This window comes from Nocardioides ginkgobilobae, from assembly GCF_054781275.1.
Map to the genome: position 1 here is coordinate 169,762 of NZ_BAAGUS010000006.1, position 51,618 is coordinate 221,379.

50 protein-coding genes and 1 tRNA gene (1 of these 51 only partly in view) are annotated in these 51,618 nt (G+C 72.4%); 40 read left to right on the top strand and 11 right to left on the bottom strand.

Annotated elements, in window-relative coordinates:
* The 3 genes from hemC to hemB form a co-directional block, all read left to right on the top strand.
* Positions 1–22 carry the final stretch of a hydroxymethylbilane synthase gene (gene hemC / locus ACYVID_RS08235; protein WP_460736213.1) on the top strand. It extends 986 nt beyond the left edge of the window, so the window shows 22 of its 1,008 coding nt (coding positions 987–1,008); its start codon lies off the left edge, out of view; it ends in the stop codon at positions 20–22.
* Complete coding sequence (locus ACYVID_RS08240; protein WP_460736215.1) at positions 19–1,677, top strand: bifunctional uroporphyrinogen-III C-methyltransferase/uroporphyrinogen-III synthase; 1,659 nt, start codon at positions 19–21, stop codon at positions 1,675–1,677. Before hemC ends, ACYVID_RS08240 begins: the two co-directional genes overlap by 4 nt.
* A gap of 150 nt (positions 1,678–1,827) precedes the next feature.
* Entirely contained in the window at positions 1,828–2,832 is a 1,005-nt protein-coding gene (gene hemB / locus ACYVID_RS08245) for a porphobilinogen synthase (protein ID WP_460736217.1), read from the top strand.
* A gap of 170 nt (positions 2,833–3,002) precedes the next feature.
* Here hemB and ACYVID_RS08250 read toward each other — a convergent pair whose 3' ends face one another.
* Positions 3,003–4,190 (bottom strand): lytic transglycosylase domain-containing protein, encoded by a 1,188-nt coding sequence (locus ACYVID_RS08250; protein WP_460736219.1) that lies wholly within the window; start codon positions 4,188–4,190, stop codon positions 3,003–3,005.
* A gap of 366 nt (positions 4,191–4,556) precedes the next feature.
* On the opposite strand from ACYVID_RS08250, the gene hemL reads away from it, so the two are divergent.
* The 7 genes from hemL to ACYVID_RS08285 all read left to right on the top strand — a co-directional run bounded on the left by hemL (position 4,557) and on the right by ACYVID_RS08285 (position 11,079).
* Positions 4,557–5,840, top strand: a complete 1,284-nt coding sequence (gene hemL / locus ACYVID_RS08255; protein ID WP_460736278.1) for a glutamate-1-semialdehyde 2,1-aminomutase — start codon at positions 4,557–4,559, stop codon at positions 5,838–5,840.
* Positions 5,837–6,511 (top strand): histidine phosphatase family protein, encoded by a 675-nt coding sequence (locus ACYVID_RS08260; protein ID WP_460736221.1) that lies wholly within the window; start codon positions 5,837–5,839, stop codon positions 6,509–6,511. Before hemL ends, ACYVID_RS08260 begins: the two co-directional genes overlap by 4 nt.
* A gap of 1 nt (position 6,512) precedes the next feature.
* Entirely contained in the window at positions 6,513–7,148 is a 636-nt protein-coding gene (locus tag ACYVID_RS08265) for a TlpA family protein disulfide reductase (protein ID WP_460736223.1), read from the top strand.
* Positions 7,141–7,908, top strand: a complete 768-nt coding sequence (locus ACYVID_RS08270) for a cytochrome c biogenesis CcdA family protein (RefSeq protein WP_300643969.1) — start codon at positions 7,141–7,143, stop codon at positions 7,906–7,908. Before ACYVID_RS08265 ends, ACYVID_RS08270 begins: the two co-directional genes overlap by 8 nt.
* Positions 7,905–9,521 (top strand): cytochrome c biogenesis protein ResB, encoded by a 1,617-nt coding sequence (gene resB, locus ACYVID_RS08275; protein ID WP_460736226.1) that lies wholly within the window; start codon positions 7,905–7,907, stop codon positions 9,519–9,521. The genes ACYVID_RS08270 and resB overlap by 4 nt, the downstream gene beginning before the upstream one ends.
* Positions 9,518–10,540, top strand: coding sequence for a c-type cytochrome biogenesis protein CcsB (gene ccsB, locus ACYVID_RS08280; RefSeq protein WP_460736228.1), 1,023 nt, complete (start codon positions 9,518–9,520; stop codon positions 10,538–10,540). Before resB ends, ccsB begins: the two co-directional genes overlap by 4 nt.
* A 110-nt stretch (positions 10,541–10,650) precedes the next feature.
* Complete coding sequence (locus ACYVID_RS08285; RefSeq protein WP_460736230.1) at positions 10,651–11,079, top strand: sensor histidine kinase; 429 nt, start codon at positions 10,651–10,653, stop codon at positions 11,077–11,079.
* Positions 11,080–11,150: 71 nt separating this feature from the next.
* Here the strand turns inward: ACYVID_RS08285 and ACYVID_RS08290 are convergent, their stop codons facing one another.
* The gene (locus tag ACYVID_RS08290; RefSeq protein ID WP_460736232.1) at positions 11,151–11,387 is read right to left on the bottom strand and encodes a PLD nuclease N-terminal domain-containing protein; all 237 of its coding nucleotides are present in this window, start codon (positions 11,385–11,387) and stop codon (positions 11,151–11,153) included.
* A 124-nt stretch (positions 11,388–11,511) separates the two neighbouring features.
* Between ACYVID_RS08290 and ACYVID_RS08295 the strand changes: the two genes are divergently transcribed.
* Positions 11,512–11,772, top strand: coding sequence for a DUF4229 domain-containing protein (locus ACYVID_RS08295; RefSeq protein WP_460736234.1), 261 nt, complete (start codon positions 11,512–11,514; stop codon positions 11,770–11,772).
* 96 nt (positions 11,773–11,868) lie between these two features.
* Here ACYVID_RS08295 and ACYVID_RS08300 read toward each other — a convergent pair whose 3' ends face one another.
* Positions 11,869–12,741 (bottom strand): 1,4-dihydroxy-2-naphthoate polyprenyltransferase, encoded by an 873-nt coding sequence (locus ACYVID_RS08300; RefSeq protein ID WP_460736236.1) that lies wholly within the window; start codon positions 12,739–12,741, stop codon positions 11,869–11,871.
* A gap of 102 nt (positions 12,742–12,843) precedes the next feature.
* On the opposite strand from ACYVID_RS08300, the gene ACYVID_RS08305 reads away from it, so the two are divergent.
* From ACYVID_RS08305 to menD, 3 genes are read left to right on the top strand one after another with little or no spacing between them, the layout of a single operon-like run.
* A complete protein-coding gene (locus tag ACYVID_RS08305) occupies positions 12,844–13,941 on the top strand; it encodes an AMP-binding protein (RefSeq protein ID WP_460736238.1) in 1,098 nt (365 codons plus the stop codon).
* On the top strand, positions 13,938–14,888 hold the full coding sequence (locus tag ACYVID_RS08310) for an o-succinylbenzoate synthase (protein ID WP_460736240.1): 951 nt from the start codon (positions 13,938–13,940) through the stop codon (positions 14,886–14,888). The genes ACYVID_RS08305 and ACYVID_RS08310 overlap by 4 nt, the downstream gene beginning before the upstream one ends.
* Positions 14,885–16,492: a 2-succinyl-5-enolpyruvyl-6-hydroxy-3-cyclohexene-1-carboxylate synthase gene (menD, locus tag ACYVID_RS08315; RefSeq protein WP_460736242.1), complete on the top strand. Its 1,608-nt coding sequence runs from the start codon at positions 14,885–14,887 to the stop codon at positions 16,490–16,492. The genes ACYVID_RS08310 and menD overlap by 4 nt, the downstream gene beginning before the upstream one ends.
* A gap of 30 nt (positions 16,493–16,522) precedes the next feature.
* On the opposite strand, the gene ACYVID_RS08320 is transcribed toward menD, so the two are convergent.
* Together ACYVID_RS08320 and ACYVID_RS08325 are read right to left on the bottom strand one after the other, a co-directional pair.
* Complete coding sequence (locus ACYVID_RS08320) at positions 16,523–17,368, bottom strand: NAD(P)H-binding protein (RefSeq protein ID WP_460736244.1); 846 nt, start codon at positions 17,366–17,368, stop codon at positions 16,523–16,525.
* A 34-nt stretch (positions 17,369–17,402) separates the two neighbouring features.
* Entirely contained in the window at positions 17,403–17,603 is a 201-nt protein-coding gene (locus tag ACYVID_RS08325) for a hypothetical protein (protein WP_460736246.1), read from the bottom strand.
* A 56-nt stretch (positions 17,604–17,659) separates the two neighbouring features.
* Between ACYVID_RS08325 and ACYVID_RS08330 the strand changes: the two genes are divergently transcribed.
* Positions 17,660–18,298 (top strand): MBL fold metallo-hydrolase, encoded by a 639-nt coding sequence (locus ACYVID_RS08330; RefSeq protein ID WP_460736248.1) that lies wholly within the window; start codon positions 17,660–17,662, stop codon positions 18,296–18,298.
* A 110-nt stretch (positions 18,299–18,408) separates the two neighbouring features.
* Here ACYVID_RS08330 and ACYVID_RS08335 read toward each other — a convergent pair whose 3' ends face one another.
* Positions 18,409–19,680 (bottom strand): isochorismate synthase, encoded by a 1,272-nt coding sequence (locus ACYVID_RS08335; RefSeq protein ID WP_460736250.1) that lies wholly within the window; start codon positions 19,678–19,680, stop codon positions 18,409–18,411.
* A gap of 85 nt (positions 19,681–19,765) precedes the next feature.
* On the opposite strand from ACYVID_RS08335, the gene ACYVID_RS08340 reads away from it, so the two are divergent.
* The 18 genes from ACYVID_RS08340 to ACYVID_RS08425 all read left to right on the top strand — a co-directional run bounded on the left by ACYVID_RS08340 (position 19,766) and on the right by ACYVID_RS08425 (position 39,142).
* Positions 19,766–20,080: a hypothetical protein gene (locus ACYVID_RS08340; RefSeq protein ID WP_300643956.1), complete on the top strand. Its 315-nt coding sequence runs from the start codon at positions 19,766–19,768 to the stop codon at positions 20,078–20,080.
* 3 nt (positions 20,081–20,083) lie between these two features.
* Complete coding sequence (locus tag ACYVID_RS08345; protein ID WP_460736279.1) at positions 20,084–20,806, top strand: demethylmenaquinone methyltransferase; 723 nt, start codon at positions 20,084–20,086, stop codon at positions 20,804–20,806.
* Positions 20,807–21,037: 231 nt separating this feature from the next.
* Positions 21,038–21,397 (top strand): NADH-quinone oxidoreductase subunit A, encoded by a 360-nt coding sequence (locus tag ACYVID_RS08350; RefSeq protein ID WP_460736253.1) that lies wholly within the window; start codon positions 21,038–21,040, stop codon positions 21,395–21,397.
* Positions 21,398–21,542: 145 nt separating this feature from the next.
* A complete protein-coding gene (locus ACYVID_RS08355) occupies positions 21,543–22,097 on the top strand; it encodes a NuoB/complex I 20 kDa subunit family protein (RefSeq protein WP_300643953.1) in 555 nt (184 codons plus the stop codon).
* Positions 22,094–22,822: an NADH-quinone oxidoreductase subunit C gene (locus tag ACYVID_RS08360; protein ID WP_300643952.1), complete on the top strand. Its 729-nt coding sequence runs from the start codon at positions 22,094–22,096 to the stop codon at positions 22,820–22,822. Before ACYVID_RS08355 ends, ACYVID_RS08360 begins: the two co-directional genes overlap by 4 nt.
* Complete coding sequence (locus ACYVID_RS08365) at positions 22,822–24,159, top strand: NADH-quinone oxidoreductase subunit D (RefSeq protein WP_460736255.1); 1,338 nt, start codon at positions 22,822–22,824, stop codon at positions 24,157–24,159. Before ACYVID_RS08360 ends, ACYVID_RS08365 begins: the two co-directional genes overlap by 1 nt.
* A complete protein-coding gene (nuoE, locus tag ACYVID_RS08370; protein ID WP_460736257.1) occupies positions 24,159–24,944 on the top strand; it encodes an NADH-quinone oxidoreductase subunit NuoE in 786 nt (261 codons plus the stop codon). The genes ACYVID_RS08365 and nuoE overlap by 1 nt, the downstream gene beginning before the upstream one ends.
* Before the next feature lie 2 nt (positions 24,945–24,946).
* Complete coding sequence (nuoF, locus tag ACYVID_RS08375; protein ID WP_460736258.1) at positions 24,947–26,278, top strand: NADH-quinone oxidoreductase subunit NuoF; 1,332 nt, start codon at positions 24,947–24,949, stop codon at positions 26,276–26,278.
* The gene (locus tag ACYVID_RS08380) at positions 26,275–28,725 is read left to right on the top strand and encodes an NADH-quinone oxidoreductase subunit G (RefSeq protein ID WP_460736259.1); all 2,451 of its coding nucleotides are present in this window, start codon (positions 26,275–26,277) and stop codon (positions 28,723–28,725) included. Before nuoF ends, ACYVID_RS08380 begins: the two co-directional genes overlap by 4 nt.
* Before the next feature lie 44 nt (positions 28,726–28,769).
* Positions 28,770–30,056, top strand: a complete 1,287-nt coding sequence (gene nuoH, locus ACYVID_RS08385) for an NADH-quinone oxidoreductase subunit NuoH (RefSeq protein WP_460736280.1) — start codon at positions 28,770–28,772, stop codon at positions 30,054–30,056.
* A 3-nt stretch (positions 30,057–30,059) separates the two neighbouring features.
* Entirely contained in the window at positions 30,060–30,653 is a 594-nt protein-coding gene (gene nuoI / locus ACYVID_RS08390; RefSeq protein WP_460736260.1) for an NADH-quinone oxidoreductase subunit NuoI, read from the top strand.
* Complete coding sequence (locus tag ACYVID_RS08395) at positions 30,650–31,492, top strand: NADH-quinone oxidoreductase subunit J (protein WP_460736261.1); 843 nt, start codon at positions 30,650–30,652, stop codon at positions 31,490–31,492. The genes nuoI and ACYVID_RS08395 overlap by 4 nt, the downstream gene beginning before the upstream one ends.
* On the top strand, positions 31,489–31,791 hold the full coding sequence (gene nuoK / locus ACYVID_RS08400) for an NADH-quinone oxidoreductase subunit NuoK (RefSeq protein WP_300643938.1): 303 nt from the start codon (positions 31,489–31,491) through the stop codon (positions 31,789–31,791). Before ACYVID_RS08395 ends, nuoK begins: the two co-directional genes overlap by 4 nt.
* Before the next feature lie 8 nt (positions 31,792–31,799).
* Positions 31,800–33,740 (top strand): NADH-quinone oxidoreductase subunit L, encoded by a 1,941-nt coding sequence (gene nuoL, locus ACYVID_RS08405; RefSeq protein WP_460736262.1) that lies wholly within the window; start codon positions 31,800–31,802, stop codon positions 33,738–33,740.
* Positions 33,740–35,293, top strand: a complete 1,554-nt coding sequence (locus ACYVID_RS08410; protein ID WP_460736263.1) for an NADH-quinone oxidoreductase subunit M — start codon at positions 33,740–33,742, stop codon at positions 35,291–35,293. Before nuoL ends, ACYVID_RS08410 begins: the two co-directional genes overlap by 1 nt.
* Positions 35,293–36,882 carry an NADH-quinone oxidoreductase subunit NuoN gene (gene nuoN, locus ACYVID_RS08415; protein ID WP_460736264.1) on the top strand — a complete coding sequence of 530 codons (1,590 nt, stop codon included), beginning with the start codon at positions 35,293–35,295 and terminating at the stop codon, positions 36,880–36,882. The genes ACYVID_RS08410 and nuoN overlap by 1 nt, the downstream gene beginning before the upstream one ends.
* Complete coding sequence (locus ACYVID_RS08420) at positions 36,879–37,889, top strand: polyprenyl synthetase family protein (RefSeq protein ID WP_460736265.1); 1,011 nt, start codon at positions 36,879–36,881, stop codon at positions 37,887–37,889. Before nuoN ends, ACYVID_RS08420 begins: the two co-directional genes overlap by 4 nt.
* Before the next feature lie 257 nt (positions 37,890–38,146).
* On the top strand, positions 38,147–39,142 hold the full coding sequence (locus ACYVID_RS08425; RefSeq protein ID WP_460736266.1) for an NAD(P)-dependent alcohol dehydrogenase: 996 nt from the start codon (positions 38,147–38,149) through the stop codon (positions 39,140–39,142).
* Here the strand turns inward: ACYVID_RS08425 and ACYVID_RS08430 are convergent.
* Together ACYVID_RS08430 and rarD are read right to left on the bottom strand one after the other, a co-directional pair.
* Entirely contained in the window at positions 39,130–40,200 is a 1,071-nt protein-coding gene (locus ACYVID_RS08430) for an amidohydrolase family protein (RefSeq protein WP_460736267.1), read from the bottom strand. The genes ACYVID_RS08425 and ACYVID_RS08430 overlap by 13 nt on opposite strands.
* 84 nt (positions 40,201–40,284) lie before the next feature.
* The gene (rarD, locus tag ACYVID_RS08435; protein WP_460736268.1) at positions 40,285–41,193 is read right to left on the bottom strand and encodes an EamA family transporter RarD; all 909 of its coding nucleotides are present in this window, start codon (positions 41,191–41,193) and stop codon (positions 40,285–40,287) included.
* 89 nt (positions 41,194–41,282) lie between these two features.
* Here rarD and ACYVID_RS08440 point away from each other — a divergent pair, with 89 nt between their 5' ends.
* On the top strand, positions 41,283–41,696 hold the full coding sequence (locus ACYVID_RS08440; protein ID WP_460736269.1) for a hypothetical protein: 414 nt from the start codon (positions 41,283–41,285) through the stop codon (positions 41,694–41,696).
* 86 nt (positions 41,697–41,782) lie between these two features.
* On the opposite strand, the gene ACYVID_RS08445 is transcribed toward ACYVID_RS08440, so the two are convergent.
* On the bottom strand, positions 41,783–42,877 hold the full coding sequence (locus ACYVID_RS08445; protein WP_460736281.1) for a 2-oxoacid:ferredoxin oxidoreductase subunit beta: 1,095 nt from the start codon (positions 42,875–42,877) through the stop codon (positions 41,783–41,785).
* A gap of 14 nt (positions 42,878–42,891) precedes the next feature.
* On the bottom strand, positions 42,892–44,844 hold the full coding sequence (locus ACYVID_RS08450) for a 2-oxoacid:acceptor oxidoreductase subunit alpha (protein ID WP_460736270.1): 1,953 nt from the start codon (positions 44,842–44,844) through the stop codon (positions 42,892–42,894).
* A gap of 318 nt (positions 44,845–45,162) precedes the next feature.
* Here ACYVID_RS08450 and ACYVID_RS08455 point away from each other — a divergent pair, with 318 nt between their 5' ends.
* The 5 genes from ACYVID_RS08455 to ACYVID_RS08475 all read left to right on the top strand — a co-directional run bounded on the left by ACYVID_RS08455 (position 45,163) and on the right by ACYVID_RS08475 (position 50,524).
* Entirely contained in the window at positions 45,163–46,251 is a 1,089-nt protein-coding gene (locus ACYVID_RS08455) for a sulfate ABC transporter substrate-binding protein (RefSeq protein WP_460736271.1), read from the top strand.
* Between the two features lie 54 nt (positions 46,252–46,305).
* Positions 46,306–47,157, top strand: a complete 852-nt coding sequence (gene cysT, locus ACYVID_RS08460) for a sulfate ABC transporter permease subunit CysT (RefSeq protein ID WP_460736272.1) — start codon at positions 46,306–46,308, stop codon at positions 47,155–47,157.
* Entirely contained in the window at positions 47,150–47,974 is an 825-nt protein-coding gene (locus ACYVID_RS08465) for a sulfate ABC transporter permease (RefSeq protein ID WP_460736273.1), read from the top strand. Before cysT ends, ACYVID_RS08465 begins: the two co-directional genes overlap by 8 nt.
* 32 nt (positions 47,975–48,006) lie before the next feature.
* Positions 48,007–49,041: a sulfate/molybdate ABC transporter ATP-binding protein gene (locus ACYVID_RS08470; protein ID WP_460736274.1), complete on the top strand. Its 1,035-nt coding sequence runs from the start codon at positions 48,007–48,009 to the stop codon at positions 49,039–49,041.
* A 610-nt stretch (positions 49,042–49,651) separates the two neighbouring features.
* Positions 49,652–50,524 (top strand): helix-turn-helix transcriptional regulator, encoded by an 873-nt coding sequence (locus ACYVID_RS08475; RefSeq protein WP_300641607.1) that lies wholly within the window; start codon positions 49,652–49,654, stop codon positions 50,522–50,524.
* Here the strand turns inward: ACYVID_RS08475 and ACYVID_RS08480 are convergent.
* Positions 50,515–51,006 (bottom strand): YajQ family cyclic di-GMP-binding protein, encoded by a 492-nt coding sequence (locus ACYVID_RS08480; protein ID WP_300641605.1) that lies wholly within the window; start codon positions 51,004–51,006, stop codon positions 50,515–50,517. The genes ACYVID_RS08475 and ACYVID_RS08480 overlap by 10 nt on opposite strands.
* 113 nt (positions 51,007–51,119) lie before the next feature.
* Here ACYVID_RS08480 and ACYVID_RS08485 point away from each other — a divergent pair.
* A tRNA-Tyr gene (locus ACYVID_RS08485) sits at positions 51,120–51,201 on the top strand.
* The last annotated feature ends 417 nt before the right edge of the window (positions 51,202–51,618 follow it).

A 51,618-nucleotide genomic window follows, 5' to 3' on the forward strand; every position in this document is an offset into this window, starting at 1 on the left:
AGGACAGGTGCCACACGCATGACCCGAGCGAAGACCTCCACCGCCACCGGCACGGAGACCGAGACCCCCGCCAGGACCCGCGCCGGCTGGGTGTCCTTCGTGGGCGCCGGCCCCGGTGACCCCGAGCTGCTCACGGTCCGCGCGGTCGACCTGCTGCGGCAGGCCGAGGTGGTCGTGACCGAGTCCCCCGAGCACGCCGAGCTCGTGCGCGTCGTCCGCGGGCTCGCCTCCGTCGACGACGAGGCGATGCCCGAGCTCGTTGACGGCGGCTTCGGCGAGGACGGTCAGCCGCTGACCCACGCCGCGCGCGCCAAGGTCGTGGTCAAGCACGCCAAGAAGGGCCCCATCGTGCGGCTCATGACCGGCGACCCCTTCACCTACGCCTCCGGCCCCGAGGAGGCGCAGGCCTGCGCCAAGGCCGGCGTCGGGTTCGAGATCGTGCCGGGTGTCTCCTCGGTCAGCGGCGTCCCGGCGTACGCCGGCATCCCGCTCACGACCAAGGACCACCGCGAGATGGCCGTGGTCACCTGCGACGGCACGGTCGACTGGAGCCGCTACGCCGACGACCGCACGCTCGTGCTGCTCTCCGGCGTGGGCCAGGTCGGCGAGATCGCCAAGCAGCTCGTCGCCGCCGGTCGGCCCGCCACCACCCCGGTCGCGGTGACCCGGGTCGGCACGACCACCGAGCAGGCCACCGTCACCACCACGCTCGAGCACGTCGCCGCCGACTGCCGCGCCGCGCGGATGGCCCCGCCGGCCGTGATCGTGGTGGGCAAGGTCGTCGACCTGCGCGAGACCCTGTCGTGGTTCGAGACCAAGCCGCTCTTCGGCTGGCGCGTCCTGGTGCCGCGCACCAAGGAGCAGGCCGGCTCGCTGTCGGCGGGCCTGCGCGGCTACGGCGCGGTGCCCGAGGAGGTGCCGACCATCTCGGTCGAGCCGCCACGCAACCCCCAGCAGATGGACAAGGCGGTCCGCGGCCTGGTCGAGGGCCGCTACGAGTGGATCGCCTTCACCTCGGTCAACGCGGTCAAGGCGGTGCGGGAGAAGTTCGAGGAGTACGGCCTGGACGCCCGCGCCTTCTCCGGGCTCAAGATCGCCGCGGTGGGCGACAAGACCGCCGCCGCCATCGCGGCCTGGGGCCTGCGCGCCGACCTGGTGCCCTCCGGCGAGCAGTCCGCCGCCGGTCTCCTCGAGGACTGGCCGGAGTACGACGAGCAGCTCGACCCGATCAACCGGGTCTTCCTGCCCCGCGCCGACATCGCCACCGAGAACCTCGTCGCCGGCCTGGTCGACCTGGGCTGGGAGTGCGACGACGTGACGGCGTACCGCACCGTGCGCGCCGCCCCGCCGGCCGCACCCGTGCGCGACGCGATCAAGACCGGCAAGTTCGACGCCGTCGTCTTCACCTCCTCCTCGACCGTGCGCAACCTGGTCGGCATCGCCGGCAAGCCGCACGCCTCGACGGTGATCGCGGTCATCGGTCCCGCCACGGCCAAGACCGCCGAGGAGCACGGCCTGCGCGTCGACGTCATGGCTCCCAAGCCCGACGTGGACGTCCTCGTCGACGCCCTCGCCGACTTCGGTGCCTCCCGCCGCGCCGCCCTCCTCGAGGCCGGCCAGGCCGTCACCAAGCCCTCGGACCGCAAGACCTCGGCCCGGCGTCGCAAGGCTGAGTGAGGCGCGGGCCGGGGGTAGTCCGAATCATTTCTGATGCCGAGCGCGAGCTGAGCATCACATCGGATTCGGAGTACCCCGGCTCGGCCCCGCCCGCCCCCGCCCACCCCGCCGGGCCCGCGGGGGCGGGGCGGACCTGACAGGATCGGTTGCGTGACCGAGCACCCGCTGCCCGCCCCCGTCATCCCGCCCCTGGTGCGTCCGCGCCGGCTGCGGACCACACCGGCCCTGCGCCGGATGGTCGCCGAGCAGCAGGTGCAGGCCCGCCAGCTGGTGCTGCCGCTCTTCGTGCGCGAGGGTCTCGACGAGCCGCGCCCGATCTCCTCGATGCCCGGCGTCGTCCAGCACAGCCGCTCCTCGATGCTGGCCGCGGTCTCCGAGGCCGCCGAGCTGGGTCTGGGCGGGGTGATGCTCTTCGGCATCCCCGAGTCCAAGGACGCGACCGGCTCGGGCGCCGTCGACCCCGGCGGGGTGCTCAACCTCGCGATCACCGACGTCGTCGCCGAGGTCGGTGACGCCCTCACGGTGATGAGCGACCTGTGCCTGGACGAGTTCACCGACCACGGCCACTGCGGGCTGCTCACCCACGACGGCCGGGTCGACAACGACAGGACGCTGGCGGCGTACGCCGAGATGGCCCGCGCCCAGGCGCACGCCGGTGTCGACATGGTCGGGCCCAGCGGGATGATGGACGGGCAGGTGAGGGTCATCCGCGACGCGCTGGACGCCTACGAGCACACCGACGTCGGGATCCTGGCCTACTCCGCGAAGTACGCCTCGGCGTTCTTCGGGCCCTTCCGTGAAGCGGTCGACTCCTCGCTCAGCGGGGACCGCAAGACCTACCAGCAGGACCCTGCCAACGGCCGTGAGGGCGTGCGCGAGGCGCTGCTGGACGTCGAGCAGGGCGCGGACATCGTCATGGTGAAGCCGGCGCTGTCCTACCTCGACGTCGTGCGGAAGGTGCGCGACGCGGTGGACGTGCCGGTGGCGGCGTACAACATCTCGGGGGAGTACGCCATGGTCGAGGCCGCCGCCGAGCGCGGCTGGATCGACCGCGAGCCGGCCATCCTCGAGGTGCTTACCTCGATCCACCGGGCCGGCGCCGACGTCATCCTCACCTACTGGGCCTCCGAGGCCGCGCGGCTGCTAAGTCGCTGAGCCCGAGCCGTCGAGCCTGAGCCGTCGAGCCCGAGCCGTCGAGCCTGAGCCGTCGAGCCCGGCCGTCGAGCCCGGCCGACGGGTGCACCCGGTCCCTCGACCGGTCCGCAACGGCCGACGGGCGGGCCCCCGTGCGGGGACCCGCCCGTCGGCGGTGTTGCGTGGTGGCCCTACTTGCCCATGTAGTCCTCGACGCACTGGTCGAAGGGGTCGCCCTGCTTGAGGATGTTGTCGATGTAGCCGTCGAGGGTGCACTGGAGCACCGCCTGGGCGTAGGAGAGGGTCTCGTCGACGACGGTGACGCCGGTGGTGGGCAGCGTCGGGAGCGGGACCTTGGGGCCGCCGGGGATGAGGCCGCCGCCGCCACCGCCACCGCCGCCGGTCACGGGGGTGCCGGGCTGCGGCGCGGGCTCCTCCGAGGGCTCCTCGGTCGGCTGCTCCGCGGACTCGGAGACCTCCTGCGAGGGCTGGCCGCCACCCTGGTTGCTGGTGTCGTCCTTGACCGGCGCCGGGGTGAACTTCGGGTCCGGGGCGATCATCGGGGCGGCCGAGACCGAGGTGGGGACCGAGGTGAAGTCACCCGAGGCGTAGGCGTCCATGATCGACAGGACCAGCTCGACGTAGTCGAAGGAGTTGTTGTAGCGGTAGACCGCCTTCTCCTGGCCGGCGGTGGTCGACAGGTCGTCGCCGCCGGAGCAGAGGTAGACCGCGGAGGCCAGGGCGGCGTCGTCGATGTCCTGGGGGTTGCGCTGGGCGTCGCCGTCGGCGTCCACGCCCACGACCGACCAGGTCGAGGGGATGAACTGCATCGGGCCTACCGCGCGGTCCCAGCGGGAGTCGTTGTCGAGCTGGCCGCCGTCGGTGTCGGAGATGGCGCGCGTGCCCTTGGTGCCGTCGAGCGGGATGCCGAAGATGCCCGGGGTGGCCACGCCGTCGTCGTCGAGGACGCTCCCGGCGTACCGACCGTGGTTGGACTCCACCCGGCCGATGGCCGCGACGAGCTGCCAGGTCAGGTTGCAGGACTTGTCCGCGGAGTTGATGACGGTCTCGGCGCGCTGGTAGGCGGCCAGGGCTGCGGCCGGGATCGCGGCGGTGGAGGCGCTCGAGACGACCTGGGCGGCCTTGCCGCCGGTCAGCTGGCCGGCCAGCGTGGAGGAGGAGACCGAGGCGGGGGCCTCGATGGCCTCGGACGGGACGGAGGTGCCGTCGGGCAGCACCGCGGGCGCCTGGTCGGTGCCGGCCGCGACGGTGGCGACCGTCGGTGCCGAGACCAGGCTCGCGGTCCATGCCGCCGACACGAGCGCCAGCGGCACGAGCGCGGTGCCCTTCTGCCAGCGTCCGGTGCGCTGTCCTGCCATGCTTCGTCTCCCCAGGTGTGTCTGTGCGGTCGGTGCTCCCTCAAGCACGTGTGTGACGGTCCTAACGAAGGGTGTCACGCCTGAGTTACGCCTGCACTGCGTTGTCTGCCAATCGGACAACTAGCCTGCCCGCCACCTATGACGGCGAAACGGCCTGTCGGTGCGGGAGATGAGCCGTGGTCTGGACCACTCGGGGCTCCGGGTGGTCGAGGGGACGTCCGGGCCAGGCCCGCGACCGACCCGGCCGACGGGCGTGACGTGGCCCACCGCACGCCGCCCCGACTGGGGTGGCGCCCGGTGCTCGGGGATGATGAAGCAGTGAGCACCTTCGAGCGCCCGGACGCAGCCCCCGCCTCCCGAGCACTGATGCAGCGTGCCCACGCGGTGACCCCGGGCGGGGTCAACTCGCCGGTCCGCGCGTTCAACGCGGTCGGCGGTTCCCCGCGCTTCATCCGCTCCGCGTCCGGCCCTTGGCTGACCGACGTCGACGGCAACCGGTACGTCGACCTCATCTGCTCGTGGGGGCCGATGCTCCTGGGGCACGCCCACCCGGAGGTCCAGGCCGCGGTCCAGGCCGCGGTGGCCCGGGGCACGTCGTACGGCACCCCGACCGAGCCCGAGGTCGAGCTGGCCGAGGAGATCGTGGCCCGCACGTCGGTGGAGCGGGTCCGCTTCGTCTCCTCCGGCACCGAGGCCACCATGTCGGCGATCCGGCTCGCCCGCGGCTTCACCGGTCGCGACGTGGTCGTGAAGTTCGCCGGCTGCTACCACGGGCACGTCGACGCGCTGCTGGCCTCGGCCGGCTCCGGCCTGATCACCTTTGCGCTCCCCGGCACCCCGGGCGTCCCGGCCTCCTCGACCGAGCTGACGCTGGTGCTGCCCTACAACGACCGCGCGGCCGTCGAGCAGGTCTTCGCCGAGCACGGTGACCGGATCGCCTGCCTGGTCACCGAGGCCGCCCCCGGCAACATGGGCGTCGTCCCGCCCGACCCCGGCTTCAACAACTTCCTCGCCGAGACCTGCGCGGAGCACGGAGCGCTCTTCGTCTCCGACGAGGTGATGACCGGCTTCCGCGTCACACGCGAGGGGCAGTGGGGCCTGGATGGCAGGCCCGAGGGCTGGCGCCCCGACCTGGTCACCTTCGGCAAGGTGATGGGTGGTGGCTTCCCGGCCGCGGCCTTCGGCGGTCGTGCCGACGTGATGTCCCACCTCGCGCCGGAGGGGCCGGTCTACCAGGCCGGCACGCTCTCCGGGAACCCGATCGCCACGACCGCCGGCCTGGCCACGCTGCGGCTTGCGACGCAGGACGTCTACGACCACATCGGCAGCGCGGCCGACACCATTAAGGCCGCCGCCACCGAGGCGCTGAGCGCCGCCGGCGTCGCGCACACCGTGCAGTCCACCGGCACGATGTTCTCCGTCTTCCTCTGCGAGGGTCCGGTGCGCGACTTCACCGACGCCTCCCGCACCGACACCACGGCGTACGCCGCGTTCTTCCACTCCATGCTCGACGCGGGTGTCTACCTGCCGCCGTCGGCGTACGAGGCCTGGTTCCTGTCCTCCGCCCACGACGAGGAGGCCGTGCAGACGGTGCTCGACGCCCTGCCCGCTGCCGCCCGTGCGGCCGCCGCCGCTGGAGGTGCCGCGTGACCAGCGAGACGATCGTCCACCTGCTGCGCCACGGCGAGGTCCACAACCCCGACGGCATCCTCTACGGCCGGCGCGACGGGTTCCACCTCTCCGACCTCGGCCGCCGGATGGCCGAGCGGGTCGCCGACACCATCGCCGACCGGGACATCGTCCACCTGGTCACGTCCCCGCTCGACCGCACCCGCGAGACGATCGCGCCGCTGGCGGCCGTGCGCGGGCTCGAGGTGCACGCCGATCCCCGTGTCATCGAGTCGACCAACGTCTTCGAGGGCGAGACCTTCGGGGCCGGCAGGAGCGCCCTGAGGAAGCCCAGCGCCTGGCGCCATCTGTGGAACCCCTTCCGGCCCTCGTGGGGCGAGCCCTACAAGCAGGTCGTGGCCCGGATGACCGAGGCGCTGCAGGACGCCCGCGCCGCGGCCGAGGGCCACGAGGCCGTGGTCGTCTCCCACCAGCTGCCCATCTGGATCACCCGGCTCTCCCTCGAGGGCCGCCCCTTCCTCCACGACCCGCGCAAGCGCCAGTGCACGCTCTGCTCGCTGACCTCGATCCACTTCCGCGGCGACCGGATCACCTCGCTGACCTACTCCGAGCCGGCCGGCGACCTGATCCCCGTCGGCGACAAGGGCGCGCCGTTCTCCGCCGGAGGCGCCCCCGAGGAGCGCCGTCCCTGACATGCGCCGCACCCCCCGGACCCTGCTCGCCGCCGTCCTGCTGCCTGCCTCGCTGTTGCTGGCCGGCTGCTCCGACCTCGTCGGCACCGGCGAGCTCGACTACGTCCCCGGCAACGGCGGCGTCGTCGAGTTCGACGCCGAGGACCGCCAGCCGCCGGTCGAGCTCGGCGGCGAGACGACCACGGGCGAGGAGTACACCTTCACGCCCGGGACGGTCACCGTGGTGAACGTCTGGTGGAGCGGCTGCGGGCCGTGCATCAAGGAGATGCCGATGCTCACCGAGCTCTACGACGCCTACGACGGCGACGTGGACTTCCTCGGCATCAACATCCAGGACACCAGCGCCGCCAACGCCCGGGCGTTCGAGATCGACCGCGAGGTCGACTACCCCTCGATCTACGACCCCAACGGCAACGCCCTGCTCGCCTTCACCGGCCGCACGGCGCCACGTGCGACCCCGACCACCCTGGTGCTGGACGAGGACGGCGTCGTGGTCTCGCTGATCAACGGCGAGATCCCGAGCCGCACCACCCTCACCGACCTGGTCGAGGACGCCGGCGGCCCGCCCGCGCCCCCGCCCGCCACGTCCACCTCCGAGGACGCCTCCGGGGAGCCTTCCGGGAGCACCGATGGGTGAGTGGCTCGAGGCCACGACCCTGTCCGGGTCGTTGGTGCTGGCCGTCCCGGTGGCCGTGCTCGCCGGGCTGGTCTCCTTCTTCTCCCCGTGCGTGCTGCCGCTGCTGCCGGGCTACCTCTCCTACGCCACGGGCCTGTCGGGCGCCGACCTCGCCTCCGGCGAGGTGCGCCGGGGCCGGATGGTCGCGGGGTCGGTGCTCTTCGTCCTCGGTTTCACCGTCGTCTTCGTCATCCTGGGTGCGGCCGTCGGCGGCATGCGCACCTGGCTGCTGGTCAACAAGCAGGCCCTCGACGTCGGGCTCGGGATCTTCTCGATCGTGCTCGGGCTGGCCTTCATCGGCGTCTTCGCCAAGGCCCTCCCCTGGCTCCAGCGCGACCTGCGCATCCACAAGGTGCCCGCGGTCGGCCTGGCCGCCGCCCCGGTCCTCGGCTTCCTCTTCGGCCTGGGCTGGACCCCCTGCATCGGCCCGACCCTGGGCGTGATCCTCGGCCTGGGGTACGACGAGGGCACGGCCGGGCGCGCCGCGCTGCTGCTGGCCTTCTACTCCCTGGGCCTCGGCGTGCCGTTCGTGCTGGCGGGCTTCGCCTGGCGCCGCGCCCTCACGGCCGTCGCCTTCGTGCGTCGGCACCAGCAGTGGGTGACCAGGACCGGTGGCGGCATGCTCGTCCTGGTCGGCGTGCTGCTCGTGACGGGGCTGTGGGACCAGGCCGTGACCTGGATCCAGATCCAGCTCGTCAGCGACTTCGAGGTGGCCGTGTGAGCACCGACCAGCAGCAACGCCCCGCCGCGGCACCCGACCCCGGGGTCCGCCGCGCCGGCGAGCTCGACGCCCGCGAGCTGGGCCGCTACGTGTGGCGCCAGCTGACCTCGATGCGCACCGCCCTCGTGCTCCTGCTGCTGCTCGCGCTCGCCGCGGTGCCCGGCTCGATCATCCCGCAGGAGAGCGTCGACTCCTTCGGCGCGCGGCAGTGGAAGGAGCAGCACGAGACGCTCACGCCGATCTACGAGCGGCTCGGGCTCTTCGACGTCTACGGCTCGGCGTGGTTCGCGGCCGTCTACGTCCTGCTCATGGTCAGCCTGGTCGGCTGCATCCTGCCGCGCACCAAGCACTACTGGCGCGCGGCCCGCGCGGTCCCGCCCCGGGCACCCCGCCACCTCGACCGGCTGCCCGACCACACGTCGTACGTCGTCGCGGCGACGCCGGAGCAGGTGCTCGAGGCCGCCCGCGCCGAGCTGCGCCGTCGGCGCTACCGGCTGCGGCCGGCCCAGGACGGCGAGGAGCTGACGGTCGCCGCCGAGCGTGGCTACCTCCGCGAGGCCGGCAACCTGCTCTTCCACCTCTCGGTGATCGTGGTGCTGGTGGGCTTCGCCATGGGCGGGCTGCTCGGCTACAAGGGCGGCGTGATCCTGCTGGAGGGCCAGGGCTTCTCCAACAACCTCACGCAGTACGACGACTTCGTGCCCGGCTCGCTGTTCACCGCCGACGAGATGGAGCCCTTCTCCTTCGACGTCGACCGCTTCGACGTCGAGTGGCTGACCGAGGGGCCGGGGCAGGGGCAGGCCCAGGGCTTCGAGGCCGGTCTGACCTACCGCACCGCCCCCGGCGAGCAGGACCGCACCTACGACCTGCGGGTCAACCACCCGCTGCGGATCGGCGACAGCGAGGTCTTCCTCGTCGGCCACGGCTACGCGCCGGTCATCACGGTGCGCGGCGGCGACGGCGAGGTCGCCTACTCCGGCCCGACGGTCTTCCTGCCCCAGGACGCCAGCTTCTTCTCCTTCGGCGTCGTCAAGGCGCTGGCAGCCGAGCCGCAGGCGATCGGGCTGGAGGGGTTCTTCTACCCCTTCTTCGCCAGCGTCGACGGCGACCCCTTCAACGTCATGGGCGACGACCAGAACCCGGTCGTCTCGGTCAACGTCTACACCGGCGACCTCGGCCTGGAGGACGGCGAGTCCCAGTCGGTCTACATCCTCGACAAGGAGAACGCCACGCAGCTCGAGCGTGAGGACGGCCGACCGCTGCGGCTGGACCTCGCCGTCGGCGACACCGTCGAGCTGCCCGACGGCCTGGGGTCGGTGACCTTCGAGTCGGTCACGCCCTGGGTGCGCGTGCAGGTCAGCCAGACCCCTGGCAAGGGCATCGCCCTCGGCGGCGTGGTGCTGGCGCTGGTGGGCCTGTGCGGCTCGCTGTTCATCCGGCCCCGGCGCGTGTGGCTGCGCGTCGCCGCCGTGCCCGACGGCGAGGACGGCGGCGGCACGCGCGTCGACCTCGCCGCCCTGGACCGCTCGGGTGGTGGCGACACCGCCGCCGTGGTCGACGACCTGCGCCTGGCTATCGTGGAGGCGCTCCACCCCACACAGGAGGACCGATGACGCAGACCGCCTGGGAGGCGCTCTCGAACCAGGCCATCGCCGCTGCCGGCGTGGTCTACTTCCTCGCCCTGCTCGCCCACCTGGCCGAGTGGTCGCTGCTGCGCAAGGTGCCCGTGGAGGCCACGGCCCGGTCCGAGGCGCGCGAGCCGGTCGCCGTGGGTGCCGGAGCACCGGTCGACCCGCCGGTCTCCGTGACCCCCGACGAGCGCACGACGGAGCGGGTCGCGATGTCGGCCCGCCTCGGTCTGCTGCTCACCGTGCTCGCCGCCGCGGTCCACCTGGTGGCGCTGGTCGCCCGGGGCATGGCCGCCGAGCCCGCCCGCGTGCCGTGGGGCAACATGTACGAGTTCACGATCTCCGGCACCTTCGTCGTCGCTGCGCTCTACCTCGCCACGCGCAAGCGTTTCGGCCTCGCGTGGATGGCCCCGATCGTGGTCGGCGTGGTCCTGGCGCTGCTGATGGTCGCCGTCATCTGGCTCTACCAGCCCGTCGGTCCGCTGCGCGAGGCGCTGAACTCCTACTGGCTGGTCATCCACGTCGTCTCCGCGATCATCGCCACCGGCGCCTTCACCCTCGGCGGCATCGCCTCGACGCTGTTCCTGCTCAAGGACCGCGCCGAGCGTCGTGGGACGGCCACCGCCACGGGCTACCTCGCCCGGGTGCCCTCGACGGCCGTGCTGGACCGGGTGTCCTACCGGATGCACGCCTTCGCCTTCCCCGTGTGGACCTTCGCCGTGCTCATCACCGGCCCGATCTGGGCTCACGAGGCCTGGGCGTCCTACTGGTCGTGGGACCCCAAGGAGGTCTGGGCCTTCATCACCTGGGTCGTGTACGCCGCCTACCTCCACGCCCGCGCCACCGCCGGCTGGAAGGGCCGCAACGCCGCGATCCTCGCCCTCGTCGGCATGGCGACCCTGTGGTTCAACTTCATCGGCATCAACTACTTCTCCACCTCCTCGATGCACTCCTACGCCGACGCGGCGGTCATCGCGCCGGCGGAGGTCCCCGTCGTCGACTGACCGTCGACCGACCCGGGCCGGGCTCCCGGCACCGCTCCACCCGACCAGCGGCCGGCCACCTCGGTGGCCGGCCGCTGGCGTGCGTGGGGGCATGTCTGGGGACGTGGGCCGTGGAGGTGGCCGCGCTGCTGGCGCGCCTGCACCACGGCGCCCAGCGGCTGGACCGGATGGTGGCCAACCTCCTGCTGCACGCGACCTCCCGCGACCGGGCGCTGCAGCACCTCATGGACAACCTGGTCGGCAACGCAGTGAAGTTCGTGCCTGCCGGTGTCGAGCCGCGCGTCGTCGTGAGCGGGACCCAGGCCGGCGGCGTCGTGGACGTGACCGTGACCGACAACGGCATCGGCATCCCGGTGGGCATGCGCGAGCAGGTCTTCCAGCGCTTCGAGCAGGTGCCCGGCACGGGACTCGGCGGCACCGGGATGGGCCTGTCGATCTGTCGCACCATCGTGCAGCGCCACGGCGGCAGGATCACCGTCGGTGACGGTCCCGACGGGGTCGGGACCAGCTTCAGGGTCCGTCTCCCCGCGGCGGGGTGACCAAGGACCCTGAGGCCGTCCGGAGTCCCTCCGGGAGGATGGGAGGAGGGAGCGGGGGTCGGGGTCGCGGGCTAGGAGCCCGCAGGACCGTCCTCCTCCTCGCCGTGCGGCTTGCGCCGGTCGAGGTCGCGCAGGAAGTCCTCGTCGTCGTCGGGTGCGATGACCCGGGGCCTCGGCGGCTTGGGCGGCCGCTTCGGACCACCCCTGCCGAGGGACCTGCCCAGCGCGGACGCACCGCCTTGGGACGCCCGTACGACGAGGTAGACCGCCACCGCGACCAGCGCCACCACGAGCAGGATCTTGAGCACGCCTCCACTGTAGGTCGCGCCCGGTGAGGGCGACCGCGGTCGCGGGCCACCCCAGGCGCCGGCCGGGCCCGCCGGCGCGAGCGCACGCGTGGGGCTACCCCGGGGCCCGACTACCCTGGAGCCCGTGAAGGAGTTCGTCGTCTACACCGGTCTGCGCATCCTGCTCTTCGTCGCCTCCCTCGGCGTGGTCCTGGGGATCTGGGTGCCCCTCGCCGGCGAGGCCAACCTGCTGTGGGCCTTCGTCATCGCCCTGGTCGTCAGCGGCGTCGGCTCCTACTTCCTGCTCAACGGTCCCCGCGAGGCGCTCGCCCAGCGGGTCGACGCCCGGGCGCGCGCGGCCACCAGCCGCTTCGAGGAGATGCGCGCCAAGGAGGACCAGGACTGACCGACTCCTGGGCCCGCCGAGCCGGCGCGTTGTTCCGGAAGGATCCGCCCGCTCGGCCACGTGACCGCGGCCCCGGCCAGGCGAGGTCGGGTCAGGTCAGACCAGGAGGAGCGGTACGCCGGCCAGCACCGCCCAGACCAGCTGGGCCACCCCGGTCGACTGGAGCACCGGCACCAGCGCGGGCCCCGTGGCTCCACCCAGGACGGTCCGCAGCCCCGGCAGCGCCGGCAGCACGAAGCCGAGCCCCAGCAGGGCCCAGCCGCTCGTGGTGAGGGCCAGCCCGACCACGGCCGCCCCGGCGGCGGCCACGAGCCCGGCGTACAGGCCCCGGGTGGCGCGGTCGCCGAGCAGCACCGCGAGGGTGCGCTTGCCCGCCAGGGTGTCGGTCGGGATGTCGCGCAGGTTGTTGACGACCAGGATCGCGCAGGCCAGCGCCCCGATGCCGATGGCCGCCCACAGGGCGGCGACCTCCCACGTGCGGGTCTGGACGTAGGTCGTGCCGACGACCGCCACCAGGCCGAAGAAGACGAAGACCATGACCTCGCCGAGACCGAGGTAGCCGTAGGGGCGCGCGCCGCCGGTGTAGAACCAGCCAGCCGCCACGCAGACGGCGCCGACCGCGACCAGCCACCAGGCGGTGGCCGCGGCGAGCGCCAGGCCGGCGACCGCGGCGACCCCGAAGGAGAGGAACGCCGCGCGCTTCACCGCGGACGCGCTCGCCGCGCCGGAGCCGACCAGCCGCATCGGACCGACCCGGTCGTCGTCGGTGCCCCGCACTCCGTCGGAGTAGTCGTTGGCGTAGTTCACGCCCACCTGGAGGGCCAGGCTCACGACCAGGGCCAGGGCCGCCCGCCACCACACCGGCTCGGCGACGTACGCCGCCACCGCGGTGCCTGCGAGCACCGGGGAGACCGCCGCGGGGAGGGTCCGGGGCCGCGAGCCGGCCAGCCACTGTCCAGGAGTCGCCACGAGGGGCCATTCAACACGCACGTCCTAGGAGCCTGCTGGACAAGGCGGCCATCACGGCGCGCAGCAGGCCGGATCGTCCAGCAGTCTCCTAGGCTCGGGGCCATGGACCTCACGGGGAGCACGGCCGAGGCCGTGCGCGCCCTCACGGGTTGGTTGGAGCGCGACGACGACGAGCCGCTCGTCATCGCCACGTCCGGCTCGACCGGGCGGCCCAAGCGGGTCGTCCTGGGCCGGGAGGCGGTGCTGGCCTCGGTGCGGGCCAGCCGGTCGCGCGTCGGGGCGGAGGGCGCCTGGCTGCTGACCCTGCCCGCGACGTACGTCGCCGGCGCCCAGGTGGTGGCCCGTTCCTGGCTCGCCGGGCACGCGCCAGTGCTGGCCGAGGAGCACGGTTCGTTCGCCGAGGCGACCGCCGCGCTGATGCGCGCCCACCCGACCGCGGACCGCTTCACCTCGCTCGTGCCGACCCAGCTGCACCGGATGCTCGGCGGCGGCGACGGCGGCGGCGACGGCGACGGGGGCCGGCCCGCGCACAGCACCCCCGACGACGTCTGGGCGCTGCGCACCTTCCACACCGTCCTGCTCGGCGGCGGGCCGGTCGACCCCGCGCTGCGGGCGCGGGCCGAGGCGGCCGGGGTGCGGGTCGTGGCGACGTACGGCGCGGCCGAGACGGCGGGCGGCTGCGTCTACGACGGGCACCCGCTCGACGGGGTCGCCGTCGCGCTCGGGCCCTCGGGGCGGATCCGGCTGGCCGGGCCGACGCTCTTCAGCGGGTACGACGGCGACCCGGCGCTCACCGCCGAGGTCCTCGTCGACGGTTGGTTCCACACTGCCGACGCCGGGCGCCTCGACGACGATGGGCGGCTGCACGTGCTGGGCCGGGTCGACGACGTGGTCGTGACCGGCGGCGTCAACGTGCCGGGTCCCGCCGTCGCGGCGCGGCTGCGCGAGCACCCCGACCTGCTCGCCGCCGAGGTGCTGGGCGTCCCCGACGAGGAGTGGGGCCGCCGGCTGGTCGCCTTCGTCGTCGCGCGGTCGCCCGGCCGGGTCCCCTCGACCCAGGAGCTGCGCGACTGGGTGGCCGAGCAACGACCGCGCTCGTGGGCGCCGCGCCAGGTCCTCGCGGTGCCGGAGATCCCGCTGCTCGCCAACGGCAAGCCCGACCGGGTCGCGCTGGTCGCGCTGGCGGGGGAACCGTCGTGAGGATCGTCTCGATCCCGATGCGCACCCGCTTCCGGGGCATCACCGTCCGCGAGCTCGCGCTCGTCGAGGGCGCGACGGGGTGGGGGGAGTGGAGCCCCTTCCTGGAGTACCCGCCCGAGGTCGCCGAGCCCTGGCTGCGCTGCGCCGAGGAGGCGGCGGCCGGGGACTGGCCCGACCCGGTGCGCGACTCGGTCCCCGTCAACACCACGGTGCCGGCCGTCGGCGCCGAGCAGGCGCACGCGCTGGTCGCAGCGTCCGGTTGCCGCACCGCCAAGGTCAAGGTCGCCGAGCCCGGGCAGGCCGAGGGCGAGGACGAGGCCCGGCTCGAGGCGGTCCGCGACGCCCTGGGCCCCGACGGCGCGGTGCGGATCGACGTCAACGGCCTGTGGGACGTCGACACCGCGCTGCGCCGGTTGCCGGTCCTCGACCGCGCGGCCGGCGGGCTGGAGTACGTCGAGCAGCCGTGCACCGAGGTCGCCGACCTCGCCGTCGTACGACGTCGGCAGCACGTGCCCGTCGCGGCCGACGAGTCCATCCGCCGGGCCGCGGACCCCTACCTCGTGCGCGACCTCGAGGCCGCCGACGTGGCCGTGCTCAAGGTGCAGCCGCTGGGCGGGGTGCGGGCGTGCCTGCGGATCGCGGAGGACATCGGGCTGCCGGTCGTCGTGTCCTCGGCGCTGGAGTCCTCCGTCGGCATCGCCGCCGGGGTGGCGCTGGCCGCGGCGCTGCCCGAGCTGCACCACGCCTGCGGCCTGGCCACGGTGTCGCTGCTGACCGACGACGTCGTCGAGCAACCGTTGCTCCCGGTCGACGGGGCGCTGCCCGTGGGCCGACCGGTCGTCGTGCCCGCGGCCCTGGACCGGCTGGGCGCCGCACCCGACCGGGTGGCGTACTGGGAGGCACGGCTGGCCGCGGTGCGGGCGCTGCGGCAGGATCGCCGCTCGTGACCGCCGACCCCCAGGAGCTCGAGCCCAGCACCGCCACCGCCCGGGCCGTGGTCACCGCACTGCTCGACGCCGGGGTCCGCGACGTCGTCGTGGCGCCCGGGTCGCGCAACGCCCCGCTCTCCTTCGCCCTCTGGGACGCTGCGCGAGCCGGCCTGCTGCGGCTCCACACCCGCATCGACGAGCGCTCTGCCGGCTTCCTGGCCCTGGGTCTGGCCAAGAACGGCGCCCGCGCCGCGGTCACCTGCACCTCCGGGACGGCCGTGGCCAACCTCCACCCGGCGGTGCTCGAGGCCGCCCACGCGGGGGTCCCGCTGCTCGCGGTGACCGCCGACCGACCCGCCCGGCTCCGGGGCACGGGAGCCAACCAGACCACCGACCAGGCCGGGGTCTTCGGCCCGCTGGTGCCCCACCGCGACCTCGGCCCGGGGGAGGAGGTGCCGCCGCTGGACGGCCTGCTGCACCTCAACGTCCGCTTCGACGACCCGCTCGTCCCGGCACGGCCGTGGACGGACCTGCCCGGGGTCGAGGACCCGCCGCGGGTCAAGCACGCCTGGCGCGGACGCCACCTCGACCTGCTCGACCCCGGGCCGCGCACCGTGGTCGTCGCCGGGGACGACGCCGGCCCGCCCGCCCGGGTGCTCGCCGAGCGCGCCGGGTGGCCGCTGCTGGCCGAGCCCAGCGCCGGGTGCCGCACCGGCACCCACCCCGTCCGCACCTACCGCCTGCTCCTCGCCACCGACCTCGCCGACCGGGTCGAGCGGGTCGTGGTCATGGGTCACCCCACGCTCTCGCGCCCGGTGCAGGGGCTGCTCTCCCGCGAGGACGTCGAGGTGCTCTCGGCACCCACCCCCGGCGTCTGGGCCGCGCGGCCGTTCCGGGTCGACCGAGAGCTGGTCTGGGGCGAGCCGCACCCCGGGCAGCAGGCCGGTGACCCCGCCTGGCTGGAGGAGTGGCGCACCGCCGACCGCTCCGTCTCCGCCCAGCTCGACCGGCTGCTGGCCGACGAGCCGGACCTGACCCCGCACGAGGTCGCGGGGGCGGTCGCTGCCGCCGTACCTCCCGGGGGGCTGCTGGTGGTCGGTCCCTCCAACCCGGTCCGCGACCTCGACCTCATGGTCGCCGGGTGGGCCGTCGGCGACCGCCGCAAGGTGCTCGCCAACCGCGGGCTCGCCGGGATCGACGGCGTGGTCTCCACCGCGATCGGTGCCGCGCTCGCCCGCCCCTGGTCCTCCCGGGCGATCGCGCTCGTGGGCGACGTGACGTTCCTCCACGACGCCAACGGCCTGGTCCTCGGGCCCGACGAGCCGCGCCCCGACCTGACGATCGTCGTGGTCAACGACGACGGCGGCTCGATCTTCGCCGGGCTCGAGCAGGGCGACCCCGCGCACGCCGACCGCTTCGAGCGGGTCTTCGGCACCCCTCACCACGTCGACCTCGCGGCCCTCTGCGCCGCCACCCGCACGCCCCACTGGCGCGTGGAGTCGCTGCCCGAGCTCCAGCAGGCCCTGGCCTCCCCGAACGGCGGCCTCGAGGTCGTCGAGGTCCGGGTGCGCCGCGACAACCGCCGCGACCTCGACGCCCGCATCCGCGCCCTCCGCCCCTGACCCGTCGCGAGGTTGCGCGCGACCCGTCCCTCAGCCCCCGAGCACGTCCTCGAGCCGCAGCGGCGCCCGGCCGAGGACCCGCTCGACGTCGTCGGTGACCCGGGCGCACGAGCCGTCCCGGATCGCGAGGTAGGTGCTGACCCAGGCGGCGAGCTGCCACTCCTCCGCCTCGGGGTACGCCGCCCGCCGGGAGTCCCACGCCTCCTGCTCGGTCTCGTCGGCGAAGACCAGGTCCCTGCCCAGCACCCGGCCGGCGCGCTCCGCGACCTCGGCGAGGGTCAGCGCCTCCGGTCCCGTGAGCTCGTAGGTGCGACCCGCGTGCTCCGCCGGTGCGCGCAGCACGGCGGCGGCGACCGCGGCGACGTCCGACCGGGCCACGGCCGCGACCCGTCCCGTCCCGGCCGGTCCCCGCAGCACCCCGGAGGAGTCCGCGAAGTACGGCAGCACGTCGAGGTAGAAGGAGTCGCGCAGCAGCGTCACCGCCATCCCGGAGGCCGCCAGCGCCTGCTCGGTGTCGTGGTGGTCGCGGGCCAGGGTGAAGGTCGCGTCGGGTGCCGCCCCCTGGAAGCTCGTGTAGACGACGTGCTGCACCCCGGCCTCGGCGGCGGCGGCCACGAACGTGCGGTGCTGCGCCCGGCGGTCGGCCGACTCCGACCCCGAGACCATGAGCAGCGCCTCGACCCCGCGCAACGCCTCGCGGGCGCCGGCGGGGTCGGCGTAGTCGCAGCGCCGCACGTCGGTGTCCACCGCCGGGGCCCGAGCGGGGTCGCGGGCCAGCAGCCGCAGGTCCAGCCGCATGTCCGCGCCGGCGAGCAGCCGCACGACCTCGCCGCCCACGGCCCCCGTCACCCCGGTGATCCCGATCGTCCCTGCCATGCGCCCTCCTCGGCTGCCACGCCCGGCCGGGCGCTCAGCCCAGCATCGTGTGCAGCGCCAGTCCGGCGATCACCCCGGCGGCGAGCAGCCCCGTGACCAGGCGGCCGCGCGATCCGGTGACCGCGCGACCCAGCCCCGACCCGGCAGCTACCAGGAACAGCTGCGCGGCGACCGCCCCGACAGGGACAGCGATGGCCCAGCCGGTGACCAAGCCGGACAGCACCACCTCGCGCACGAGCGGCATCCTGACCCACGCGCGCGTCGTGCACCCAGCCGTTTACCGTGGGCCGCATGCGCCTGACCAAGTTCGGCCACGCCTGCGTCCGCGTCGAGCACGAGGGCACGACGGTGGTCATCGACCCCGGTGCGTTCACGGCCCCCGAGGCCGTCGACGGCGCCGACATCGTGCTCGTGACCCACGTGCACGCCGACCACTGGACCCCCGAGCAGCTGCGCCGCGCGGACGCGCCGGTGCGCACGATCGGCGAGGTCGCGGACGCGATCGCCGCGCAGGCACCCGACCTGGCCGAGCGGGTCGAGCGGGTGCGACCCGGCGACTCCTTCGCCGCCGGCCCGATCGGCGTGGAGGTGGTCAACGAGCACCACGCGGTGATCCACCCCGACTACGACCGGGTGCACAACTCCGGTTACCTGCTGGACGTCGGCGGCACGACCCTGTTCCACCCCGGCGACGCCCTCGACGGCCCGGGCCGGCCCGTCGACCTGCTGCTGGCGCCGGTCTCGGCGCCGTGGCTGAAGATCTCCGAGGCGATCGACTTCGCCCTGGCCGTCGGCGCCGCGCGCACGCTGGCGATCCACGACAAGGTCTACTCCGAGCTGGCTCTCGGCATGGCCGACGGCCACCTGCGGACCTTCCTTGAGCCCCGGGGCCAGGAGTACCTCCGGCTGCCCGACGGCTCGGACCTGTAGCCGCGCCCGGTCCCGGCCGAGCCGTCAGCTGTGAACCGCTGAGCCGTCGGCGGTGGCCGCACCGGGGCAGGAACTGACGGCTCGAGGGTTCGGAAGTGACGGTTCGGCGGTCAGGACAGCGCGTCGCGCACGGGGACGAACTTCGCCTGCGCCTCGGCCAGCTCCGCCTCGGGGTCGGAGTCGGCGACGATGCCGCAGCCGGCGAAGAGCCGGACCGTCCGGCCGGTGACCTCGGCGGAGCGCAGGGCGATGCCCCACTCGCCGTCCCCGCCGGCGTCCATCCAGCCGACCGGCCCGGCGTAGCGGCCGCGGTCCATCCGCTCGATCTCGGCGATCAGCGCGACGGCGTCCGCGGTGGGGGTGCCGCCGACCGCGGCGGAGGGGTGCAGCGCGGCGGCGAGGTCGAGCGAGGAGTGGGTGTCCTGCACGACGCCGGCGACGTCGGTGGCCAGGTGCATCACGTTCGGCAGGTGCAGCACGAAGGGCGCCTCGGGCACGTTCATCGACGAGCAGTGCGGCCCGAGCGCGTCGGCGACCGACCGGACGGCGTACTCGTGCTCCTCGAGGTCCTTCGACGATCGTGCGAGGTGCGCGGCCAGCGCGAGGTCGCGCTCGTCGTCGCCGGTGCGGCGGATCGTGCCGGCCAGCACCCGTGACGTGACCAGGCCGCGCTCGCGGCGCACCAGCATCTCCGGCGTCGCCCCGACCATGCCGTCGACGTGGAACGTCCAGCACATGGGGTACGACGCCGCCAGGCGACGCAGGGGCCAGCGCACGTCCACGTCGGACTCGGCGGTGGCGACGAGGTCGCGCGCCAGCACGACCTTCTCCAGGTCGCCGCGCCCGATCCGGGCCACCGCGTCGGCGACCACGGACATCCAGGCCTCGCCGTCCAGCGACCCGTCGGTGAAGGTGACGCCGGTCGGGGCGGCGGGCGCGTCGGCGGCGACCAGCGGGTGCTCGAGGTGCTCCAGGCCGCGGCCGACGGTGGTCAGCCAGGCCCGGTCCCCGCGGCGGCCGACCACGACGGCCGGCACGACCAGCACGGAGTCACCGGGGTCGTCGGCGAAGGCGAAGGTCCCGAAGGACACCAGCCCGGTGCCGGGCTCGCCCACCTCGTCGCGCACCACGGCGCGGCCCGTGGTCGAGGTCCACCACTGCGAGGCGTCCTCGAAGCGCCCCGGCCCGGAGGTCCGCAGCTCGGCGGCGCGGCCCCAGCCGACCAGGCCCTCGCCGCGGCGCACCCAGGTGACCGGCGCCTCGCCGGCGGGCAGCAGGGCGAGCAGGTCCTCGACCCGCGCGGGGTCGATGGCGACGGTGCGGGCGACCAGGGCAGGGGCGGGAGCCCCGAGCCCGTCCCCGATGGCACCACCGCTCGTCACGGGTCGAGCCTACTCACGCCCCGGCGGCCGCCGGACATCGAGAGAGCAGGGTCACCGCGACCCGGATCGGGGAAGGGTGCCGGTCGTGGGCATCACGGATCCTGAGGTCAACCGCGCGCTGCACGACCGGTGGCGCACGTCCCTGGCGGTGGCCGCGACGATCATGCTCCTGTCGGCCGGGGGCGCCTTCGCCGTCGGCTTCCTGTACGGCGACCACTCGGTCGTGCCCGTGCCGATGCTGCTCGGCGGCCTGGCCGTCCTCGCCGCCGTCCGCAGCGTGCCCCGGGCGGTGCTGCCGGAGGAACGGCCGGCGATGGCCCGCAGCGCAGGCTGGATCGTCCTCGGGATCCTGCTCTTCTTCGGGGCGCCGCTGCTCCTCGACGCCCTCGGGTGGGCGTGAGTCCTGCGCCAGGACCCACCGCCTAGTCTTCGACCCGTGGCCCGCGCAGACCTCGACAAGCAGCCGACCGACGTCCGTCGGATGTTCGACGCCGTGGCCAAGCGCTACGACGTCACCAACGACGTCCTCTCGCTGGGCATGGACCGCCGCTGGCGCACCGAGGTCGTCGACGCGGTCGCGCCGGTCCCGGGGGAGCGGGTCCTCGACCTCGCGGCCGGCACCGGCACCTCGAGCGTCCCGTTCCACGACAAGGGCGCCACCGTCGTCCCGTGCGACTTCTCCCTCGGGATGCTCCAGGTCGGCAAGCAGGCCCGCCCGCACCTGCCCTTCACCGCGGGTGACGGCACGAAGCTCCCCTTCGCCGACGACACCTTCGACGCGGTGACGATCTCCTTCGGCCTGCGCAACATCGTCGACCCGGTCGCCGGGCTGCGCGAGATGCTCCGGGTGACCCGCCCCGGCGGCCGGCTGGTGGTCTGCGAGTTCAGCCACCCCACGTGGGCGCCCTTCCGCACGGCGTACGTCGAGTACCTCATGCGCGCGCTGCCGCCGGTGGCCCGCGCGGTCTCGTCCAGCCCCGACGCCTACGTCTACCTCGCGGAGTCGATCCGCGCCTGGCCCGACCAGGCCGGGCTCGCCGCGCTGCTGCAGGAGGCGGGGTGGACCGGGGTCGAGTGGCGCAACCTGACCGGCGGCATCGTGGCCCTCCACCGCGCCCGCGCCTGACCCTGAATTAAGCAACGCTCCCGTGCGATAAATACGCAGGTCAGCGGCACATCCAGGCCGGTCCGCACCTCACCCACCCCCCGGTGGTCGCACGCCCACGCGAGTGGCAAGATGTGGGGCGCGCCACCTCGTGATTCCGTTCACAAGGTCACGCGCCGGGCCCGGAGCCCGGCTCGGACCGGTCACGAGACGCCCGGCAGGCGGCGGCGCCGGAGAGGAGAGTCGGAGCACATGGAGCTCTACACACCGGTCCTGTTCCTCGCCGCCCTGGCGGCGGGCTTCGCGATCTTCTCGGTCGCCGTCAGCACGCTGACCGGCCCCAAGCGCTACAACCGCGCCAAGCTCGACTCCTACGAGTGCGGCATCGAGCCGACCCCGCAGCCGGTCGGCGGCGGGCGGTTCCCCGTGAAGTACTACACCGTGGCGATGACCTTCATCGTCTTCGACGTCGAGATCATGTTCCTCGTCCCCTGGGCGGTCCACTTCGACGTCCTCGGCGGGTTCGGCCTCGTGGCCGTCGCGCTCTTCCTTCTCAACCTCACCGTCGCCTACGCCTATGAATGGCGACGCGGCGGCCTCGACTGGGACTGAGGATCGCGATGCACTGCACCTGCCTGCGTTGTCCTCGGTCGGCGACCGCTCCGCTGCGCTCCGCACGAAGGTCGCCTTCCCTCGTCCGCCTTGGCATGCACAGCACCTCGCGACCCTCAGCGTCGCCCGAGGAAGGAATGTTCTGATGGGAATTGAGGAGAAGCTCCCCAGCGGAGTCCTGCTGACCACCGTCGAGGGGGTCGCCGGCTACTTCCGCAAGGCGTCGTTCTGGCCCGCCACCTTCGGCCTGGCCTGCTGCGCCATCGAGATGATGACCACCGGCGGTCCGAAGTACGACCTGGCCCGCTTCGGCATGGAGGTCTTCCGTGCCTCCCCGCGCCAGGCCGACCTGATGATCGTCGCGGGCCGCGTGAGCCAGAAGATGGCCCCGGTCCTGCGCCAGATCTACGACCAGATGGCCGAGCCCAAGTGGGTCCTCGCGATGGGCGTGTGCGCCAGCTCCGGCGGCATGTTCAACAACTACGCCATCGTCCAGGGCGTCGACCACGTCGTGCCCGTCGACATGTACCTCCCCGGCTGCCCGCCGCGTCCGGAGATGCTCATCGACGCGATCCTCAAGCTGCACGACCAGGTCCAGGACACCAAGCTGGGCGCCAACCGCCGCGCCCAGATCGAGGAGCTGGAGAACTCCGCCCTCAAGGCCCTGCCCACCTCCGAGATGCGGGGCCTGCTGCGATGAGCGACGACAAGAGCCCCGAGCAGCGCGCGCCCGAGCAGTCCCCGGAGAACGTCCCGGCCCCCACCGGCCAGGTCGGCCAGGTCGGGGTCCGCACCGGCATGTTCGGCGTCTCCGGCACCGGTGACACCTCCGGCTACGGCGGCCTGGTCAGCGCCGTCACCTTCCCGGCCCCCGTCCAGCGCCCCTACGGCGGCTGGTTCGACGAGGTCGCCGACGCCCTGGAGGCGGGCACCCGCGCCGCGGGCGTCGAGCACGCCCTCGGCGACGTGGTCGTCCACCGCGGCGAGATCACCTTCCACGTGCGCCGCGAGGACCTCGTGGCCGTCGTCAAGGTGCTCCGCGACGACCCGGCGCTGCGCTTCGAGTTCTGCGCGGGCGTCAGCGGCGTGCACTACCCCGAGGACACCGGCCGCGAGCTCCACGTCGTCTACCACCTCGGCTCGATGACCTGGAACCGCCGGATCCGGCTCGAGGTCACCGCGCCGGACTCCGACCCCCACGTCCCCTCGGTCACCGGCGTCTACCCCGCTGCCGACTGGCACGAGCGCGAGACCTGGGACATGTACGGCGTGGTCTTCGACGGCCACACCGCACTGACGCGCATCCTCATGCCCGACGACTGGCCGGGCCACCCCCAGCGCAAGGACTACCCGCTGGGCGGCATCCCCGTGGAGTACAAGGGCGGTTCGGTCCCGCCGCCCGACCAGCGCAGGAGCTACAACTGATGAGCACCACCGACGCGTACGCCGGCACCAACGAGACCTCCGAGGGACGGGTCTTCACCGTCACCGGCCAGGACTGGGACGCGATCAGCCAGGGCCTCGCCGAGGAGGCCGAGGAGCGGGTCGTCGTCAACATGGGCCCCCAGCACCCCTCGACCCACGGGGTGCTGCGGCTCATCCTCGAGCTGGAGGGCGAGACGGTCACCGAGGCGCGCTGCGGCATCGGCTACCTCCACACCGGCATCGAGAAGAACATGGAGTTCCGCACCTGGACGCAGGGCGTGACGTTCTGCACCCGGATGGACTACCTCTCCCCGTTCTTCAACGAGGCGACGTACGTCCTGGGCGTCGAGCGGCTGCTCGACATCGAGCACGACGTGCCCGAGAAGGCCCAGGTCATGCGGGTGCTGCTCATGGAGCTCAACCGCATCTCCTCCCACCTGGTCGCGATCGCGACCGGTGGCATGGAGATCGGCGCCCTGACCGTCATGACGATGGGCTTCCGCGAGCGCGAGCTGGTCCTGGACCTCTTCGAGCTCATCACCGGCCTGCGGATGAACCACGCGTTCATCCGCCCCGGCGGCGTCGCCCAGGACCTCCCGGTCGGCGCGCTGGAGGAGATCCGCACCTTCGTCGCCCTGATGAAGAAGCGCATCCCCGAGTACGCCGCGCTCTGCAACGCCAACCCGATCTTCAAGGCCCGCCTCGAGGGCGTCGGCCACCTCGACCTCGAGGGCTGCACCGCGCTCGGCCTCACCGGCCCGGTGCTGCGCGCCACCGGCTATCCCTGGGACCTGCGCAAGACCCAGCCCTACTCCGGCTACGAGGACTACGAATTCGACGTCCAGACGTGGGACACCGCGGACGCCTACGGCCGCTTCCGCGTCCGCCTGGCCGAGATGTGGGAGTCGCTGCGCATCGTCGAGCAGGCCGCCGACCGGCTCGCGGGCCTCGAGGGCGCCCCGGTCATGGTCGCCGACAAGAAGATCGGCTGGCCGAGCCAGCTCTCGATCGGCTCCGACGGCATGGGCAACAGCCTCGACCACATCAAGCACATCATGGGCGAGTCCATGGAGGCGCTGATCCACCACTTCAAGCTGGTGACCGAGGGCTTCCGGGTCCCGGCCGGCCAGGCGTACGTCCCGGTGGAGTCCCCGCGCGGCGAGCTCGGTGCGCACGTCGTCTCCGACGGCGGCACCCGACCGTTCCGCGTGCACTTCCGCGACCCGTCCTTCCACAACCTGCAGGCGACGAGCGTGATGAGCGAGGGCGGCCAGGTCGCCGACGTCATCGTGGCCATCGCCTCGATCGACCCCGTCATGGGAGGCGTTGACCGGTAATGGCACTGGACGAGAAGACCTACGGCGAGCTCCGCGAGATCGCCGGCCGCTACCCCGAGGCGCGTTCGGGCCTGCTGCCGATGCTGCACCTCGTGCAGTCGGCCGAGGGCCGGGTCACTCCCGAGGGCATCCAGGCCTGTGCGGAGATCCTCGAGATCACCCCCGCCGAGGTCAGCGGGGTGGCGACCTTCTACACGATGTACAAGCGCCGTCCCGTCGGCGACTACCACGTCGGGGTCTGCACCAACACGTTGTGCGCGGTCATGGGCGGGGACGAGATCTTCGCCCGCCTCAAGGACCACCTCGACGTCGGCAACGACGAGACGAGCGAGGACGGCAAGATCACCCTCGAGCACATCGAGTGCAACGCGGCCTGCGACTACGCCCCGGTCGTGATGGTCAACTGGGAGTTCATGGACAACCAGACCCCCGAGTCCGCGGTCGCCCTGGTCGACGACCTGCGCGCGGGCAAGGAGGTCACCTCGACCCGCGGTCCGCGCCTGTGCACCTGGCGCGAGGCCGAGCGGGTCCTGGCGGGCTTCCCCGACGGCCGGGTCCACGAGGGCCCCGCCGCCGGTGGTCCGTCCCTGGTCGGGCTGGGCATCGCCACCGAGCGCGGATGGACCGCGCCCGAGGGCTCGGACGCCGGTCGTGGCACCGACCTCACCGGTGCTCCGGCCGACGTCGCCGCCGCCACCGACGCCTCGCAGGAGGCGGAGGACGCGGCCGTCGAGGAGGAGGCCCCCACGGCCACCACCGCAGCAGAGAAGAAGGAGGCGCAGTAGCGATGGTCGACACCCTGACGCCGGTCCTCACCGCCAACTGGAACGCCGAGCGGTCCTGGACCCTGGAGTCCTACGAGCAGCACGGCGGCTACCGCGCGCTCAAGAAGGCGCTCACGATGGCGCCCGACGACATCATCACCGCGGTCAAGGACTCCGGCCTGCGCGGTCGCGGCGGGGCGGGCTTCCCGACCGGGATGAAGTGGTCCTTCATCCCGCAGGACAACCCCAAGCCGAAGTACCTCGTCGTCAACGCCGACGAGTCCGAGCCGGGCACCTGCAAGGACACCCCGCTCATGATGGCCAGCCCCCACACCCTGGTCGAGGGCGTCATCATCAGCTCCTTCGCCATCCGGGCCAACAAGGCCTTCATCTACGTCCGCGGCGAGATCCTGCACGTCATCCGCCGGGTCCAGAACGCCGTCGAGGAGGCGTACGCCGCCGGCCACCTCGGTCAGGACATCCACGGCTCCGGCTTCGACCTCGACATCGTGGTCCACGCCGGTGCCGGCGCCTACATCTGCGGCGAGGAGACCGCGCTGCTCGAGGGCCTCGAGGGCCGCCGGGGCCAGCCGCGCCTGCGCCCGCCGTTCCCTGCCGTCGCCGGCCTCTACGCCAGCCCGACGGTCATCAACAACGTCGAGTCGATCGCCTCGGTGCCCAGCATCATCGAGCACGGCGCCGAGTGGTTCGCCTCGATGGGCACCGAGAAGTCCAAGGGCTACGGCATCTTCTCCCTGTCCGGCCACGTGACCCGCCCCGGCCAGTACGAGGCGCCGCTGGGCATCACTCTGCGCCAGCTGCTCGACCTGGCCGGTGGCATGCGCAAGGGCCCCGACGGCCAGCCGCGGCAGCTGAAGTTCTGGACCCCGGGCGGCAGCTCGACGCCGCTGCTGACCGCCGAGCACCTCGACGTCCCGCTGGACTTCGAGTCCATGGGCGAGGTCGGCACGATGCTCGGCACTCGCGCCCTGCAGCTCTTCGACGAGACCACCTGCGTGGTGCGCGCGACCCTGCGGTGGACGGAGTTCTACAAGCACGAGTCCTGCGGCAAGTGCACCCCGTGCCGCGAGGGCACCTGGTGGCTGGCCCAGACGCTGGCGGCGCTGGAGCGCGGCGAGGGCAGCGAGTCCGACCTCGACCTGCTCCTCGACCAGTGCGACAACATCCTGGGCCGCTCGTTCTGCGCCCTCGGTGACGGTGCGACCAGCCCGATCTCCAGCTCGATCCAGTTCTTCCGCGACGAGTACCTCGCGCACCTCACCCACGGCGGCTGCCCGTTCGACCCGGCCGCCTCGACCGCCTGGGCCGGTGCCCGGGCCGGAGCCAGCGCATGACGACCACCCCCGACAAGACCGAGACCGACCTCGTCACGCTGACCATCGACGGCGTCGAGGTCAGCGTCCCGGCCGGCACCCTGGTGATCCGGGCCGCGGAGCAGATCGGCGTGCAGGTCCCGCGCTTCTGCGACCACCCGCTCCTGGAGCCCGTGGGCGCCTGCCGGCAGTGCCTGGTCGACGTCCCCGACGCCGGCAACGGCCGCGGCTTCCCCAAGCCGCAGGCGTCCTGCACGCTGCCGGTCGCCCCGGGCATGGTCGTCAGCACCCAGGCGACCTCGCCGGTGGCCGACAAGGCCCAGCAGGGCGTGATGGAGTTCCTGCTGGTCAACCACCCGCTGGACTGCCCCGTCTGCGACAAGGGCGGCGAGTGCCCCCTGCAGAACCAGGCCATGTCCAACGGCCGCGGGGAGTCCCGCTTCGCGACCTCCGGCTCCGGCGGGGTCAAGCGCACCTTCCCCAAGCCGATCAACCTCTCGCCCCAGGTCCTCCTCGACCGGGAGCGCTGCATCGTGTGCCAGCGGTGCACCCGCTTCGCCGACGAGATCGCCGGCGACCCGTTCATCGCGCTGGTCGAGCGCGGCGCGCAGCAGCAGATCGGCATCGCCGAGGACGCACCGTTCCTGTCCTACTTCTCGGGCAACACCATCCAGATCTGCCCGGTCGGCGCCCTGACCTCGGAGTCCTACCGCTTCCGCTCCCGGCCCTTCGACCTCGTCTCGACGCCCAGCGTCGCCGAGCACGACGCCTGCGGCTCGGCCATCCGCGTCGACCACCGTCGCGGCAAGGTCATGCGCCGCCTCGCCGGGGACGACCCGGAGGTCAACGAGGAGTGGCTGACCGACAAGGACCGCTTCGCCTTCACCTACGCCTCCCTCGACGACCGGCTCACCCACCCGATGGTGCGGGACCGGGTCGAGGACGGCGGGGACGGCTCGCTGCGGCCCGCGTCCTGGCCCGAGGCCTTCGCCGTCGCGGCCCGCGGGCTCCACGCCGCGGGCGGGGTGGGCGTGCTCACCGGTGGTCGCCTGACCGCCGAGGACGCCTATGCCTACGCGAAGTTCGCGCGGGTCAGCCTCGGTACCCACGACATCGACTTCCGCGCACGTCCGCACTCCGCCGAGGAGGCGGAGTTCCTCGCCGCCCACGTCGCCCTCACCGGCCCGTGGGACGGCGGCGTGACGTACGCCGACCTGGAGTCGGCCCGCACGGTCGTGCTGGTCGGCCTCGAGCCCGAGGACGAGGCCGGCGCGGTCTTCCTGCGCCTGCGCAAGTCGGTCCGCCACGGTGGCACCCGCGTGCTGGCTCTGGCGCCGTACACCACCCGCGGCCTGCGCAAGATGCACGGGACGCTCGTCCCGACCGTCCCCGGCCAGGAGCCGGCGGTGATCGCCGACCTGCTCGGCCGGGCCGACCACGGCATCGACGCCGGTGCCGTGGTGCTGGTGGGCGAGCGCCTGGCCGCCGTGCCCGGTGCGTTCAGCGCGGTGGCCGACCTGGTCGCCAAGACCGGTGCCCGGCTCGCCTGGGTACCCCGCCGTGCGGGCGACCGCGGTGCGGTCGAGGCCGGCTGCCTGCCCACGCTGCTGCCCGGTGGCCGTCCGGTCGCCGACGCCGCGGCCCGGGTCGACGTCGCCACCTCGTGGGGCGTCGGCTCGCTGCCCGAGGGTCCCGGCCGTGACGCCGACGCCATCGTCGCCGCGCTGTCGGACGGCGTGCTCGGCGGCCTGGTCGTCGCGGGCGTGGAGCCCGACGACACCACCGACCCCGCAGCCACGCGTGCCGCGATCGAGGCCGCGTCCTTCGTGGTCGCCCTCGGCCTGCGCGACACCGAGGTCACCCGCGCCGCCGACGTGGTCTTCCCCGTCGCCGCCGCGGTCGAGAAGGCGGGCACGTTCCTGACCTGGGAGGGCCGCCCGCGGCCCTTCGAGGCGGTGCTGCCCTCGCCGACCTCGCTGCCGGACCTGCGCGTCCTCGCCGGGATCTCCGAAGAGCTCGCGGCCCTGGGCCAGGGCGCCCCGCTCGGCTTCCGCACGGTCGCCGACGTCCGGGCCGAGATGGCACAGCTGGGCCCGTGGGACGGCGAGCGCCCGACCATGACGCCCGTGCAGCCCGCCGCCACCCAGGGCCAGGACGGCCTCGCGCTGTCCACGTGGAAGCTCATGATCGACGGCGGCTCGATGCAGGACGGCGACAAGCACCTCGCCGCCACGGCCCGACCCGCGGTCGCGCGCGTCAGCCCGACGACGTACGCCGGCCTGGGCCTCGCCGAGGGCGCCGCCGTCACCGTGACCGGTGACCGCGGCTCGGTGACGATGCCGGTCGAGGTCGTCGACGACATGACCGACGGCACCGTGTGGGTGCCCGCGAGCTCGACCGGCGCCGGCGTGCTCGCCGGTCTCGCCTCACCCGGCACCCGGGTGACCGTGAAGGGAGCAGGAGCGTGATCGCCCAGACCGTGGCCCAGGCGGCACAGTCCGTCGCGCCGGGCGTGGTCCGCGCGGCCGACGACCTCTCGGCCTTCGGCCAGGACCCCTGGTGGCTCGTGCTGGTCAAGGCCGGCCTGGTCTTCGTCGTGCTGGTCCTGCTGACGCTGTTCAACATCTGGTGGGAGCGCCGGGTCGTGGCCCGGATGCAGCACCGCGTCGGCCCCAACGTGCACGGCCCCTTCGGCCTGCTGCAGTCGCTGGCCGACGGCGTCAAGCTGGCGCTGAAGGAGGACCTGATCCCCAAGGCGGCCGACAAGGTCGTCTTCGTCCTCGCCCCCGTCATTGCCGTGATCCCGGCGTTCGTCACCTTCGCGGTGGTGCCGTTCGGGCCCGAGGTCTCGATGTTCGGCGAGCGCACGCCGCTGCAGCTCACCGACATGCCCGTCGCCGTGCTGTTCGTGATGGCGATCGCCTCGATCGGCATCTACGGCATCGTGCTCGGCGGCTGGTCCTCCGGCTCGACCTACTCCCTGCTCGGCGGCCTGCGCTCCAGCGCCCAGATGATCTCCTACGAGGTCTCGATGGGCCTGGCGCTGATCGCGGTCTTCATCTACGCCGGGTCGCTGTCGACCAGCGAGATCGTGGCTGCCCAGGAGGACCTGTGGTTCGGCCTGATCCTGCTGCCGTCGTTCGTCATCTACGTGATCTCGATGGTCGGTGAGGTCAACCGTGCGCCCTTCGACCTCCCCGAGGCCGAGGGCGAGCTGGTGGGCGGCTTCCACACCGAGTACTCCTCGCTGAAGTTCGCCCTGTTCTTCCTCGCCGAGTACATCAACATGGCCACCGTCTCCGCGCTCGCGACCACCCTCTTCCTGGGTGGCTGGCGCGCCCCGTTCTGGATCGACCGGGTCTGGGAGGGTGCCAACGAGGGCTACGTGCCGGTCATCTGGTTCTTCGGCAAGGTCCTGTTCTTCATCTTCTTCTTCATCTGGCTGCGTGGCTCGCTGCCGCGACTGCGCTACGACCAGTTCATGGCCTTCGGCTGGAAGGTCCTGATCCCGGTCGCGCTGGGCTGGACGATCCTGGTCGCCACCATGCGCTACGTCTCCAACACCTACGACGTGGGTGTCCAGGAGGTCCTCCTCTTCGGTGGCGCCGCGGTCGCGGTCGTCCTGCTGCTCGGCCTGCTGGGCAGCGAGCGCGAGGAGGAGCCGGAGGAGCCGGTCGCCCCCAGCGGTGGCTTCCCCGTGCCCCCGATGCCCGCCGGTGGTGCCGTGCGCGGTGCTGCGGCCCCGCTCGAGTTCCCCCGATCCACCACCGTCCCGGCCGGTGCCGGGGAGGAGGCCTGACCTGTGGCTGAGAACGAGAAGACGTTCAAGGAGCAGTTCATCGACCCGGTCGCCGGGTTCGGTGTCACGTTCCGGACGATGTTCAAGAAGGTGGTGACCGAGCAGTACCCCTTCGAGAAGCTCCCCACCGCCCCGCGCTTCCACGGCCGGCACCAGCTCAACCGCTGGCCCGACGGTCTGGAGAAGTGCGTCGGCTGCGAGCTGTGCGCCTGGGCCTGCCCGGCCGACGCGATCTACGTCGAGGGCGCCTCCAACACCGACCTGCCCGACGGGTCCGGGCGGTTCAGCCCCGGTGAGCGCTACGGCCGCGTCTACCAGATCAACTACCTGCGCTGCATCCTGTGCGGCCTGTGCATCGAGGCGTGCCCGACCCGCGCGCTGACGATGACCAACGAGTACGAGCTGGCCGATGACAACCGGGCCGACCTCATCTACGAGAAGTCCGACCTGCTGGCCCCGCTGCTGCCGGGCATGGAGCAGCCGCCGCACCCGATGCGGCTCGGTGACGACGAGGGCGCCTACTACCGCGGGCAGTACGCCGCGCCGGCACCCGGCTCGAACCTCGCGGCGGGCCTGGCCACGGGGGAGCAGGCATGAGCATCACCTTCTGGCTGCTCTCGGCGATCATCGTCCCCGCGGCCCTCGGCATCCTGTTCGTGCGCAAGGCCGTGCACGCGGCCCTGCTGCTCGCGGCGGTGATGATCAGCCTCGCGATCATCTACCTGACCCTCGAGGCGCCCTTCCTGTTCGCGGTGCAGATCATCGTCTACACCGGCGCGATCATGATGCTGTTCCTCTTCGTCGTCATGCTCGTCGGCGTCGACGCCTCCGACTCCGTCGTCGAGACCATCCGCGGCCAGCGCTGGCTGGCCTGGACCGCCGGTGTCGTGCTGGGCGCACTGCTGCTCGTCGGCGTCGCGCAGATCTCGCTCGGCACCATGGTCGGCCTCGACGCCGCCAACAGCGGCGGCAACATCGAGGGCCTCGCCGACCTGCTGTTCTCCCGCTACGTCCTGCTCTTCGAGGTCACCGCGGCGCTGCTCATCACCGCCGCCGTCGGCGCGATGGTCCTGGCCCACCGCGAGCGGCTGGAGCCCAAGCCCACCCAGGCCTCGATGGCCGCGCAGCGCGTCCGTGACTTCGCCGAGACCGGCCGACCGCTGGTCCCGCTGCCCTCGCCGGGCGTCTACGCCCGCCACAACGCCGTCGACACCCCGGCGCTCCTGCCCGACGGGACCCCCGCGGAGGAGTCGGTCGCCCGGGTCCTCGCCGCACGCGGTACCGTCCGGTCCGCCCCGGCGCTCGCCGACGACATCACCGAGGTGCAGCGCACGCTCGAGGACGTCGACGGCGGCCCCGCCGGCGGCGCCACCGGCGGCACCGACCAGGCCTCCGGCAGTGGTCACAACACCGAGAACCCGGAGGCCGGCGCGTGAACGACGTCAACGCCTACATCGGCCTCTCGGCCGTGCTGTTCACCATCGGCGCGATCGGTGTCCTGACCCGACGCAACGCCATCGTGGTCTTCATGTGCGTGGAGCTGATGCTCAACGCGTGCAACCTGGCCCTGGTCGCGTTCGCCCACCAGCACGGCAACCTCGACGGCCAGGTCGCGGCCTTCTTCGTCATGGTCGTGGCCGCGGCCGAGGTCGTGGTCGGACTCGCGATCATCATGACCATCTTCCGGACCCGTCGCTCGGCCTCGGTCGACGACGCGAGCCTCCTCAAGTACTAAGGCGGACGATGTTCCTCTACACCGAAGGCGGCCACAGCATCCCCGTGGTCGACCCCGTCAGCGCGGCCGACGCCGGCGGCGTCTTCCCGCTGCTGTGGCTGGTCATCGCCCTGCCGCTGCTCGGCGCCACGATCCTGCTGCTCGGCGGTCGTCGCACCGACGCCTGGGGGCACCTGCTCGGCACCGCGACCGCGGTCGGCTCCTTCGTGCTCAGCACGCTGCTGCTCATCGCCATGATGGGCCGCGAGGAGGGTGACCGCTCCGTCACCCAGCACCTGTGGGACTGGGTGAGCGTCGGCGGCTACGAGATCGGGATGGACCTGCTGGTCGACCCGCTGTCGATCCTGTTCCTGATGCTGATCACCGGCGTGGGCTCGTTGATCCACGTCTACTCCATCGGCTACATGGAGCACGACCCGCGCCGCCGCCGGTTCTTCGCCTACCTCAACCTCTTCGTCGCCGCCATGCTCATGCTGGTGCTCGCCGAGAACTACCTGGGCGTTTTCCTCGGCTGGGAGGGCGTCGGCCTGGCGTCGTACCTGCTGATCGGCTTCTGGCAGCACAAGCCGTCCGCGGCCGCGGCCGCCAAGAAGGCCTTCGTCATCAACCGGGTCGGCGACATCGGCATGAGCCTGGCGATCGCGATGTTCTTCGTGACCTTCGGCTCGGCCAGCTTCACCGTCATCTCCGCCAACGCTTCGGGTGCCGGGGAGGGCACCATGACGGCGATCGGCTTCCTGCTGCTCCTCGGCGCGGCCGGCAAGTCCGCCCAGGTGCCGCTCCAGGCGTGGCTCCTGGACGCGATGGAGGGCCCGACGCCCGTCTCCGCGCTGATCCACGCCGCGACCATGGTCACCGCCGGCGTCTACCTCGTGGTCCGCTCCAACTTCGTCTTCGAGGCGGCGCCCGCGGCCCAGACCGCGGTCGTCGTGGTCGCCACCGTCACGCTGCTGTGGGGCGCGGTCATCGGGTGCGCCAAGGACGACATCAAGAAGGCGCTCGCCGGCTCGACGATGTCCCAGATCGGCTACATGATGCTGGCCGCGGGGCTGGGCGTGTACGGGTACGCCTACGCGATCTTCCACCTCATCACCCACGGCTTCTTCAAGGCCAACATGTTCCTGGGCGCCGGCTCGGTGATGCACGGGATGAACGACGACGTCGACATGCGCCACTACGGCGCGCTGCGCAAGCTCATGCCGGTCACCTTCCTGACCTTCGCCATGGGCTACCTCGCGATCATCGGCTTCCCGCTCTTCTCCGGCTTCTGGTCCAAGGACAAGATCATCGAGACCGCGCTGGTCGAGAGCCCGGTCTTCGGCATCTGCGCCCTCATCGGCGCCGGCGTCACCGGCTTCTACATGACCCGCGTCATGCTGATGACCTTCTTCGGCGAGAAGCGGTGGGAGGACGGCGTGCACCCGCACGAGTCGCCCAAGGTCATGACCTTCCCGCTGGTCGTGCTGGCCGCGCTGTCGGTCCTCGGAGGCGTCCTGTACCTCGGCTCCTGGATCAAGGACTGGCTGGTGCCGGTGGTCGGCAAGGCCCCCGAGCACGAGCTGCCGTTCCCGGCGATCGTCTTCTCGATCATCACGGTCGCGGTGGTCGCCGTCGGCGTCGCGATCGCCTGGCTGACCGTCGGCAAGCGCCCGATCCCCAGCACCGCCCCGACCGACGTCTCGTTCGTGACCCGAGCGGCCCGCAACGACCTGTACGGCGACGCGATCAACGACACCCTGGTCGTCGAGCCCGGCAAGGCACTGACCCGTGGACTGGTGTCGGCCGACCGCTCGCTCGTGGACGGGCTCTTCACCGGCGGCGCCTCGCTCGTGCAGGGCCTGGGCCAGGGCCTGCGTCGGGCCCAGAACGGCTTCGTGCGGTCCTACGCCCTGTCCATCCTCGCCGGCGTGGTCATCGTGCTCGCGGCCCTCCTGGTGGTGAACCTGTAATGGACGACTTCCCGATCCTCAGCGTCCTGGTGGCGCTGCCCCTCGTCGGTGCGCTGGTCGTGCCGTTCCTCAAGGGCGCCGTGGCCAAGCAGGCCGGCATCGGCGTCTCCTCGGCGACCCTGGCCCTCGCCGTGGTCGTGGCCGCGCAGTACGAGCTCGACGGCGGCATGCAGCTGACCGAGACCTACGACTGGATCCCGGCCTTCGGCGTGCACTTCGCCCTGGGTGTCGACGGCCTGGGCCTGCTCATGGTGCTGCTCACCGCGCTCCTGGTGCCGGTCGTGCTGCTCGCCTCCTGGCGCGAGACCGAGACCCCGGTCGACGGCAACGAGCAGGGCAGCCCGACGGCCTTCGTCGCTTGGACCCTGGCGCTGGAGTCGCTGTCGCTGGCGGTCTTCCTGGCCACCGACGTCTTCCTCTTCTACCTCGTCTTCGAGGCCACGCTGATTCCGGCGTACTTCCTCATCGGTGGCTTCGGTCGCGTGGGCCGCTCGGCCGCCGCGCTGAAGTTCCTGATGTTCCAGCTGGCCGGCGGGCTGATCCTGCTGATCGGCGTCATCGGGCTCTACGTCGTCTCCGCGCAGGCCGGCTCGCCGTCGTACCTGCTCAGCGACCTGATGGCGCTCGACATCGAGACCGAGGCCGGCCGGTGGCTCTTCGCCACCTTCTTCATCGCCTTCGCGATCAAGGCCCCGCTCTTCCCGGTGCACACCTGGCTGGCCGACACCACGGGCAAGGCCACGCCGGGGACCAGCGTGCTGCTGGTCTGCGTGCTCGACAAGATCGGCACCTTCGGCATGCTGCGCTTCTGCCTGGGGATCTTTCCCGAGGCCTCGCAGTGGGCGACGCCGCTGGTCATCGTGCTGGCGCTGGTCTCGATCGTCTACGGCGCCTTCGTGGCGATCGGCCAGGACGACGTGATGCGCCTGATCGGCCTCACCTCGCTGAGCCACTTCGGCTTCATCGTGCTGGGCATCTTCGTCTTCAGCACCCAGGGCGGCACCGGCTCGATCCTCTACATGGTCAACCACGGCCTCGGCACCGCGGCGCTGTTCCTGGTCGCGGGCTACCTCGTGAGCCGCCGGGGGACCGCCTCGATCCGCGAGCTGGGCGGCCAGGAAAAGGTGACCCCGGTCCTCGCCGGCCTGCTGCTCGTCGCCGGCCTGGCCACGCTCGGCCTGCCGGGCCTCTCGCCGTTCATCAGCGAGTTCCTGGTGATCATCGCGGCCTTCCAGTACGCCTGGTACGTCGGCGCGGTCGCCGTGACCGGCATCGTGCTCGCCGCGATCTACGTGCTGTGGATGTACCAGCGCACCATGACCGGCCCGACCGCCGACGTCGTGACCCGCGACCAGGACCTCGGCGTGCGCGAGATCGCCGCCGTGGCCCCGCTCGTCGCCGCCCTGGTCTTCTTCGGCTTCTACCCGATCCCGCTGATGGACGCCGCCGACCCCTACGTCGGTGACCTGCTCAGCCACGTCGGGGTCACCGACGACCCGCCCGAGGTGACCGCGCCCGCGGCCGCCGAGACCGCCGAGGAGGGCGAGTACTGATGGAGTTCACCGAGCCCGCCCTCGAGTACGCCGAGATCTGGCCGCTGATCGTGGTCTTCGGCGTCGCCTGCCTCGGCATCCTCGCCGAGGCCTTCCTCCCGCGCGGTCGCCGCCACGTCGTCCAGGTGGTCCTGGCCGCCGTCGGCCTGCTCGTCGCGCTCGTCGGCACCGTGCTGGTCGGCACCAACCTCGACGAGGTCGCCGACGGCAAGGCCCGTGGTCTCATCGGCGGCGCCGGGTCGGTCGTCGTCGACGGACCCACGGTCTTCATCTGGGCGCTGGTGCTCGTCGCCTCGCTCATGGGGGTCGCGCTCTTCGCCGAGCGCCGCCTCGAGGCCGGCGTGTCCGCCTTCTCGGGCCAGGCCGCCGCCCTCCCGGGCAGCGACGCGGAGCGCAAGGCCCAGGGCCTGAACCACACCGAGGTCTACCCGCTGCTCATGTTCGCCGTCGGCGGCATGCTGCTCTTCCCGGCCTCCGGCGACCTGCTCACGATGTTCGTCGCACTCGAGGTCCTCTCGCTGCCCCTCTACCTGCTCACCGGTCTGGCCCGTCGCCGGCGCCTGCTGAGCCAGGAGGCGGCGCTGAAGTACTTCCTGCTCGGCGCGTTCTCCTCCGGGTTCTTCCTCTACGGCATGGCGCTGGTCTACGGCTACGCCGGCTCGATGGACCTCGGCGCGATCGACGCGGCCGTGCGCAACGACGCCGCCAACTCCGTGATGCTGCAGATCGGCCTCGGCCTGCTGCTGGTCGGTCTGCTCTTCAAGGTCGGCGCCGTGCCGTTCCAGGCCTGGACCCCCGACGTCTACCAGGGCGCCCCGACCGCGGTGACCGCCTTCATGTCCGCCGGCACCAAGATCGCCGCCTTCGGTGCGCTGCTGCGCCTGCTGTACGTCGGCTTCGGCGCCGACCGCTGGAGCTGGCAGCCGGTCATGTGGGTCATCGCGATTCTCACGATGCTCATCGGCGTCGTCCTCGCCGTCGTGCAGACCGACGTCAAGCGAATGCTCGCCTACTCGGCGGTCGCCCACACCGGGTTCCTGCTCACCGGTGTCCTGGGTGTCCAGGCCTCCGGCGAGCTCGCCGAGGGCCAGGTCACGTCGCTGCAGGCCGTGATGTTCTACCTCGCGACGTACTCCTTCGCCACGATCGGCGCCTTCGCGATCGTCAGCCTGGTCCGCGACTCCTCCGGCGAGGCCACGGCGTTCGACCGCTGGGCCGGTCTGGGCAGGCGGTCGCCGCTCGTCGCCGGTGCGTTCGCCTTCTTCCTGCTGTCGATGGCCGGGATCCCGCTGACCGCCGGGTTTGTCGGCAAGTGGGCGGTCTTCACCGTCGCCATGTCGGCCGGCGCGTGGCCGGTGGTGGTCGTCGCGATCGCCTCCTCGATCTTCGCCGTCTACTTCTACGTCCGCCACATCAGGCTGATGTTCTTCGACGTGCCGGAGGCCGACGCTGAGGTGGCCTCGGTGACCGCGCCGTCGCTGCTGACCAGCGGCACCATCGCCGTGGGCGTCCTCGGCACGCTGGTCCTCGGCCTGGTGCCGGGCCCGCTGCTGCAGCTCGCGGCGGATGCCGGACAATTCATCAGGTGAGCTCCACCCCGCCCCCCGCCACCCTGGCCCTGCCGGTCACCGACGACGCGCTCGCCGCCCGGCTCCGGTCCCGGATGGAGACCGTCGAGGCCCTGCTCGACGGCCACGTCGAGGGGCGCACCGCCTACGTCACCGAGGCGGCCCGGCACCTGCTGGCCGCGGGTGGCAAGCGGTTCCGACCGCTGCTGGTGCTGTTGGCGGCGGAGGCGGGGGAGCGCCCCGACAACGAGGACGTGCTCACCGCGGCCTGCGTCGTGGAGATCACCCACCTCGGCTCGCTCTACCACGACGACGTGATGGACGAGGCCGCCCTGCGCCGCGGGGCCGACTCGGCCAACGCCCGCTGGGACAACCTCGTCGCCATCCTCACCGGCGACTTCCTCTTCGCCCGGTCCTCCGAGCTGACCTCGCGGTTGGGCGCGGACGCCGTGCGCATCCAGGCAGAGACGTTCACCCGCCTGGTCGAGGGCCAGATCATGGAGACGGTGCCGCCCGGTCCCGGCGAGGACCCGCTCCAGCACTACCTCGAGGTCGTCGCCGGCAAGACCGGCTCGCTCATCGCCACCTCCGCGCGCTACGGCGCCCGCTTCAGCGGCGCCAGCCGCGAGGTGGAGGAGGCGCTGGCGGCGTACGGCGAGATCGTGGGCTCGGCCTTCCAGCTCTCCGACGACATCCTCGACATCGCCTCCGAGACCGACGAGTCCGGCAAGACCCCCGGCACCGACCTGCGCGAGGGCGTGCCCACTCTCCCGACGCTCATGGCACAGGCCTCCACCGACCCGGCCGACGAGCGGCTGCGCACGCTGCTCTCCGGCCCGATCGCCGACGAGGCCGAGGTCGCCGAGGCGCTGGCCCTCCTGCGCGCGCACCCCGCGATGGACCAGGCCCGTGCCTACGTCCAGGCGCAGGCCGAGGAGGCCAAGGCGCTCCTGGTCGTCCTGCCCGACACCCCCGTGCGCCGCGCCCTCGAGGCCTTCGCCGACCTCGTCGCCACCCGCACCGGCTGACGAGGACGCGCCAGCGGACTCGTCGATCGGTGGTCGAGCGAGCGGCACGGCTGAGCCTGCGAGGCCGTGACCCGCGTGTCGAGACCGGGTGACGTGCCCGTGGCGGGTGCCCCCAGCCATCCGCTGTGACCCCGCTCGGCCGCACGGGGTCGGGGTCGGGGTCGGGCCAGGGTTCCACCCGATCCCGCTGCGGCCGAGGGCTCACTAGCGTCGGCGCGGAGCGGGCCGGCGGGGTCCGCCGGAGGCAGGAGCATGCGATGCGTGCGTGGGTGCAGGACGTGTACGGCAGTGCCGAGGTGATGCGGCTGGCGGCGGTCCCGGACCCGGTGCCGGGGGCCGGGGAGGTGCTCGTGCGGGTGGCGGCGGTGTCGGTCAACGCCGCGGACTGGCACCTGATGCGTGGCGAGCCGCGGGTGGCGCGGCTGGACCGGACGACGTTCGGGCGGCGGGCGCCCAAGCAGCCGATCCGCGGCCGGGACGTCGCCGGGACGGTGGTGGCGGTGGGTCCGGACGTGCAGGACTGGCAGGTCGGCGACGAGGTGCTGGGCGAGCACGAGGGCACGATGGCCGAGCTCGTGGCGGTGCCGGCGACGTGCCTGGCGCGGAGGCCGACGGGGGTGGGCGTCGTCGAGGCGGCGGCGCTGCCACTGGCGGCGACGACGGCCGCGACCTGCCTGGACGCCGGTCGGGTCGGCGAGGGGACCCGCCTGCTCGTCATCGGCGCCTCGGGCGGGGTCGGCACGTACGCCGTGCAGCTGGCCGTCGCCCGGGGTGCCGAGGTCACCGGCGTCTGCAGCACGCGCAACCTCGACCTGGTCACCTCGCTGGGGGCGAGCGCGGTGCTCGACCACACCCGCGGCGAGGTGGAGCGGTCCTCGGCGACGTACGACGTCGTGCTGGACCTCGTGGGCAACCGGCCCCTCCGCGTCCTCCGGCGCCTGGTCGCGCGCCGCGGTCGGCTCGTGCTGGCCGGCGGTGGGAACCCGGGCGAGGGCGGCTACCTGGGGCCGATCGGGCTCTTCGCGCGAGGAGCGTTGCTGGGCAGGCTGATGGGCGTGCGGGTCAGCGTGCCGGTCGCGAAGCCGGACGCGGCCCGGCTGACCGAGCTGGTCGGCATGGTCGAGCGCGGCGGGCTGCGACCCGTGGTGGAGCGGGTCTACCCGTTCGAGGAGGGCGGGGCGGCCCTGCGGCACCTGGAGGTCGACCGTGCGCGGGGCAAGGTCGTCGTCGCCGGGAGCGCTCAGAGCGAGTAGACCCGCTGCGCGTTGTCGTGCAGGACCTTGCGGACCAGGTCGGGGCCGTGTGGGGAGAGCAGGTCGACCAGGGCGCCGAGGATCGTCTCGATGCGTGCGACCGGCTTGTCCATCGGGTAGTTGGAGCCGAAGACCAGCCGGTCCGGACCGAAGACGGCGGTGGTGTGCTCGACCAGGGGGGCGACCAGTTCGGCGAGGCGCGCCCGGTCGAGGTCGCGCTCGGAGTGGCCCAGCGGGGGGAAGGCGAGGCCGGAGTGCTTGGCCACGACGTTGGGGTGCTCGGCGACCACCGCGATGTCCTCGCGCCAGCGGGCCAGGAGATCGGCGCGCTCGGCCGCGGTGCGACCGGTGGTCTTGCCGCGGGGGCCCAGGAGGCCGATCGGTGTGGCGTAGTGGTCGAGCACGATCGTCAGCTCCGGGTACTCCGCGGCGAGGGTGGCGACCTCGCGCAGCTGGTGGGAGAAGACGAAGGTGTCCAGGGTCAGGCTGCGCTCGGCCAGGGTGGCGAGCCCGCGCAGGACCGGGGCCGAGGTGAGGACGCCGGGCTCCTCGATCCAGGACTTCACGCCGCTGTCGGCGTGGTGGGCGGTCATGAAGCGGATGCCACGGAAGCGGGAGCTCGCCGCCGCGTGGTCGTCGAGGTGCCGCGCGAAGTCGGGGTCGCGCGGGTCGGCGTTGCCCACGATGGCCGCGAGCCGCGGACGGCCCTCGACGCCGAAGGGCAGCGCGTCGAGCCAGGCGGTCTCCTCGGACTGGTCGGGGCGGTGCCAGCCGCACTGGACGTGCACGGCGTCGGTGACGGGGACGCCCAGCACGGTCCGGACGGGGGCGACGTCGGCGGCGTAGTCGGCCGGGAGGTAAGCGCCGGCCACGTGCCGGGCGGTGAGGATCAGCTCCCGGCCGCCCCGGTCCAGCAGGACCGGCATCAGTCGCTCGAACAGCCCCGGTGCGCGCCGGTAGAGCGGCGCGAGCCGCGACGCCTCGCGCGGCGTGGTGAACGGGTCCCACTGGTGGATGTGGGTGTCGATGATGCCCGGGACCACCTGGGACAGGTCCACCGTCAACCTCCTGGAGCCTTCTGGCGTCGACCGCGCGTCGAGCGGGACCAGGGTGCCACGGTGCCGCTCAGGGCAGGGGGCGCCTCACACCGCGGACGCCTCGGCGGCCAGGGCGAGCTGGCGGCGCCGGTGGGTCAGGGCCTCGGCGGTGAAGACGACCAGGGCGATCCACACCAGGACGAAACCGACCCAGCGGGCAGCCGGCATCTCCTCGCGGAACCACAGGACCCCGAGCAGGAACTGCAGGACCGGCGCGAGGTACTGCAGCAGCCCGATGGTCGAGAGCGGGACCCGCGTGGCCGCGGCGCCGAAGCAGATGAGCGGCACCGCGGTGACGATGCCGGTCGTGTGGAAGGGCAGGGCGTGGCCCAGCCCGTGCCGGCCGGCCTCGGCGGTGCCGGTCAGTCCGATGACCAGCAGGAAGGCCAGGGCCAGCGGGGCCAGCACCGCCGTCTCGACGGCGAGCGACTCGACCGCGCCGACCGAGGCGGTCTTCTTGGCCAGGCCGTAGCAGGCGAAGGACAGGGCCAGGACGATCGCGACCCAGGGCGGGCGCCCGTAGGCGACGGCCAGCACCACCACGGCGACGGCAGCCACCGCCAGGGCCACCCACTGCAGCGGCCGCAGGCGCTCCTTGAGCACCACGACGCCCATGAGCACGGTCACCAGCGGGTTGATGAAGTAGCCCAGCGCCGTCTCGACCACGCGGTCGCTGGTCACGCCGTAGAGGTAGGCGCCCCAGTTGACGCTGATCGCCACGGCGGCCAGGCACAGCAGCACCATGGTGCGCCGGTCACGCAGCACCGCGCCCAGGGTCGAGCGCAGGCGCAGCAGGAGCACGAGGACCCCGACGGTGAGCGTGGACCACACGACCCGGTGCGCCAGCATCTCCAACGACCCGGCCGGCTCCAGGAGCGGGAAGTAGAGGGGGAAGAGCCCCCACATGAGGTACGCCGCCGCGCCCAGCGCCACGCCTCGTCCCACGTCGTTCACCACCGGAGCATAAGAGGCCTGTTTGGCTCGGGGAGCAGCGGGGCAGAGACGCTCCGACGGTAAAGACCCCCACCCCCCAGGGAGACCCCATGCGGACCATGCACCGCTTCCTCGCCACCCTCACCGCGCTGCTGCTCGGCCTCGGCCTGGTCGTCGCGACCGGCCCTGCCGCCAGTGCCGAGCAGGTCGAGCGCCAGATCACCATCAATCCCTCGGAGCCCAAGCCCAACAAGTTCGTCATCAAGGGGAAGATCTCCCCCAGCACCGGCAAGCGGGTGAATGCCGTCATCGAGCGCAAGCTCTGCAAGCAGGACAAGGAGTGCGGCGCGAAGTGGAGCACGTGGAAGAAGATCAGGACCAGCCCGAAGGGTCGCTACTCCGAGCGCATCCTGGGTCCGGGCAAGGGCTACAAGCGTGCTTACTACCGCGTTGCCACGAAGGAGAACGACAAGTTCTTCGCCGCGGTCTCCGACGAGGTCTTCATCTACAAGATCGTCTTCTGAGCCGGGGTCGCTGACCCGGCTACCCACGCACGAGGGCCCCACCATGTCGTCATGGTGGGGCCCTCTGGCGTGTGGGTGAGCGGACCTCAGACGACCGTCCAGGTGTCGCCGCCACCGATCAGGGCGGCGAGCCGCTCGGCGGGGGCCGCGGCGCCGGCCTCCTCGACCGCACCACGGGCGGTCGCGAGCTGGGCGCGGGCCTCGTCGTCGTACGTCGACCGCTCCACCTGGCGGAAGATGCCGATCGGCGACTGGTTGAGGTAGCCGGAGTCGGTGAGCCGGCTGATCGCGAACGCCGTCGTCGGGTCGGGGTGGTGCGCGTCGTGGACCAGGATCGCCTCCGCGCCGACCTCGGCCACCTCGACGACCTCCACGCCACCGGAGGCCGAGCGGACCAGGCCGCGCGAGCCCAGGCCGTCCTCGGCCGGGGCGCCGAAGCGGATCGGCTGGCCGTGCTCGAGCGGGATGATCGCGTCGGCCTTGGTGTCGGGGCTCTTGATCGCGTCGAACGCGCCGTCGTTGAAGATCGGGCAGTTCTGGTAGATCTCGACCAGCGAGGTGCCGCGGTGCGCGGCGGCCGCGGCGAGCACCGAGGTGAGGTGCTTGCGGTCGGAGTCGATCGTGCGGGCCACGAAGGTGCCCTCGGCGCCGAGGGCGAGCGAGACCGGGTTGAACGGGTGGTCCACCGAGCCCATCGGGGTCGACTTGGTGATCTTGCCGGACTCCGAGGTGGGGGAGTACTGGCCCTTGGTCAGGCCGTAGATCCGGTTGTTGAACAGCAGGATCGTCATGTTGACGTTGCGGCGCAGCGCGTGGATCAGGTGGTTGCCGCCGATCGACAGCGCGTCGCCGTCACCGGTCACGACCCACACCGACAGGTCCTCGCGCGCGGTCGCCAGACCGGTGGCGATCGACGGCGCACGCCCGTGGATGGAGTGCATGCCGTAGGTGTCGAGGTAGTAGGGGAACCGGCTGGAGCAGCCGATGCCCGAGACGAACACGATGTTCTCGCGGCGCAGCCCCAGGTCGGGCAGGAAGCCCTGGACCGCCTTGAGCACGGCGTAGTCGCCGCAGCCGGGGCACCAGCGGACCTCCTGGTCGCTGGAGAAGTCCTTCCCGGTCTGGGTCTGGCCCTCCTCGAGCGTCGGCACGCCCTCGATGCCGGAGCGGAACGTCGGCATGTTGAGTTCGATGGTCACTGGTGGACCTCCTGGCTGGTCGCGACGGACAGGTCGAGCTGGTCGGCGGGGATGCCCTCGGCCTCGGCGACGAGGTGGCCGATCGCCTCGGCGAGCTCGGCGGCCTTGATGGGCATGCCGTTGACCTGGTTGTAGCCGAGGGCGTCGACGAGGTACTTCCCGCGCAGCAGCAGCGAGAGCTGGCCGAGATTCATCTCGGGCACCAGCACCTTGTCGTAGCGCCCCAGGACCTCGCCGAGGTCCTTCGGGAAGGGGTTGAGGTGGCGCAGGTGGACCTGCGCGACGTCGAAGCCGGCGCGGCGCACCCGGCGGCACGCGGCACCGATCGGGCCGTACGTCGAGCCCCAGCCGATCACCAGCACCTTCGCCTGGCCGGACGGGTCGTCGACCTCCAGCGGCGGGAGCGAGTCGGCGATCCGGTCGATCTTGGCCTGGCGCGTGCGGACCATGAAGTCGTGGTTGGCCGGGTCGTAGGAGATGTTGCCGGTGATGTCGGCCTTCTCCAGGCCGCCGATGCGGTGCTCGAGCCCGGCGACGCCCGGGGGAGCCCACGGGCGGGCCAGCGTCTCGGGGTCGCGGCGGTAGGGCTCGAAGGTCAGTGAACCGTCGGCGGCCTCGTTGATGTAGGGCTGGTCGGCGTCGGCCGTCGCGAACGCCGGGTCGATGACCGGCAGCTCGGCGACCTCGGGGATCCGCCACGGCTCGGAACCGTTGGCGAGGTAGCCGTCGGAGAGCAGGAAGACGGGGGTGCGGTAGGTAACCGCGATCCGGGTCGCCTCGACCGCGGCGTCGAAGCAGTCGCCGGGCGACTGCGGGGCGACGACGGGCACGGGGGCCTCGCCGTTGCGACCGAACATCGCCTGCAGCAGGTCGGCCTGCTCGGTCTTGGTCGGCAGGCCGGTGGAGGGACCGCCGCGCTGCACGTCGACGATGACCAGCGGCAGCTCGGTCATCACCGCAAGGCCGATCGACTCCGACTTCAGCGCGACGCCCGGGCCGGAGGTCGAGGTGACGCCGAGCGCGCCGCCGAAGGAGGCGCCGATGGCCGCGCCGATGCCCGCGATCTCGTCCTCGGCCTGGAAGGTCGTGACGCCGAAGCCCTTGTGCTTGCTGAGCTCGTGGAGGATGTCGGAGGCGGGGGTGATCGGGTAGGTGCCGAGGAAGACCGGCAGGCCGGACTGCACGCCGCCGGCGACCAGGCCCCACGCGAGCGCGAGGTTGCCGGTGATGTTGCGGTAGGTGCCCGGCGACATCGCGGCGGGCTTGACCTCGTAGCGCACCACGAAGGTCTCGGTGGTCTCGCCGAAGTTCCAGCCGGCCTTGAAGGCGGTGATGTTGGCGTCGCGGATGGCGGGGACCTTGGCGAAGCGCCGGGCCAGGAACGCCTCGGTGGTGTCGGTCGGGCGGCCGTACATCCACGACAGCAGGCCGAGGGCGAACATGTTCTTGGCGCGGGCCGCGTCCTTGCGCGACAGCCCGAACTCCTTGACCGCCTCGACGGTCATGCCGGTCAGGTCGAGGGTGTGCACGGCGTAGTCGGCCAGCGGGCCGGCGGTGTCGCCGATCGCGTCGAGCGGGTTCTCGGCGTACCCGGCCTTGTCGAGGTTGCGCTTGGTGAAGTCGTGGGTGTCCACGATGATCGTCGCGCCCTTGGGCAGGTCGGCGAGGTTGGCCTTGAGCGCCGCCGGGTTCATCGCGACCAGCACGTCGGGGGCGTCGCCCGGGGTGAGGATGTCGTGGTCGGCGAAGTGCACCTGGAACGACGAGACGCCCGGGATGGTCCCCTGGGGGGCGCGGATCTCGGCCGGGAAGTTGGGCAGCGTCACCAGGTCGTTGCCGAATGCGGCCGACTCCTGCGTGAAGCGGTCGCCGGTGAGCTGCATGCCGTCGCCGGAGTCCCCGGCGAACCGGATGATGACCCGGTCGAGCTGCTTGACCTGCTTGGACACGGTGCGCCCACTCCTTCGCGAGCACGGGGTGGCCGCGCTCGTACGCCGATGCTTAGAACGTGTTCTAGTTTCGCACGGATCCTGCCGATCGGTCAGGTGTCCGATCGGCGTCCCCGGACGCCTTCGCCACTGTAGACGCGCCCCGTGCGCGTCAAGAGCGCGTCCGCGCTCCGGTCGAGCCCACCGGCGTGATCCTCGACACGCCGGGAGGGTCTGGCTTGACGTCTTCTGATGTAAATGGACTAATTCACTCGACATTGACCGGAAATGTCCGGCCCCCCCACGCAAGGCCCGATCCCGGGCTGGAAGAGAGTCACCATGACGACACCCCGTCGGCGCCGCCTGCGCGCCGCCGCCGTCCTGCTCCCGCTGTCCCTCGCCCTCGCGGCCTGCGGTGGTGACAGCGACGCGGCCGACGACGCCAACACCATCAACATCGTCGGTTTCGCCGTCCCCGAGATCGCGAACAAGGCGATCGCGGACGAGTTCACCGCCACGCCCGAGGGCGAGGGCGTGGAGTTCAACACCTCCTACGGCGCCTCCGGCGACCAGAGCCGTGCCGTCGCCGAGGGCCTCGAGGCCGACTACGTGCACCTGTCGGTCGCGACCGACGTGGCCCGCCTGGTCGACGCCGGCCTGGTCGACGAGGCCTGGGACGACGGGGAGAACAAGGGGATCGTCTCCACCTCGATCGTGGTCCTGGGTGTGCGCGAGGGCAACCCGTTGGACATCCAGGGCTGGGACGACCTGGTCAAGCCCGGCGTGGGCATCGTCACGGCCAACCCGGCCTCGTCGGGCGCTGCCCGGTGGAACGCGCTCGCGGCCTGGGGCCACATCACCGAGAACGGCGGCACCGAGGAGGAGGCCACCGAGTTCGTCGACCAGGTCTTCGCCAACGTCGTGTCGCTGACCAACTCCGGTCGCGACGCCACCACCAGCTTCCTGCAGGGCAACGGCGACGTGCTCCTGGCCTACGAGAACGAGGCCATCCTGGCCAACCAGCAGGGCGAGCGCTTCGACTACGTCATCCCCGAGACCACGGTGCTGATCGAGAACCCCGGCGCGATCCCCGAGGACGCCAGCGAGCCCTCCCAGGCGTGGCTGGACTTCGTGCTGAGCGAGGAGGGCCAGCGCCAGTTCGCCCTGACCGGCTTCCGCCCGCTCAACCTCGACGAGCCCGGCACCGCCGACCTCGCCGCGGTGGGCCTGGAGGCCTCCGACATCGAGGGTGCTGCCGACCCCGAGGACCCGTTCCCCGCCGTGCAGAACCTGCTCACCCTCGACGGCAACTTCGGTGGCGGTGACTGGAGCGGCATCGTGGACAAGCTCTTCGGCACCGGCGAGGACGGCCAGTCGCTCGGCATCGTCACCGAGGCGATCGCCAAGTCCGGCAAGGCCACCGAGTAGTCCCGGCCCCACCCCGATCCCCGACGTGCCACGAGAGAAGACAGGGAGGCTGACATGAGCGTGCAGCTCGAGCCCCGACCACCGAGCCTGACGGTCGGCCCGGCCCCACGACGGCGTACGCCCAGCCACAACCTCACCCGCACGTCGGGGATCGGGCTGACCATGGCCTGGTTCAGCCTGCTGGTCCTCATCCCGCTCGCCGCTGTCGTCGCCACGGCGGCGGCGGGCGGTCCGGACGGCTTCTGGCGGGCCGTCACCAACGAACAGACCGCCGCCGCCATCCGGATCACGGTCCTCGCGGCCTTCTCGGTGACCCTGGTCAACGTCGTGATGGGCACGATGATCGCCTGGGTGCTGGTGCGCGACCGGTTCCCGGGCAAGGCCCTGCTGGAGATGGTCATCGACATCCCCTTCGCGCTGCCGACGATCGTGGCCGGGCTGGTGCTGCTCTCGCTCTACGGCAACGAGAGCCCGCTGGGGCTGCAGCTGGCCAACAGCGGCTGGTCGGTCTACCTCGCCTTCCTCTTCGTCACCCTGCCCTTCGTCGTCCGCATGGTGCAGCCGGTGCTCGAGGAGCTGGACCAGGAGGTCGAGGAGGCCGCCGCGTCCCTGGGTGCCAGCCGGCTGACGACCTTCCGCCGGATCGTCCTCCCCGCGCTGGCCCCCGCCATCGCGGCGGGCGCCGCGCTGTCCTTCGCCCGGGCCGTCGGCGAGTACGGCTCGCTCGTGCTGCTCTCGGGCAACCTGCCCTTCGAGTCCGAGGTGACCTCGGTGCGGATCCTCAGCGCCATCGAGAACGACAACCGGGGCACGGCCGCAGCCATCGCCACCCTGCTGCTGGTGATCTCGCTGCTCGTGATCATCGTCCTCGACGTCGTCCAGCGACGGGTGGCCCGCCGTGGCTGAGCGCACCCGTCCCGCCCCCGGCCCCACGGCGTACGTCCTGCGGCTGCTGGTCGTCACCTACCTGGTGCTGCTGGTCATCTGGCCGGTCTCGCTGGTGGTGACCAACACCTTCGCCCACGGCGACGAGGCCCTGCGCAGCATCCTCGAGGACCCCGACCTGGTCGACGCGCTCCGGCTGACCGCGCTCGCCGCGGTCGTCGCCACCGCCATCAACACCGTCTTCGGCGTCACCGTCTCGCTGCTGCTGGTGCGCACGGTCTTCCCCGGCAAGCGGATCCTCAGCGCCCTGCTGGACCTGCCGCTCTCGGTCTCCCCGATCGTGGTGGGCCTCGCGCTCGTGCTGGTCTACGGCGGTCGCAACGGCTGGTTCGGCCCCACGCTGGAGGGCGCCGGCCTGCAGGTCATCTTCTCGACGCCGGGGATCATCATGGCGACCGCGTTCGTCTCCCTCCCGCTGGTCATCCGCGAGGTGGTGCCGGTGCTCCAGGAGCTCGGCGACGAGCAGGAGCAGGCCGCGCGCAGCCTGGGGGCGAGCGGGACGCAGACGTTCTGGCGGATCACGCTGCCCAGCATCAAGTGGGCCGTGGTCTACGGCGTCGTGCTGACCCTGGCGCGCTCCCTCGGCGAGTTCGGCGCCGTGAAGGTCGTCTCCGGCAACGTCCTGGGCGAGACCCGCACCGCGACCCTCGCGGTCGAGGAGAAGTACCTCAACTTCGACCAGGACGGCGCCTACGCGATCGCCTTCCTCCTCGCCAGCGTCTCCGTCCTCGCGATCGTCGTCGTCTCCCTGCTCCGCTCGCGCGAAGCCCACCGCTGACACCCCTCGGCCCTGTTGAAAGGCACCACCTCATGAGCATCGACATCACCGGCGTCTCCAAGCGGTACGGCGACTTCGTGGCCCTCGAGGGCATCGACCTGAGCCTCCCGCGCGGTCAGCTGACCGCCCTGCTGGGTCCCAGCGGTGGCGGCAAGACCACCCTGCTGCGCATCATCGCCGGCCTCGAGACGCCCGACACCGGCTCGGTCGTGATCGAGGGCAAGGACGCCACGCGGCTCCCGGTCCAGAAGCGCAACGTCGGGTTCGTCTTCCAGCACTACGCCGCCTTCAAGCACCTCTCGGTGGCGCGCAACGTCGCCTTCGGCCTCGAGATCCGCACGCACGGGGGGCTCCGCCCCCCGTGGACCCCCGAGAAGCGTGCTGGCCGGGAGCGGATCCAGGCCAAGGTCGAGGAGCTCCTCGCCCTCGTGCACCTCAGCCAGTTCGCCGACCGGCTGCCCTCGCAGCTCTCCGGAGGTCAGCGCCAGCGGATGGCACTGGCCCGGGCCCTGGCCATCGAGCCCACGGTCCTGCTGCTCGACGAGCCCTTCGGCGCGCTGGACGCCAAGGTGCGTAAGGAGCTGCGGGACTGGCTGCGCCGCCTGCACGACGAGGTGCACGTGACGACCGTCTTCGTGACCCACGACCAGGAGGAGGCCCTGGAGGTCGCCGACGAGATCGTCGTGGTCAACCAGGGCCGGATCGAGCAGGTCGGCACGCCCGACCAGCTCTACGACGACCCGGCCAACGACTTCGTCATGGGCTTCCTCGGCGAGACCACGACCCTCGGAGGGGTGGTGCTGCGGCCCCACGACATCGAGGTCGACCGCGGCCCCGGCCGGGCCGGGGCGCAGGAGGCGGTCGTCGTGCGCGTGCTGCGGGTCGGCTTCGAGGTGCGGGTCAGCGCCGAGACCACGGCGGGGGAGCAGGTGACGGTCTCGATGACGCGCACCCACGCCAAGGCCCTGCACGTCGACGAGGGCGCGACCCTCTGGCTCTGCCCCGCCGTGGGTGCGGCCACGGTGCCGTCGATGCCGTTCCGGCTGCGCGACGGTGTGGTGGCCTGAGTCGGGGCCGGTCGACGTGGACCGCGTGCGGACGCTGCTGGCCCTCGACGCCCACGAGCGGGGCGTGCTGGCGGGGTGGCTGCACGTGCTCGTCGGGCTGGTGGTCCGGGCCTCCTGAGCGGCGTACGACGCCGCTCGCAGCGTGCGGGTGCCGGTGCCGGGCGACATTCCGGGGGCGCCGCCGACCGTTGGGGGGCAATGGTCGACGGCGCCGCGCGATCCCAGGGGCTGGGTGCGCAGACCCTGGGTGTCTCGATGCTCGCCGCGGACCGCCCCGGCGCGCTAGGCGCAGAACGAACCGGTCGACCCACGGGGCGAAGCGCGGCACCACCCTTTGGTGGACGCGGTCGTCGGCGATCGGGCCTACCCTCCGAGACATGGCCCAGCGCTCCGTCCCCGTGATCGCAGCCAGGGCGTGATGGGCAGCGGGTCCCCGGCGGGCGCGCTCCCCCAGGGCTGGGAACCCGACAGGCACCGTGCGTACCCGGGGCTGCTCGGTGCGGACCCCGTGCTCCTCGATGCGTGCGACTGGGTGGCGAACCCCCTGCCGAGGGGAGACCGTCCGCCGCACCCTGCGCGGCTCGTGGTGGCGGCCGGGACGCCGGGGGTCGTGCGGTCCGCACGGGTCGAGGTGCCCGGCGAGACCGACGTCCACGTGCCGGGCAGCCGGGACGTCGTGGTCCTCTCGTTACTCGGCGGCGTCGTCGACCCCATCGACCCCAGCGACTCCGACGCTCGTCGGGTCGGTGCCGGGGACGTGCTGCTCGCCAACCACCCTGACGTCCCCGCCGACCTGCGGTGGCAGGTGCGCGATGCTTCCCTGCTCGCCGTGCGCCTGCCGGCCTCCCTGGTCGCCGACGTGATGGGCCGGCGCGACGACGCTTCCCGCCGGCCCCCGCGCTTCACCTCGTGCACGGCCCACGGGGGCCTGGGGCCTCGGTGGTGGCACGCGGCGTCGGCGGTCCACGCGCTGCTGGCCGAGCTCGGCGACGCCGGGTCGCAACTGGTCGTCGCGCCGGCCGCGCGGATGCTGGCCGCTACGGCGTTGGCCTGCTTCCCCAACGACGCCGTGCAGGTCGTCCCCCGCGAGCCCTCGCGAGCAGGAAGCGCCACGGTGCGCCGCGCCGTGTCCTACATCGAGTCGCACCCCGACGTCGACCTGACCACGCAGCAGGTGGCCGACGCCGCCTTCGTCACCCCGCGGGCCCTCCAGATGGCCTTCCGTCGCCAGCTCGACACCACGCCCACGGCGTACCTGCGCGGGGTGCGCCTCGCCCAGGCCGACGACGAGCTGCGGAGCGCCGAGCCGGGCGACGGCCGCAGCGTCACCTCGATCGCCCACCGGTGGGGCTTCACCAGCTCCAGCTTCAGCCGCCACTACCGCGCGGCTTACGGGCGAGCGCCGAGCGAGGTGCTGCGCACGACGGTCATCGTCCCGGTCCCGGTCCCGCGGGGCGTCGAGGTGGACGCGCCTCAGCGGTAGTTGGTGAACTGCACCGCGAAGTCGTAGTCCTGCTCCTTCACCAGCCGCTGGACGGCCTGGAGGTCGTCACGCTTCTTGCTGGAGATGCGCAGCTCGTCGCCCTGGATCTGCGCCTTCACGCCCTTGGGGCCCTCGTCGCGGATCAGCTTGGAGATCTTCTTGGCGTCCTCGGAGGAGATGCCCTCCTTGAGCGCGATGTCGATCTTGGACTGCTGGCCGGACTGGCGCGGCTCGGAGGCGTCGAGGACCTTGAGCGAGACGTTGCGCTTGATGAGCTTCTCCTTGAAGACGTCGAGCACCGCGCTGGCCCGGTCGTCGGCGGAGGCGCTGATCTCGATCGCGTGCTCGCCCTTCCACTCGATGGTGGCACCGGTGCCCTTGAAGTCGAAGCGCGTCGCGACCTCGCGGGCGGCCTGGCCGAGCGCGTTGTCGACCTCCTGGCGGTCGAGCTTGCTGACGATGTCGAAGGAGGAGTCGGCCACGGTGGTCTCCTGTGCTCGGTGCGGAAGGGCGGCGGATTGAGGTCGCCCCGGGGGGCTGCGCTATTGTTTCCTCCCGTTGCCGCGGGGCCAAACGGCGCCGTACGCGACATCCCGGCAGGTTGCCCGAGCGGCCAATGGGAGCGGACTGTAAATCCGTCGGCTTTGCCTTCGAAGGTTCGAATCCTTCACCTGCCACAGCACCACAAAGAGCCCCTGACCAGCAGCGATGCTGGTCAGGGGCTCTTCGGTGTCTGTCCGGCTCTGTCCGGCCGGGTCCGGCTGTCAACGGCTGGCCGCGACAAATACGCGACAAAGTTTGTCGCCAGGCTTCCCGGTTTAGTCCTTCCTGAGGAGCTTCAGTGCTTGCTGCTCGCCACCGTCGACACACCCGGCGTAGACGTCCAGCAGCACTCGGACGCTGTGTCCCGCCCAACTTGCGACCTGCGTTGGCGGAACCCCTGCGTTCAGCCACCAGGTGAGTCGCGTGTCGGCGGCCGCGAGAAACTGCCCGGAGACGGCCACGAAGCTGCCCGCTGGCGGTCATGAGAACTGCCCACTGACGGCCATGGGATCTGCCCGACACGACGTCGTCTGCCTTGCCGCGGTCCGCGG

Coding starts and splice junctions, on each gene's coding strand:
- ACYVID_RS08410 (WP_460736263.1), top strand. CDS start 33,740: ATGGACGACTTCCCGATCCTCAGCGTCCTGGTGGCGCTGCCCCTCGTC.
- ACYVID_RS08350 (WP_460736253.1), top strand. CDS start 21,038: ATGGAGCTCTACACACCGGTCCTGTTCCTCGCCGCCCTGGCGGCGGGC.
- ACYVID_RS08240 (WP_460736215.1), top strand. CDS start 19: ATGACCCGAGCGAAGACCTCCACCGCCACCGGCACGGAGACCGAGACC.
- ACYVID_RS08360 (WP_300643952.1), top strand. CDS start 22,094: ATGAGCGACGACAAGAGCCCCGAGCAGCGCGCGCCCGAGCAGTCCCCG.
- ACYVID_RS08320 (WP_460736244.1), bottom strand. CDS start 17,368: ATGGCAGGGACGATCGGGATCACCGGGGTGACGGGGGCCGTGGGCGGC.
- hemL (WP_460736278.1), top strand. CDS start 4,557: ATGCAGCGTGCCCACGCGGTGACCCCGGGCGGGGTCAACTCGCCGGTC.
- ACYVID_RS08395 (WP_460736261.1), top strand. CDS start 30,650: ATGAGCATCACCTTCTGGCTGCTCTCGGCGATCATCGTCCCCGCGGCC.
- ACYVID_RS08455 (WP_460736271.1), top strand. CDS start 45,163: ATGACGACACCCCGTCGGCGCCGCCTGCGCGCCGCCGCCGTCCTGCTC.
- ACYVID_RS08330 (WP_460736248.1), top strand. CDS start 17,660: ATGCGCCTGACCAAGTTCGGCCACGCCTGCGTCCGCGTCGAGCACGAG.
- nuoE (WP_460736257.1), top strand. CDS start 24,159: ATGGCACTGGACGAGAAGACCTACGGCGAGCTCCGCGAGATCGCCGGC.
- ACYVID_RS08445 (WP_460736281.1), bottom strand. CDS start 42,877: ATGCCGACGTTCCGCTCCGGCATCGAGGGCGTGCCGACGCTCGAGGAG.
- ccsB (WP_460736228.1), top strand. CDS start 9,518: ATGACGCAGACCGCCTGGGAGGCGCTCTCGAACCAGGCCATCGCCGCT.
- cysT (WP_460736272.1), top strand. CDS start 46,306: ATGAGCGTGCAGCTCGAGCCCCGACCACCGAGCCTGACGGTCGGCCCG.
- nuoN (WP_460736264.1), top strand. CDS start 35,293: ATGGAGTTCACCGAGCCCGCCCTCGAGTACGCCGAGATCTGGCCGCTG.
- ACYVID_RS08265 (WP_460736223.1), top strand. CDS start 6,513: ATGCGCCGCACCCCCCGGACCCTGCTCGCCGCCGTCCTGCTGCCTGCC.
- ACYVID_RS08425 (WP_460736266.1), top strand. CDS start 38,147: ATGCGTGCGTGGGTGCAGGACGTGTACGGCAGTGCCGAGGTGATGCGG.
- ACYVID_RS08305 (WP_460736238.1), top strand. CDS start 12,844: ATGGACCTCACGGGGAGCACGGCCGAGGCCGTGCGCGCCCTCACGGGT.
- ACYVID_RS08440 (WP_460736269.1), top strand. CDS start 41,283: ATGCGGACCATGCACCGCTTCCTCGCCACCCTCACCGCGCTGCTGCTC.
- ACYVID_RS08380 (WP_460736259.1), top strand. CDS start 26,275: ATGACGACCACCCCCGACAAGACCGAGACCGACCTCGTCACGCTGACC.
- nuoL (WP_460736262.1), top strand. CDS start 31,800: ATGTTCCTCTACACCGAAGGCGGCCACAGCATCCCCGTGGTCGACCCC.
- ACYVID_RS08470 (WP_460736274.1), top strand. CDS start 48,007: ATGAGCATCGACATCACCGGCGTCTCCAAGCGGTACGGCGACTTCGTG.
- nuoF (WP_460736258.1), top strand. CDS start 24,947: ATGGTCGACACCCTGACGCCGGTCCTCACCGCCAACTGGAACGCCGAG.
- ACYVID_RS08250 (WP_460736219.1), bottom strand. CDS start 4,190: ATGGCAGGACAGCGCACCGGACGCTGGCAGAAGGGCACCGCGCTCGTG.
- ACYVID_RS08355 (WP_300643953.1), top strand. CDS start 21,543: ATGGGAATTGAGGAGAAGCTCCCCAGCGGAGTCCTGCTGACCACCGTC.
- ACYVID_RS08365 (WP_460736255.1), top strand. CDS start 22,822: ATGAGCACCACCGACGCGTACGCCGGCACCAACGAGACCTCCGAGGGA.
- ACYVID_RS08270 (WP_300643969.1), top strand. CDS start 7,141: ATGGGTGAGTGGCTCGAGGCCACGACCCTGTCCGGGTCGTTGGTGCTG.